Genomic DNA, 57,099 nt, shown 5'->3' on the forward strand with positions numbered 1-57,099 from the left:
GGTGTTCCGCGGCGACGACGGGCTGGATGAGCTGACGCTCGCGACCACCTCCACGGTGTGGGTGGTCGGCAACGGCACGGCCACCCAGGTCACCTTCGACCCGGCCACGATCGGCATCCCCCGGTCGAGCGTCGAGTCCCTGCGCGGCGGCGACGTCGAGTTCAACGCCCAGGCCGTACGCGACCTGGTGGCGGGCAAGCAGGGCCCGGTCCGCGACGCCGTCCTCCTGAACGCCGCGGCGGGCATCGTCGCCGCGACCGGCACCGCCACCGGCGACGACCTGGACACGGCCATGGCCGAGGCCCACACCCGCGCCGCCGAGGCCGTCGACTCCGGCGCCGCCGCCACCACCCTCGACCGCTGGATCGCCACCAGCCGCGCCCACAGCCACGGCTGACAGCCCGCCGGTGACCGGGCCTGGCCGTGCCCGGCTGCAGGTGCGCCCGGGCCTGCGTGTCGGGTACGCCGGTACCTCGGTGGCGCCCGGCCGTACCCGGCTGTGGGCTCGGCCGTGTCCCCGGGGCATGGACGGCGGTCGCCACGCGGGCGGCAGCGGCCGGTCCTGGTCGTCCTGGCTGTCGGTGTGCCTGAGTCCGCGGGTTGGAAGCCCGTCAGACCGCAGTCCTGGGGCCTATCGGGGTGCCCCGCGGGCGGGGCCGCTGGATAGCGGTCGGCCGAGTCTGTCGCGTCGGCTGGAGCCGAGCATCCCGACTCCAGAGTCGGTGGACGGTGGAGCGCAGGGCGGGGCGTCGATCGTGGGGTGCTGCCGGTCCTGCATGTCATCGCCGGGCTGTGGGCCTCCGTCTGCTGCAGGTGGGGTCAGCCCAGCACCTGGGCCGGGGCGGGTCCGCATGGTGGGGGAGCGGGGGTCATCCTGGGTGGGGATGTCCGGGGGCCGGTAGGGGGCCTACGCTCCCCGGCATGCGGCGTCTCGACCTTGTGGTCGCCATCGTCCACCCCATCGTCGTGTGGGTCCCCGCGGTGCTGCTGGCAGGTGCGCTCGGGCTGCTCGGCGGCTGGGCCGTGCGCGCGCGGCGCAGGGTGTCCGCGCTGTCGGAGCGGGTGCGGGAGCAGCGGGCCGAGCTGGACCGGGCGGTGGTGGCCGGGGAGCGGCAGGTGATCGCGGGCGAGGTGCACGAGGTGGTGGCGCACGTGGTGTCGGTGATGACCCTGCGCGTCGGCGGTGCGCGGCTGGTCATGCGCCGCGATCCCGAGCAGGCCGAGGCCGCCATGCGCGAGGCCGAGGACGCCGGTCGGCTGGCCGTGGCGGAACTACGGCGCCTGGCGGCGCTGCCGCGGCCCGCGGAGCGGCCCAAGGCGGATCTCGCGGGCCCGCATGAACCGGACGGCATCCCGCCGATTGGTGTGAACGGGAACGCTCGAATCGGACATCGCGCAGGCCGGCCGGTCCAGGCCGCGGAAAGGTTCCACCACTCCGCAGGACGCGATCACGAACCCCCGCCCGGGTCTTCGGGGCGGGAGCCGTTGCCGGGGCTGGGGGATCTGGCTCGGCTGGTGGCCGAGGCGCAGGCGGGCGGGCTGGTCGTACGGCTCGGCGTGACAGGGGAGCCGCCGCCGCTGTCGCCGATGTTCGAGGTGTCGGTGTGCCGGATCGTGCAGGAGGCGCTGGCCAACGCCGTACGGCACGGCGCCGCCCGCACCGCCGAGGTGTCGCTGCACTGGGGCTCCGGCGTACTGGACCTGCTCGTACGCGACCACGGCACCGCCGGGGCCAAGGCCGTGACCCCCGGCAGGGGGCTCGCCGGAATGGGAGCGCGGGCCGCCCTCTTCGGCGGCACGCTGTCGGCCGCCGCGCATCCCCGCGGCGGCTTCGAGGTGCGGGTCAGGCTGCCGACCGCCGGAGCGGGGCCCGGCGGCGGCGAGGTCAGTCGGCCTCGTTGAGCCCGATGGAGAAGGCCGCCTCAAGGTCGTGCTTGGAGTAGGTGCGGAACGCCAGGTGCGTCTCGGTGTGCCGGACCCCCACGACCTTGTTCAGCCGGCCGGGCACCAGGTCGGCGACCTGCTCATAGGCGCGCACCCTGATCATGGCCAGCAGGTCGAACTCGCCTGTGATGGAGTAGACCTCGCTCACCCCGTCGATGTCGGCGATCTCTTTGGCCACCTGCGGGATCCGGTCGACCTCGGCCTTGATGTGCACGATCGCGGTGACCACGAGCCCCTCCTTCGGTGACCTGCCAGGATGGCCTCCACCCTATCGCGGCAGTCGATCACCGCAGCGGACGCCCCTCCCGCTCGCTGTCCCGCCGCAGCGCCCGGTAGGCCCGCTCGATGCGGCCGCGCAGCCGGGCCGCCCCCCAGGCGGGCATGCTCCATCCGTCGTCGGCCTGCACCAGGCGGACCCCCGGCGACTCCAGCCAGCGCAAAATGCACTCGGTCTCCTCCGCGGTGGCCGCCGGAGTGGGGCCGGGGCCGGGGCGTACGGTCTCGGCGGTGGACACCAGGGCGTCGACGAAGGGGGTGGGGTGCGCGCCGCGCGGCATCACCCCGGCGGCGGCGAGCCTGCCGTACCGGACGACGTGGATGTCCCAGCCGCCGCCGAAGGCGGGGCTCGCGGCCACGAGCTGGGGCAGCCGGGTCAGCGACCGCAGGCGCTGCATGCGCGCGGCGGCGCGGATATAGGCGGCCAGCCGGTCGCGGTCGGCGGCGGCCTCCTCGTAGCGCTGCTCGACCGACAGCCGCTCCATCCGGGCCTGGATGGCGGCGTAGACCGCCGAGGCGTCGTGCTCCATCGCGCGGCGCACCGCCTCGGCGTGCACGGCGTACCCCGCCTGGCTCTCCCGCCCCTCGCAGGGCGCGCCGCAGCGGCCCAGCTCGGCCAGCGCGCACGCGGTGCGGGACGGCCGCAGGCTCAGCCGCTCGGTGCAGCGGCGCAGCGGGATCGCCTCGTGCAGGGCGCTCCTGGCGTCTTCGGCGGCGCGGCTGCTGCCGAACGGCCCGAGGTAGGCCGCCTCGTCGTCGCGGACCTCACGGACGATCGACAGCCGCGGGAACGGCTCGTCGGTGAGCTTCAGCCACACCGCCCGCTCGGGAAAGCGGGAGCGGCGGTTGTAGCGCGGCTTGCCCGCCGCGATCAGCCGCAGCTCCCTGACCTCGGCCTCCAGCCCGGTGGCGCACACGATGGTGCGGACCCGCTCGGCGACGCCGATCATCTCGCGGATCCGGCGGCGGGTCTCGCTCGCGGTGAAGTAGCTGCGCACGCGGGTGCGCAGGCTGCCGCTCTTGCCGATGTACAGCGCCTCGCCGCGGTCGTCCTCGAAGACGTAGACGCCCGGCGCGGCGGGCACCGCGTCGGCCAGGTGGCGCTTGCGCCGCTGCTCCGGCGTGGGGGCGCGGACGAACCCCTTCAGCTCCTCCAGGGTGTGCACGCCGAAGGAGCCCGCGCGTTCGAGCAGGGCGTGCAGCACGTCGGTGGTGGCCCTGGCGTCGGCCAGGGCCCGGTGGGAGGGCTCTGTCGAGCTGCGGAAGATCCGGGCGAGCGTGGCCAGCTTGCAGTTGGGCGCCTCGTCGCGAGTGAGCATCCGCCGGGCCAGGTCGGCGGTGTCGACCACCGGGTTGGCCGGTGGCGGGTATCCGTGCGCCGCGCACGCCGCCTTGATGAAGCCCATGTCGAAGGGGGCGTTGTGGGCCACCAGGGTGGCGCCCTTGATGAACTCCAGAAAGGACGGCAGCACCGAGGCGAACTTCGGCGCCGCCGCCACCATCGCGTCGGTGATGCCGGTCAGCACCGCGATGAACGGCGGGATCGGCCCGCCGGGATCGACCAGCGTGGCCAGCTCGCCGACCACCTGACCGCCCAGCACCTTGACCGCGCCGATCTCGGTGATCGCGTGCTCGGCGGGTGAGCCTCCCGTCGTCTCCAGGTCGAACACCACGAATGTCACCTGGTCGAGTGGCGTGCCCAACTCGTCGAGCGCCCCCTGCACAGCGATCTCCACGCTCTTGACCATAAGGGCGGCCACCGACATATTCCCGGATTCAACGGTTTTGGATTCACGGCTGCGCCTGCCGCAGGCGGTCGGCCCGGATGCCCCGCAGCAGCGCCTCCGCGGTCAGCGCGACGGCGGCGAACGCGGCGACCAGGGCCGCGCCCGCGACCATGGCGACCAGTCCGAGGGACGGCTCGTACAGCAGCGGCGGCGTGCTCGGCGCGGTCGCGAACTCCGGCACGCGCGGCAGCGCCACCCGTGTGGCGAGCAGGCCCGCGCCGGCCCCTGCGAGGACCTCCCGTCCGCCTGCCTCGCGGGTGAGGGCCTGGCAGGACAACGCCGGCGCGGCGTGACAGTGCCTAGGCGGACGTCACGAACCCGTCACGATCTCCGCTGGCCCGGAAAGGGGCCACCAGTCCGGGGACGGCCCGGTCGGCCAGCTCGACCGCCGCGGCCTCCGCGGCGTCGTGGACGGTGTAGGAGCCGTGCCCGGCGGCGGTGGTGGCGACCAGCGTCGCCAGCCCGGCGCGGCGCTGGAAGACCGACTGGCGGAAGTGCCAGCCGATGATCCCGGCGCGGTCGAGCGCGACGGTGCGGCGCACCGCCGTACCGGACCTGGCGACCAGGTGGCGGCCGGTGAGCCCGTGCCCGAGCCCCCGGTAGGCGTCGGCGGCGAAGAAGGCGGCGGCCGGTACGGCGGCGGCCGGGAGCGCCCACGCCCACCACGGCATCCAGGCGAACAGCGCATCCAGCGCCGCCGTGGCCACGGCGAGGGTCACCACGGCGAACCCGGCCCAGCGCATCCGCCGGGCGCGCGCGGCCTTCGGATGCGCCCGCAGCGCGACGGGCTCGCCCGGGGAGATCTCCTGGGCCACCCGAAGCGCCTCCGGCAGCGGCACCGGCGGGGTCAGGGCGTCGGCGCGCTCGGTCTCCTTGTCGTTCTTCGACAGGCCGGTGACGACCGCCTTGACCCGCGCGCCGCCGCCCCAGCGCAGCAGCAGCGGCTGGGACAGCTCGACGCCGCGCAGCCGCCGTTCGGTGAGCGTCAGCGAGCGGGTGGTCAGCAGGCCCCTGCGCAGCCGCAGGGTGCCGCTCGGCTCGCGGTCCAGCCGGTAGCGCCACCACGACTCGACGAACAGCGCGACCGCGCCGGCCGTCCCGACCAGCAGGTTGGCCGCTAGCAGCAGCACGATCAGCAGCCACGCCGGGACCACGCGTAGCCGGTCCCACAGGTCGCCGAGCGCGTCCAGGGAGAACAGCTCCACGCCGATGATGTCCAGCGCGCGGTGGGCCACGCCCACCAGGACGGCGCCGCCGACGAACGCCCACACGGTCAGCGGGGCGTAGCGGAGCCACGCCCAGCGCAGCTCGGCGATGGGGGCCTCGTCCTGCGGCGTGCCGTGCGTCTCCGGGCCCCCGTGCAGGAGCGTGCGGCGCAGCCGGTCGGCCTCGGCCCGCCCGACCGGGTCGAGCGTCAGTTCGGCCTTGTCGTCGGCGGCCCGCTCGCCGGTGCCGACCTTGACCACCGCCAGGCCGAGCACGCGGCGCACGGGGTCGGCGGTGACGTCCACCGTGCGGACCCGGTCCCTGGGGATGGACCGGTGCTCGCGCACCATGATCCCCGAGCGCAGCTCCACGCGTTCGCCGGTGATCCGGTACGTCGTGGCGCGCCAGCGCAGCACGTCGTAGATCACCACCCCGATGACGATCAGCACCGCCGCCCCGGCGTCGGCGGCGACCACCGGCCGCAGCGCCACCTCCTTGTCCAGCAGGACCTTGGTCAAGACCGTGACCAGCGGGACGACCAGTGCCATCGACATCACCGCGGAGGCCAGGAAGGTGCGCCGGTGCAGGCGCAGCCACTCGCCGCTCATGTGGCGTCCCCCGGCGTGCGCTGGGTGATCTCGGTGAGCCGTTCGGCCAGCCCGGCGGCGAGCGCGTGGTCCAGGCCCTCGATCTTGATCGCGCCCGCCGACGAGGCCGTGGTCACCGTCACGTCCGACAGCCCGAACAGCCGCTGCAACGGGCCGCGTACCGTGTCCACCGTCTGGATGCGTGACATCGGCGCGATCCGCCACGACCGGAACAACCACCCTGAGCACGTATAGACGGCCTCGTCCGTCACCTCCCAGCGGGAGAAGCGGTAGTACGCCCGCGGCCAGGCCAGCGCCAGCGCGAGCAGCGCCAGGACGAAGAGGGCCGCCACCGCCGCCAGCCACAGCGGCCGGTCGGTGAACAGCGCGTACGGCACGCCCACGGCCACCGCGGCCACCAGGACCCCGATCAGCCCCTGGACGGTCCACCAGGTGACGGCCCGCCGGTCGGCCCGGTTGCGCGGAGGTCGAAGATCCATCGGTTCAGCCCTCCTCGCGGCCGGAGGACCTGCCGGCCGCCCGCGCGGCGGCGCACAGGGCCACGCCGAGCACGCCGACAACGATGCTGGCGAAGATCTCGTGCCCGTCCAGGGCCGGGATATGGTTGACCAGAAACCAGCTCGGCGTGGAGCTGCCCAGCAGGTTGTTCAGCGCCCCGCCCACGGCCTGGACGATGCACAGCACCCCGGCGACGTCCAATATCACTTTCATGCGTCCGACGATCGCGGACCGCGCCGCCGGGGCGCTTCGGCCGGAGGGCGGCCCCGGCATCGACTTTGGTAGCTGTCGTCGCATCCGTTCGACCACGTAACCTGCACGTCAGGATGAGTACCGAGTATCGCTGGCTGCTGCCCGCGGCCCTGATCGGCACCCTGGAGGAGCGGCCGGGGCGGCCCGCGCGGCGTACCCCTCGCGACTGGGCCGTGGACATCACCATGTTCGTGCTGGCCTGCCTGATCACCCTGGTCTTCCTGGGCGATCTCGCGGGCAGGCCGCGGGAGGTGGTGGTCGCCGAGCAGGTCCTGGGGGCGCTGTCGTGCGCGGCGGTCTGGCTGCGCCGCAGGTGGCCGGTGGGGCTGGCGCTCACGCTCGCGCCGCTGTCGGCGTTCTCGCTCCTGGTCTCGGGGCCGCTGCTGATCGCGGTGTTCACGGTGGCGGTCCACCGGCCGTTCCGGTACATCGTGCTGATCATGGTGCCGCACCTGCTGGCCCTGCTGCCCTACGGCTGGCTGTACCCCGATCCCGAGTTCGGCTTCGCCGGGACGATCCTCGTGGCGGTGCTGGTCTACCTGGTGCTGATCGCCTGGGGGATGCTCACCCGGTCCAGGCGGCAGATCGTGGTCACCCTGCGCGAGCGCGCCGACCAGGCGGCCGAGCAGGCCCGGCGGCTGGAGCGCGAGCGGATCGCCAGGGAGATGCACGACGTGCTGGCCCACCGCCTTACGCTGCTCAGCCTGCACGCCGGGGCGCTGGAGTTCCGCAAGGACGCCTCCGCCGAGGAGATCGCCACGGCGGCCGGGGCGATCAGGTCCGGCGCGCACGAGGCGCTCCAGGACCTGCGGGAGGTGATCGGCGTGCTGCGCTGGGACCGGCAGGGCGAGGCCCCCGAGCCGCCGCAGCCGACGATGGCCGACCTGAACGGCCTGCTGGAGGCGTCGCGGAAGGCCGGGATGGAGGTACGGCCCGCGCTGCGCGTGTCCGGCGAGCCGGAGGTGCCCGCGGCGCTCGGCCGTACGGTGTACCGGGTCGTGCAGGAGGGGCTGACCAACGCGCGCAAGCACGCGCCCGGCGTGCCGGTGACCGTCGCCGTGGACGGCGCACCCGGCCCGGGCCTGACCGTCGAGATCCGTAACCCGGCGCGTACGCCGGGCCGCCACACCGTCATCCCGGGCAGCGGCACCGGGCTGATCGGCCTTGCCGAGCGGACCGGCCTGGCGGGAGGGCGGCTGGAGCACGGAACGCGCCCCGACGGTGACTATGTGCTGCGCGCCTGGCTACCGTGGCCCTCATGAGCGCTCCCGCCGCCCCCATCAGCGTCCTGATCGTGGACGACGACGCCCTGGTGCGCGCCGGACTGTCCATGATCCTCGGCGGTGCCCCGGACATCGCCCTGGCGGGCGAGGCCGCCGACGGCGACGAGGTGCCCGCCATGGTCGCCAGACACCGCCCCGACATCGTGCTGATGGACATCCGGATGCCCAGGCTGGACGGGCTGGAGGCGACCGAGCGGCTGCGCGCCGCGCCCCGCCCGCCCGAGGTCGTCATCCTGACCACCTTCCACGCCGACGCCCAGGTGCTCCGCGCGCTGCGCGCCGGGGCCGCGGGCTTCCTGCTGAAGGACACCCCGCCGGGCGATCTGGTCGAGGCGATCCGCCGGGTCGCGGCCGGGGAGCCCATCCTGTCGCCCATCGTGACCAGGCAGCTCATCGATCATGTGGCCGACCCCTGGGCGGGCGACCGCCGCTCCCGCGCCCGTGAACTGCTGGACCGGCTGAGCGAACGCGAACGCGAGGTGGCGCTCGCCGTCGGCCGGGGCGGCTCCAACGCGGAGATCGGCGCCGAGCTTTTCATGAGCGTGGCCACCGTCAAGGCGCACGTCTCACGCGTCCTCACCAAACTGGAACTTAACAACCGCGTCCAGATCGCCCTGACCGTTCACGACGCAGGTCACGTCTAGGTCATGTCCGCCCCAGTACCGGACCAAGCCAGTTGCGTGACGGCCGTACCCTTGTCGGATAGACGTTTTTTCTGGAAGGGTGCCTGACGAGGGCTGAGGGGACATGGGATGAGTTCAGCCGATGAGGGCCTGTCTCGTCCGCTGCCCGAACAGGTAAGGGTCCACGTGGTCGATCTCGCGGCCCAGGTGCTCGGGACGATCCCGGGCCCGGCCGTGCCCGCGCCGCTGCGCGGGATCGCCAAGTTCGAGCCCCGTAAACGCGCCAGGTTGGGCGGCGCCGCGATCGCCGCCCAGCTGGAGACCGACAAGGAGTTCCGCGAGGTCGTCGCGGAGACGCTGGCCGCGGGCTGGCCCGAGCTGGTCTCCAGCCTGGCCGAGGGCACCGTGCCCCCCGCCGCCGATCCGGTGCTGGTCGCCGCCGCGGCCTACCTGACCCGCCCGCCCGGCTGGCCGGACATGGTGGAGTCCGCGCGGGCCGATCTCGCCCGCTCCGCCGCCGCCGCGGAGGGCTCCGCGCACGAGCAGACCATCGCGCGGCTGCGCGAACAGCTCGCCGGGCAGAAGGCGGCGGCCAAGGAGGAGATCGACCGCGTCCGCGAGCAGCTCAGGTCGGCCCGCGCCGAGATCGCCGACCTGCGCCGCAAGCTGCACGACGCGCGGGAACGCGCCAAGGCCGCCGACGCCAGGGCGGCCGACCACGAGCAGGCCGCCGAGGAGGCGTCGGCCGCGCTCGCCTCGGCGGGCAGCGCGGCCGAGACCGAGCTGCGCCGCACCCGCGAACGCCTCACGGAGGCCGAGCGCCAGCTCGAAGCGGGCCGCAGGTCCGCCCGCGAGGGCCGCAGCGCCGAGGACACCCGGGTGCGGGTGCTGCTGGACGCCCTCCAGGACGCGGCGGCCGGGCTGCGCAGGGAGCTGGCGCTGCCCTCGACGATCAGCCGCCCGGCCGACACGGTGAGCGCGGTCTCGCCCGACCGGCCGGGGGTGCGCGCCGTCCCGGCCCGCGCCCTGGCCGACGACGATCCGGCGCTGCTCGACCAGTTGCTGGCGCTGCCGCAGGTCCATCTGATCATCGACGGCTACAACGTCACCAAGACCGGGTACGGCACGCTCACGCTGGCCGACCAGCGCGGCCGGCTGCTGACCGGCCTCGGCGGGCTGGTCGCGCAGACCAGGGTCGAGGTGACGTGCGTCTTCGACGGGGCCGAGCTGAACGGCCCGGTGCCGGTCACCGCGCCGCGCGGCGTGCGGGTGATGTTCAGCGCGCCCGGCCAGATCGCCGATGACCTGATAAGGCAGCTCGTGCGGGCCGAACCGGCGGGCCGGGCCATCGCCGTGGTGTCCTCCGACCGGGAGGTCGCCGAGTCGGTGCGGCGGATGGGCGCGCGCCCGGTGCAGTCGTCGCTGCTGCTGCGCCGCCTCGGCCGCGCCTGAAGGATCTCAATCACGCCGAAAACGTGAGCCACACCTGCATAATTCTGTACTATTTCGCCCCAAGTCCGGAAACGTAAAGATTTGGGTTGATGCAGGTGAGGGTTGTGCGGATCCCCGTCGCCGCTGGGATCATTGTGGCCGCGTTGACCGTACCGCTCGGCGGGTCCGCCGTCGCTGATCCCAGACCGACCCTCCAGCAGGCCAAGGCGAAGCTGGCGAAGCTGAACGATCAGGCGGACAAGGTCGTCGACCAGTACAACGCGGCGACCGAGAAGCAGAAGAACGCCAAGAAGAAGTACCAGCGGCTCAAGGACGAGTACGCCAAGCAGAACGGCACCGTGGACGGCCTGCGCCGCCAGCTCGTCGGCATGGCCGTCACCGCCTACCAGGGCGCCGAGCTGAGCACCTGGCCGGGCATGATGGGCCAGCAGGACCCGGCGGCCATGCTCGTCGGCCTGGCCTCGATCAGCCAGCTCTCCGCGTCCCGCTCCCAGTCGCTGACCGCGTTCGACGCGGCCACCCGCGACCTGGTGCGCAAGCGGGACGCCGCCAAGAAGGCCCTGGGCGAGACCGAGAAGGTGCTCGACGAGGTCAGGGGCGAGAAGAAGAAGGTCGAAGGGCTGGTCAAGGAGCAGACCAAGCTGCTGCGCCGGCTCGGGGCCTTCCGCAACGGCGACCCGAACAGCCAGGGCGTCAAGTACACCGGCAGCGCCTCGGGCAACGCCCGCCAGGTGCTCAGCTTCGCCTTCGCCCAGATCGGCAAGCCCTACCGGTACGGCGGCACGGGGCCGGGCGGCTACGACTGCTCCGGGCTCACCCAGGCGGCCTGGCGCTCCGGCGGCGTGTCACTGCCCCGGACCACGTGGGAGCAGTGGCGCTGGGGCGCGGGCCGGAAGGTCTCGATGGACGCCCTCCAGCCCGGCGACCTGCTGTTCAGCCACGGGCTCGGCCATGTCGGGATCTATGCCGGCAATAACAAGATGGTCCACGCGCCGCAGACGGGCGACGTCATCAAGGTCGTCTCCCTCGACTCCTATGGCCGGGGCCGCTTCGTCGGGGCCATTCGCCCCTAATCGTGCGGGTTCGCGCGGGAGCACGAGGGTGCTCCCGCCACCGTTCGCCGTGGACGAACCGGGCAATGGCCGGAGTGCGGCACAGGCGGACGACGGGCGTGGTAGGTTAAAGGTGTTGCAGTTGTGGTACCCATAAGATTTCTTGTGCACCTGACGCGTTGTAACGGCCTCAGGTGCTTTTCTTTTTCCGGGCCTCTCCGGATGGGGGTCATCGCGGCGACACGGGGTCCGCACGGTGTGGGCCTCGTCTCTGCACCTGTCAGAAGGAGATAGGCATGAGCACGACCGGAACCGTGAAGTGGTTCAACTCCGAAAAGGGCTTCGGCTTCATCGAGCAGGACGGCGGCGGCGCCGACGTCTTCGCCCACTACTCCAACATCGTGTCCCAGGGTGGCTACCGTGAGCTGCACGAGGGCCAGCGCGTGGCCTTCGACATCACCCAGGGGCAGAAGGGCCCGCAGGCGGAGAACATCGTCCCTGCCTGACCTCGGGTCACCTGGCGGGCCGCGGGCCCGCCGAGCAGAGTACGGCCAGATCGCACGAGCGGTCTGGCCGTTTTCTTTTGTCCCGCCCGCCTCGCATCCGGCCTCCTCGCCTGTCGTGTCCCGGCAGCGGGCCCCATGGGCCCCTCAGAGCGCCGCTGACGCCCTTCCGTGCCTTCCGGGGGATCTGGCCCGGACCCGCCTCGGACCGCCCCTCGATCTCGGCACGGCCTTCCGGTTCGGGCGGACTCCCAGCGGGACGGGAGCTTAGCACGGCTTACCGCACCCTTTGCGGAGTTCGCGAAGAATGCCTTCTGTGACGCCAGTGAAGATCATGGGCTCCGGCGGCCATAAGTGATCTCTGTTACCGGATTCGCGAAATATGTGAGCAGTGTCACATCGGGCGCCGGGAACCCCATGTGGTGCGGGGGATTGGCGTGATCCACGAGGGCGTGTTCGATCTCCGCGCTTTGTCGGCCCTTTGCCGGAGTTTGGTGATGGGGGTACCTTCTCGCATCGCGGCGAACATGTCGATTCGCCGCACGACATCGGCCCGGATCCGCCGGTGTCGTTTCTCTGAATAGCGAGATCCGTCAGGTCACCGCCCGTCCGCCGCGACGCGTGCCGTACCCCCCGTTTCCGGGTGGTGACCCTGCCGAATCCATGCAGACATGAGGCATGGAGCCGGGGACCCAATGGACCCGTCCCGCACCGAGCGTTTCGCTGCGGGAAACGGCCAGGGGTGAATCGGCGCGCGAGCGCCGTAGGGCGAACTTCCCCGCCCGAATCCGTCAGCTAACCCGGTAGGCGTTCGTGGAAGAGTTGAGGAGCGACCCTGTCCGCATCCGTGCATGATTCGCGGCCGTCTCGCCGTGCCCGCCTTTCCCTCGGCGGCGCGGTCCTCACCGTCACCGCCTCTGTGGTGACGATGTCGCTGCAGGCCACTGCGGCGCAGGCGACGGCCGAACCCGAACCCGCCACCGTGCGGGCCGATCCGGCGAAAACGCCGTCCCCCGTCGCCGCCAAGGCGGAAGCCGGCGATTCCGCGGTCCCGGCGGCCAAGAAACTCAGCAAGGCCGCCGCGCAGCGGATCAAGGCCGCCAAGGCCGTTTCCGTGGCCAGGAAACAGGTCGGCGACCCCTATCGATGGGGAGGCAGCGGCCCCGGCGCCTTCGACTGCTCGGGCCTCGTTCAGTTCAGCTGGAAGAAGGCCGGGGTGCGGCTTCCCCGGGTTACCTACAGCCAGTACGCCCGCATCAAGAAGAAGGTGTCCTTCAAGAATCTGCGCCCGGGAGATCTGATGTTCTTCCGGGGCAAGGGCCACGTCGGCATGTACGTCGGCGACGGCAAGATGGTCCACTCGCCGAGCAGCGGAAAGACGGTCCGCGTCGAGAAGCTGAGCGGCTGGCGGAAGGCGAGTTTCAGCGGCGCCGTACGCCCGGGCCTCTGATCCCGGAAACGCCTTTTCCGAAGAACCGTGATCCGGGAAGGCGGCCCTTTCCTTCCGTCCCCCTCCGGCGGGGCGGGCCGCTTTCCCGGACCACCACAATTCCCCGCGAATCTGGAAATTGACCGCCCCCGGCCATAAAGATCCGTACCCCGCCGCACGGCGGTTCCATCCGCTTGAATAGGCTCCACGACCGGCCGGAGGACGTGGCGCGCACGCGCAGGTGTGGCTCCGCGACCGGCCGATCCTGGAGAATGCGCTACTAGATGTGGCGCCGGCGGGGGGAGTGGCTGACGTGCGGGGGGTGCGCGCGGCATGGGCCGCACTGGTGGTGCTCGGCCTGGTTCTCGCCGGGGTCGTCGCGATGACGACGCCGTGGCGGGCGCCGGCACAGGGCGTGCCCGAGGTGGCCGCAGATCCGGCCCGCGACTTCGCCGCGGCGGAGATCGCCCGGTCACAGGCGTTCGACACGGCGCTCAGCGTGCCCGCCTATCTGTCCCTCGCGCTCGGGCTGGCCTTCGCCGTGCTGCTGGTGGCGACGCCGTTCGGGGCGCGGGTGGTGCGGCGGGTGCCCGGTCCCTGGTGGGTCAAGGCGGTGGGCGGCGTGGTGGCGCTCACCGCGGTGGTGGAGCTGCTGCGGTGGCCGCTCGGCGTCTGGTCGGAGACCTACCTCCGCGAGTACGGCCTTTCCACGCAGACCTGGCTGTCGTGGAACATCGACCGGCTGAAGAACACCGCTGTGAGCACGCTGCTGACCGCGCTCATGGTGGTCGTGCTGATCGCGCTGGCGCGGAGGTTCGCGCGGTGGTGGATTCCGGCGGCGCTGGGCGCGTTCGCGCTGACGCTGGCCGCCTCGTTCGTCTACCCCGTCGTGGTGGAGCCGATCTTCAACGACTTCCGGCCCATGCAGGCGGGGAAGCTGCGCGATGACCTGCTGGCCATGGCCGGCCGCGACCGCGTACCGGTGAACGACGTGCTGGTCGCCGACGCCTCCCGGCGCACCACGGCCCTCAACGCGTACGTCTCCGGGTTCGGCGCGACCCGCCGCATCGTCGTCTACGACACGCTGCTCAAGGCCCCGGAGAAGGAGGTCGAGCTGATCGTGGCGCACGAGCTGGGCCACGCCAAGCGCGACGACGTCCTCTATGGCACGCTGATCGGCGGCCTCGGCGCGGCCTGCGGGGCGATCCTGCTCTACCTGGTGACCTCGTCCGGCGCGCTGCGCCGCCGCACCGGCGTGCCGTCGATCGCCGACCCCAGGGCCGTCGGCCTGCTGATGGGCCTGATGAGCCTGGCCACCTTCCTGTCCGGCCCGGCCCAGAACGTGGTCAGCAGGCACATCGAGGCCCGGGCCGACGTCCACGCGCTCGACCTGACCCGCGACCCGGGCACGTTCGTGGCGATGCAGCGGCGGCTGGCGCTCACCAACATCGCCGACCTCGCCCCCGACCCGCTGGAGTACCTGCTCTACTCCTCCCACCCCACGGCTCCCCAGCGGATCGCCGCCGCCCGTTCGTGGGCGCTGCGCGAGCGCGTGCCGGAGCCATGACGCCGCCCGGCGGGCCGCCGGAGCCGAACGGCACCGCCCGGACGCTGATCGTCACCAACGACCTCCCGCCCAGGCCGGGCGGGATCCAGGCGTTCGTCCACGGCCTGGCGATGCACCGCCCGCCCGGCTCGGTGGTCGTCTACGCGCCGCGCTGGCCCGGCTGCGAGGCGTTCGACGGCCGCCAGCCGTACCAGGTCGTGCGCCACCCCGGCGCGCTGATGCTGCCGCTGCCCGCCGTGGCCCGCCGGGCGGCCCGGCTGGTGCGGCTGCACGGGATCGAGACGGTCGTGTTCGGCGCGGCCGCGCCGCTCGGGCTGCTGGCCCCTACGCTGCGCGCGGCCGGGGCCCGGCGGGTCGTCATGCTCACCCACGGGCACGAGGCGTCGTGGGCGCGGCTGCCGGGCCCCCGCCAGGTCCTCGCCCGGATCGGCGCGCACGCCGACGTGGTGACCTACCTGGGCGAGTACACCCGGGGCAGGCTGGAGCGGGTGATCGACCCGGGCAAGCTGGCCAGGCTCACCCCGGGCGTGGACACGACGGTGTTCCGCCCCGGCGCGGGCGGGGCCGAGGTGCGCAAGCGGCTCGGGCTGTCCGGGCGTCCGGTGGCGGTGTGCGTGTCGCGGCTGGTCCCGCGCAAGGGCCAGGACGTCCTGGTGCGGGCCTGGCCGCGGGTGCTGCGGGCGGTGCCGGACGCCGTACTGCTGCTGGTCGGCGGCGGGCCGGGCCGCAGGACGCTGGAGCGGTCCGCGGCGCGGCTCGGCGGGTCCGTGCGGTTCACCGGACCGGTGCCCTGGACGGCCCTGCCCGCCCACTACGACGCGGGCGACGTCTTCGCGATGCCCTGCCGCACCCGGCTCGGCGGCATCGACGTGGAAGGGCTCGGCATCGTCTACCTGGAGGCGTCCGCGACCGGGCTGCCGGTGATCGCGGGCTCCTCGGGCGGCGCGCCCGACGCGGTACGCCACGGCGAGACCGGCCTGCTGGTGGACGGCACGTCGGTGGAGCAGGTCGCCGCCGCGCTCGTCGAGCTGCTGAGCGACCAGGGCAGGGCACGGGCGATGGGCGACCGGGGCCGGGCCTGGACCACGCGCGAGTGGTCCTGGCCCCTGGTGGCGGGCCGGTTCGCCGAGCTGCTGGCCCCCTGAGCGCCGCCCGCGCTCAGGAGCGGGTGTCGATGTACAGCTCGTCGATCTCCTTGGCGAACTCCGCCATCACCACATGGCGCTTGATCGACTGCTTGGGAGTGACGTGCCCGGTCTCCTCGGTCAGCTCGATCGGCAGCACCACGAACTTCTTGATCTGCTCGGCCTTGGACACCATCCGGTTGGCCTCGTCGATGGCGTTCTGGACCTCGGCGCGGACGGCGGGGTCGGCGCTGAGGTCGGCCAGCGTGGCCGAACCGAGGTTGTTGTTCGTCTTCCACTGCGCCAGCGCCTCGGCGTCGAGGGTGACCACCGCGGCGATGAACGGGCGGTCATCGCCCACCACCAGCGCCTGGCTGACCAGCGGGTGGGCGCGGATGCGGTCCTCCAGCGGGGCCGGGGCGACGTTCTTGCCCGCCGCGGTGACCAGGATCTCCTTCTTGCGCCCGGTGACGCGCAGGTAGCCGTCGGCGTCGATCTCGCCCACGTCGCCGGAGTGGAACCAGCCCTCCTCGTCGATCACCTCGGCGGTGGCCTCGGGGGCGTTCCAGTAGCCGTCGAAGATGTGCCTGCCCTTGATCAGGATCTCGCCGTCGTCGGCGATGCGGATGGTCACGCCGGGCAGCGGCTTGCCCACCGTGCCGATCTTGTTGCCCCCGGGCATGTTGACCGTGGAGGGGGCGGAGGTCTCGGTCAGGCCGTACCCCTCGAACACCTCGATGCCCACGCCCCGGAAGAAGTGGCCGAGCCGTTCGCCGAGCGCCGAGCCGCCGGAGACCGCCGCGGTCATCTGGCCGCCGGTGGCGGCGCGCAGCTTGCCGTACACGAGCCGGTCGAACAGCGCGCGCCGCAGCCGCAGGCCCAGGCTCGCCCCGCCTGAGCTCTCCGCGCGGCTCCAGGCGATCGCGCTGTCGGCGGCCAGCTTGAAGATCTTGCCCTTGCCGTCGGCGGTGGCCCGCTGCACCGCGCCGTTGTAGACCTTCTCGAACACGCGGGGCACCGCGAGCAGGAAGTTCGGCTTGAACGACTGCAGGTCGGGGGCCACGGCGCGCAGGTTGGGGGAGTGGCCGAGGATGGTCGCGGTCTCGATCAGCACGACCTGGATGATCCGCGCGAGGCTGTGCGCCAGCGGGAGGAACAGCAGCCCGGAACGGCCGGGCGACTCGAACAGTTGCTCCAGCGGCCCCGCCGCCACGTTGCGCGCGGTGAACAGCAGGTTGTCGTGGGTGAGCCGGCAGCCTTTGGGCCGGCCGGTGGTGCCCGCGGTGTAGATGATCGTGGCGAGGTCGGCGATGCCGCGCGAGGTGCGGCGCTCCTCCAGCGTCTCCTCGGTGACCTCGGCGCCGGCCGCGGTCACCTTGGCGAGCGCGTCGTCGTCCACGCACCAGACGTGTTCCACGGCGGGCAGCTCGTCCTCCACCTCGCGCACGGTGTCGCGGTGCTCGGCCAGCTCCACGAAGACCGCCCTGGCGCCGCTGTCGGCGAGGATCCACTTGATCTGCTCGGCCGAGGAGGTGTCGTAGATCGGCACGCTGACCGCGCCCGCCGCCCAGAGCGCGTAGTCGATGACCGCCCACTCATAGCGGGTGCGCGACATCAGCCCGACGCGGTCGCCGGGGGTGATGCCCATCGCGATCAGGCCCTTGGCGAGCGCCGCGACCTCGTCGCGGAACTCCCGGGCGGTCACCGCCGACCAGCCGTCGCCGGCCAGGCGGCGGATCACCACGGTGCCGGGCTGCTGCTCGGCCCGCTCGAAGACCGTGTCGGTGCAGTTGGCGGCCGGGGGGACGTCCACCAGCATCGGGACGCTGTACTCGCGCACGGGACACTCCTTGCGGCGCATGTCGATCGATGGCTGGGACGCTACCGCGATAAGTTACGCGTGGGTAGGGCTCGAAACCCAGGCGTTACCAACGGTGTTCCCCACGCTACCAGGGCGCGCCCACAGCCCCTGGGAACGCGCCGCACCCGCCCCCGGCGGCGATCGCGCGGCTGACTAGGATGTCGGCCATGCGGGTCCATGTCGTGAGCGATGTACACGGGAGGGCCGATGCCCTGGCCCGCGCGGGAGACGGCGCCGACGCCCTGATCTGCCTGGGCGACCTCGTCCTGTTCATCGACTACGCCGATCACTCGCAGGGCATCTTCCCCGAGCTGTTCGGCGCGGACAACGCCGCCCGCTACGTCGGGCTGCGCACGGCGGGCCGGTTCGAGGAGGCCCGCGTCATGTCGGCCGGGCTGTGGGCGACGCTCGACGGCGAGCCCCGCGACCACATCGAGCGGATGGTCGACAAGCAGTACGCGGAGCTGTTCGCGGCCATGCCGACGCCCGCGTACATGACCTACGGCAACGTCGATGTGCCGCGCTTCTGGGCGGGCCACGCCCGCGACGGGCACCACATCCTGGACGGCGAGCGGGTCGAGATCGGCGGGCTGACCTTCGGGTTCGTCGGCGGCGGGCTCCGCACGCGCTACCGCACCCCCTACGAGATCGACGACGAGGAGTACGCGGCGAAGGTGGCGGCGGTGGGGCAGGTGGACGTGCTGTGCGCGCACATCCCGCCGGCCGTGCCGGAGCTGTTGTACGACGTGGTGGCCCGGCGGTTCGAGCGGGGCAGCGAGGCGACGCTCCAGGCGATCAAGGAGACGCAGCCGAAGTACGCGCTGTTCGGCCACGTCCATCAGCCGCTGGCCGCGCGGACCAGGATCGGCCGCACCGAATGCGTCAATGTCGGCCACTTTCGGGCCAGGCGCACACCCTATGCCCTGGAGTGGTGACTATGTGATGCATCAGGGGAACGAGTACGGTTAGCCCCATGGCTGATCGCACCTCCTCAAGCATCACGATCGCCGCGGACCGATCGGCCGTCATGGCCGTGATCGCCGACTTCGCGGCGTACCCGGAGTGGGCGGGCCAGGTCAAGTCCGCGGAGGTGCTGTCCGCCGGCGCGGCCGGACGGGCGTCCGAGGTCAGGTTCACGCTGGACGCCGGAGTGATCAGCGACTCCTACGTGCTCGCCTACGACTGGCACGGCGACGAGGCCGTCGGCTGGCGCATCGCCGAGCCCGGCGCCATGGTGTCCGGGCTGACCGGCGGCTACCGGCTGGCCCCCGCGGGCGGCGGAACCGAGGTGACCTACGAGCTGGCCGTCGAGCTGAAGGTGCCGATGATCGGCATGATCCGGCGCAAGGCCGAGAAGGTCATCGTGGACACCGCGCTGAAGGGGCTGAAGAAGCGCGTCGAGGCGGCATGACGCGGGCGCGCGCCGCGAAGGTCACCTGCGGGTACGGTTCGAGTCAGGAGGCCTTGAATGACTGAGAACCGTGACATTGACGGCGGCAGGGGCGCGGAAGATCCGTGGAGCGCCGTCGTGGACCAGGTCGGCGATACGGCCGATACCCCTGCAGGCCCCCGCGAGCCGCGGGACACCGGCGGGGCGGAGTGGGACGAGCGGGCCGAGGCGGCCCGGCGCGCGGCCTGGGAGCGTGAGGTCGAGCGGGCCAGGGCCGAGGGCCGCGACCCGCTCACCGTGGTGGCGGGCGAGGCCAGGCGGCTGCTCGACTCCCTCCAGGACCGCGCGGCCCGCGAGATCGGCCGCGGCCTGCTGTGGGGCACCCGCAAGGGCATCGGCAGAGGCATCGGCCAGGTGTTCGGCGGTGGGCGCGGCGGGCGGCGTGACGAGCGCGACGTCTGGCAGGAGGCGATCTCCGAGCACGAGGACGGCTACATCTGCCGCTCCTGTCCCGTCTGCCGGGTGATCGCCGCGCGCCGCGAGGCCGGGCAGAGTACGAGCGCGGGCGTCGGCACCGACATCGCCGACCATCTGGTGGCGGCCGGCGGCGAGCTGGTCACCGCGCTTCGCGAGGCGGTGGACGCGCTGGCGCGGCCGGCGCCCCCGCGCAGGCCCAGAGACGACCGGGACGCCCCCGGCGACCGTGGGGAGCACAACGACCTGGGCTGACGCCCTTGGAGAGAGGCTGGCAGATGGCGCTGACCATTGGCGTGGACATCGGCGGGACGAAGGTCGCCGCCGGGCTGGTCGACGAGCACGGCGAGATCGTCGCCCAGACCCTGCGGTCCACCCCCGCCGACGACCCCGACCAGGTGGCGCAGACCATCGCCGAAGTGATCAAGGAGCTGGCGCACGGGCACGAGGTGGAGGCGGTCGGCCTGGGCGCGGCCGGGTTCGTCGACGAGACCCGTTCGATCGTGCGCTTCGCCCCCAACCTGGCCTGGCGCGAGGAGCCGCTGCGCGAGAAGGTGGCCGCCCTCGTCGGGCTGCCCGTCGTGGTGGAGAACGACGCCAACGCGATGGCCTGGGCCGAGGCCGAGTACGGCGCGGGCCGCGGGGAGAGCCACATCGTGTGCGTCACCGTCGGCACCGGCATCGGCGGCGGCATCGTGCTCGGCGGCGAGCTGTACCGCGGCCGGTGGGGGATGGGCGCGGAGATGGGCCACATGCAGGTGGTCCAGCGCGGACGCCTGTGCGGGTGCGGCAACCTCGGCTGCTGGGAGCGCTACGCCAGCGGCAGCGCGCTGGTGGAGGAGGCCAGGGTGATCGCCGCCGCCGAGCCCCGGCGCGCGGCCACGCTGCTGGAGATGGCCGGCGGCTCGCCCGCCGACATCGAGGGCGAGGAGATCACCGAGGCCGCCAGGGCGGGCGACGACGCGGCGCTGTCCGCCTTCGCGAGCATCGGCCACTGGCTCGGCCAGGGTATGGCCGACATGGCGGCGGTGCTCGACCCGGGCTGCTTCATCCTGGGCGGCGGCGTGTCGCGCGCGGCCGACCTGTTCATCGACCGGGTCAGGGAGTCGTTCGCCCGCGCGCTCACCGGCAGCGGGCACCGCCCGGTCGCCGACATCCGGCTCGCCGAACTGGGCGCGTCGGCCGGGCTGGTGGGCGCGGCCGACCTCGCGCGCCGCCGGTGAACCCGGCGCCGCAGGCATCCCGCGCCGCATGACGATCAGGGTCGCGACGTACAACGTGCACGGGATGCGCGACGACGTCCCGGCGCTGGTCCGGGTGATCCGGGCGGCCCGGCCCGACGTCCTGTGCGTGCAGGAGGTCCCGCGGCGGTGGGCCTGGCGGCGCAGGCGCGCCCGGCTCGCCGCGGAGACCGGGATGATCGTGGCGGCCGGGCGGCGGCGCGGCGGTACGGCGGTGCTGACCGGCCCCGGCGTGCGGGTGCTGCGCGCCGAGACCCACCTGCTGCGCTTCCACGCCTTCCTGGAGCGCAGGGCGACGTCGATCGCGGTGGTGGAGTCCGGCGGGCTGCGCGTCGCGGTCGCCTCGGTCCACCTGGACCTGCACGTCGCCGCGCGCGCCCGGCACGCGGAGGAGGCGCTGGCGCTGCTCGCGGCGGCGGCCGAGCCGTACGGCGCGGCCCTCGTACTGGCCGGTGACCTCAACGAGCAGCCCCACCAGGACACCTTCCGCCACCTGGCGGGCCGCCTCACCGACTGCTACGCCCGCGCCCCGCGCGGCCAGGGGCCGACGTTCACCGCCAGGCGGCCGGACAAGCGGATCGACGCGGTCTTCGCCGGTCCCGGCCTTTCGGCCGTGTCCTGCGGCGGGGCGGACGCCGACCCCGCCGACCTCGCCGCCGCCAGCGACCACCTGCCGGTCGTGGCCGAGCTGCGCCCCGGCTGACCGCCCGCGCGACCATCTCGATACATGACCCTGGCGAACCGCCACTGAGCTGCGGGCTTGAGGCGGAACGGGGCATTCATACTGATGTGACACCTGTCCTTGACGAGGCGGATGTCCACACGGGCGAGAGCATCACCGTACGATTCTGACTATGACCAGCCGCTCACTGCGGCGTGTGGTGGTGACAGGCGCGGGAGCGGCGCTCCTCGCCGGGCTCGTCCTTCCTGGCACGTCGGCCGCCTACGCGCACGCCGATCCCACGCGCCCGCCCGCGCTCGCCGAGTCCTGGCTGCGCACCGAGCGCGTGCGGCTGCAGGGCGACAGCTCGCTGGCCGACGTGGCCGGGCTGTCGGCCGGCGACGTCTGGGCGGTCGGCCAGCAGGAGATCTGGGACGCCTGGGAAAACCGCGGCGCGATCGCCCACTGGGACGGCCGCGCGTGGACCCAGGTGGGCATCCGCAACGACGACACCGGCGCCGGATACCTGCGCTCGATCGCCGCCGCCGCGGCCAACGACCTGTGGACGGTCGGCGCCGGGCACGACGGCCTCCCGTACGTCGCGCACGGCGACGGCTCCGGCTTCGACCGGGTCGGCATCGACCAGCTCCGCGCCAGCGACTGGCTCGCGGGCGTCTCGGCGGTGCCTGGGCGGATGGTCACGGTCGGCAGCCGCGACCGCAGGCCGCTCATCGTCACCCGCACCGGGGCGGCCTGGCGGGTGGAGTCCATGCGCGACGAGGGCACCCTGTACGGCGTGTCGCTCACCGGCAAGGGCGACGGCTTCGCGGTCGGCGACGCCGACGGCAGGCCGCTGATCGTGCGCCAGTCCGGCGGCGGGGCCTGGAAGAAGGTCACGGCGCCGCGCATCCGCGGCGGCTACCTGCGCGACGTCCACAGCGACGGGCCCAAGCAGGCCCTGGCGATCGGCGGCGTCTACCGGGCCTCGGGCGAGATCTCGCCGCTGGTGCTGTCCTGGAACGGCAAGCGCTGGTCCCAGGTGCGGCTGCCCGACCGCGACGCCCGCCTGTACGGCGTGACCGGCGACGGCAAGGGCACCTTCTGGATCTCCGGCCACGACCCCGGCCGCCCCGGCGAGGCGTTCCTGCTGCGGCACCAGGGCAAGGAGACCGACGTCGTGCGCGGCGAGTCGACCTCGTCATCGCGCACCATGCGGCTGCAGGCGGTGAGCCACCTGCCCGGCACCGACGACACCGTGTGGGCGGTGGGCCACGTCATCGACGACAAGGACGCCTACACCGACGTGGTCGAGCGGTTCGGCCCCAAGAGCCCCAAGGCGCTCGACGAGGAGCCCTCGGCCGGTACGACGCCCGCCACGCGGTCGTAGCGCCGCCCGGCGCGGTCAGAGGACCGCGCCGTCGTCCCACCCGGAGTCGCCCGGAGGGCCGTCGCCCTTGCGCACCACCAGCATCACGAACCCGCCGATGAAGGCCGCGACCGCCGCGAACAGCGCCCAGCTCTGCAAGTCCCAGCCGAGCAGGACGGCCAGCAGCAGATAGGCCGGACCGCCGAACAGGGCGGCCCAGGCGATCCGCGTGGAGGCGTCGGCCTTGGGCAGCGGCGGCGGGGGCGGGGGTACGTAGTGACCCTCTTCGTCTTCGGCCGGGGCGCCGGTGACCTCGGCCGGGTCGGCCACGCCGGTGAGATCACCGGCGGCCGGGGCGTCGGCGGCGTCGCCCCCCGCGCCCGGCTCGTCGCCGTCGCGCCCGAGCGCCCGCCTGGCGGGCTCGGAGGGGAGGTTCTCGCTGTCCGGCCAAGGGTGACCGTCCGCGGTGTCCGCGGACGGCTCGTTGAACGAGGCGACGATCTGCCGCCAGACCTCGTCCTCGTCGCTCTGGGGCGTCACGTAGTGGGCCTGTCAGTCATCGAAGTCCCGTGCCTTCTTCCTCCCGAGGCCGCCACCCGCATCGGGTCAGTCCCTCTGTAAGGGTACCGAGGCGTGCGTCCTGATGAAGTCCAGGCTCCCCGCGAAGATCTCGGCGGCGTCGTTGTCGAGCGTGGCGACGTGGTAGCTGTCGGCCAGCTCGACGACGGTCAGGCCGCCGCCGGTCAGGCGCTCGCGCAGGAGCCTTACGCTGGTGGGTTTGACGACGTGGTCGTCCGGGCTGTGGTAGACGAGCAGCGGCTGGGTGACCAGGTCCAGGCGCGACCGCACCAGCGACCACAGCCGGGGGAGCGTCGCCGCGGCGCGCACCGGCGTACGCGCGTAGGCCAGCTCGGTCGCGCCCTCCTTCTTGATGTCGCCCGCCACGCCCGCCACCGAGGGGATGACGTATTTCAGCAGCGGGGCCAGGCGCAGCAGTGGCTCATCGACCGTGAGCGAGGGGTTGACCAGGACCAGGCCGCGGACCGACGCGCCGTGCACCTGCGCCAGCCGCAGCGCCAGGCACCCGCCGAGCGACAGCCCGGCCACGAACACCTCCGCGCAGCGCCCGAGCAGGTCGGCGAAGGTCTTGTCCAGCTCGGCGTACCAGTCCTCCCAGCGGGTGCGGCTCATCTCCCGCCAGGTGGTGCCGTGGCCGGGGAGCCTCGGCAGCGCGACGGTCAGGCCCGCCCCCGCCAGGTGCTCGGCCCACGGCCGCAGCGACTGCGGTGTGCCGGTGAACCCGTGACACAACAGCACGCCCACAGGGCCTTCGTCGTGGTGGTACGGCTCGGCGCCGGGCAGCACGGGCATCGCGCCCCCTCCTTCGGCGGTTCGCCCGATCGTCGCATGAGACACGCTGGTTTGGGGAGAGGAACGCCGGTTTGGCGGTGAGACTTCCCGGCCGGAAGATGGGAAGATGGCTGCCTTGCCGTACCGGCGCCGGACCCAGACGACGGCCCGAGGCGGCCACCGATGCCGAGAAGAGGTGCCCGAGTGTTCTACTGGGTGGTCAAGGCCATCTTGGGGCCGTTCCTTCACCTGGTGTTCCGCCCGTGGGCGGAGGGCACTGACAACGTGCCGCGCGAAGGACCGGTCATCCTGGCGGGCAACCACCTGTCGTTCGCCGACCACTTCTTCGGCGCGCTGTTCCTGCCGCGCAAGGTCATCTCGCTCGGCAAGGCCGAATACTTCACCGGCACCGGGATCAAGGGCCTGCTCAGCCGGATGTTCTTCTCCGGGGTCGGCACCGTGCCGATCGACCGCTCCGGCGGCAAGGCGAGCGAGGCGGCGCTGCGCACCGGGCTGCGCATCCTGCGCAACGGGCACGTGCTCGGCATCTACCCCGAGGGCACCCGCTCGCCGGACGGGCGGCTCTACAAGGGCAAGACCGGGGTGGCCAGGCTCGCGCTGGAGTCGCGGGTGCCGGTGATCCCGTGGGCGATGGTCAACACCTTCGAGATGATGCCGCCCGGGCGTCCGCTGCCCAAGCTCGGCATCCGGCCGGGGGTGCGGTTCGGCAAGCCGCTCGACTTCTCCCGCTACTACGGCATGGAGGACGACCGGCTGGTGCTCCGCGCGGTCACCGACGAGATCATGTACGCGCTGATGGAGCTGGCCGGGCAGGAGTACGTCGACAAGTACGCCGCCAGCGCCAAGATCGAGATGGTCCGCGCCGCCCGCGAGGCCGCCAACACGGGCGAGCAGCAGGACTGAGCCGGTCGGGAAGTGATGCACCGAGCGCATCATGCACGGGACCGGGCGCATCACGCACGGGACCGGGCGCGGTCGTGTCTGGACCGACGAGCGATCGAGTGAGGAACGAGCGAGGGAGCGAGGAGGGGAAGACGCGACCTTGAAGGCGCCCGGGCCCCGCGCGAGCGGAGCGAGCGCCATGAGCAACGACTCAGCGGGTGAGCAGCCCGTGCCGGGCCGCCAGGAACCCCGCGTGAAACCTGGTGCGGGCACCCAGGTGCTCGCACAGGGTCTGCACCCGGCGCTGCACCGTACGCGCGCTGAGGCCGAGCTGCCGGGCGATGGCCTCGTCCTTCAGCCCCGTGGCCAGCAGGGTCAGCACCTCGGTGTCGGACGAGCGGGGCCATGGTCCGGGCTCGGCCTCGATGGGGTCGCCCGTCCCCGCGGGCGCGAGCCGCAGCGGCACCGCGCCCCGCCACAGCGTCTCGAACAGCGCCACCAGCGCGTCGAGCAGCGCCGATGGGTGGACCACCAGGGCGTCGTTCGGGTCGGGCTCGGAGGCCAGCGGCAGGATCGCGGTGCGCCCGTCGGCGATGGCCAGCTTGATCGGCACCTCGCCCAGCCGGGCGTGCTCGCCCTCGGCGATGGCCCGCCGGGTGTGCTCCAGCATGATCGGGTCGTCGAAGGCGCGCGGCCCGTAGATCGCCCGGGCCTGGACCCGGCGCAGGCTGCGCCGCCGGTTGACCCCCTCGTCGGTGATGTCCACCGCGTACGGCGGATGCACCAGGACCAGGAACTCCTCGGTCGCGTTGCGCTCAAGCTGGAGGAAACGCCGGGCGACCGCCTCCTTGCCGGTCACCACCTCCAGCACCTCCTCCGGGTGGTGCCCGGACGGGTCGCCGACCTCGGCGGCCAGGGCCGCGGCGGCGGCCCTGCTGTGCGTGATCTCGTCGTGCCTGCGCGCCACCAGGATGTCGATCGCCACGTTGGGCGGGGTCGCGAACAGCCGGAGCGGCCGCCCGGCCACCCGGGTGACCAGCCCGAGGTTCTCCATCCTGGGCAGCATCCTGCGGATGGCGGTCACCGAACCCCCGGTCCGCGCGGAAAGGCCGCTCAACGTGGACGGCCCATGCCGCAGCAACGCCCGATAGGCGTTCTCCTCCGCGGCGCTGACCCCCAGTCCCTCCAGCAGACGCCGTTCCGCCATGCTCGGTTGCCCCCATCCGTACGTGCCGGCGGCTGACACTTTACTCGCGGAGTCGGGTTCACGACATGTCAGGTCCTCGCCATGGTCAGGCCATAGACAGTGATAGGTCCTGGCGATTAGGACTTTGAACGATCTTTCCCTAATTGTGGAGGTTGTCGATGACCCTCCGGCAAGGGCGGTTATGGCGCCGCTCCGCCGTGCACTTATCCGTCACCACCATCTCCTTAGCGACCGCCGTGGCCTCCACGGCGCTCATCGGGCAGGCCCCGGCCGCGGCGACCCGGGCCACGCCGACCACGAAGATCACCGCCGCGCCACGCTCCTACGATGTCACCCTGATCACCGGTGACCGTGTCCACGTCACCGAGTCGGCCGGCGGCCGCAGCGCCGCCACGGTCACCCCCGCCAGGCGGGGGACCTCCCTGCCGTCCGGGTTCCGCGTTCAGCAGCGTGACGGCGACACGTACGTCTACCCGAACGACATGCTCGGCCTGATCCCGGATCGTCTGGATCCCGAGCTGTTCAACGTCACCACGCTGGCCGAAGAGGGGCACACCGACGCCGGGCCGGCGGCCATTCCGCTCATCCTCACCTATGCGAAGAACGCCACCAAGGCGGCTGTTCCCCAGCTCTCCAGGCTTCGCAGCCTGGAGAGCATCGGCGGGGCGGGGGTGACCCTGGACAAGGACAAGGCGGCCGACTTCGGTGGCGCGCTCCTCAAGCTCGCCGCGTCCGGCCGTACCAAGGCCGCGTCCCCGCTGGACGGCGTACGGAAGATCTGGCTGGACCGCAAGGCCAGATCGACGCTGGACCGCAGCACGCATCAGATCGGCGCGCCCGCCGCGTGGGCCGCCGGGTTCGACGGGACCGGCACCACCGTGGCGGTCCTGGACAGCGGCGTGGACGCCGGGCACCCCGACCTCGCCGGGCGGGTCGCCGTCCAGAAGGACTTCACCGGCATCGGCACCGGCGACCAGTACGGGCACGGCACGCACGTCGCGGCCATCCTCGGCGGCAGCGGCCAGGGCTCGGCCGGCGCGCGCAAGGGCGTCGCACCGGGCGCGAGGCTGCTCGACGGCCGGGTCCTCGACGGCGGAGGAATGGGCTACGCGTCCTGGATCATCGACGGGATGGAGTGGGCCGCAGGGGAGCAGCACGCCGACATCGTCAACCTGAGCCTCGGTTTCGCCGAGCCCGGCGGGCCGCTCACCGACGCGGTGGGCGACCTCACCCGTAGATACGGCACGCTGTTCGTGGTGGCGGCGGGCAACTCCGGCTGTCAGGCGTGCGTCGGCAGTCCCGGCGACGCTCCCGAGGCGCTGACCGTCGGCGCGGTGGACCGCGAGGACGGGCTGGCCGATTTCTCCAGCTACGGGCCGGTCGGCATGCAGCGGGCGGTCAAGCCCGACGTCACCGCGCCCGGCGTGGGCATCGTCGCGGCGAGAGCGCGGGGGACCGGGCTCGGTGAGCCGGTCGACGCCACCTATACCAAGATCTCCGGCACCTCCATGGCCACCCCGCACGTCGCGGGGGCGGCCGCGCTGCTGCGCCAGGCCAGGCCCGGGATCACCGCGGCCGAGCTGAAGTCGCTGCTGACGGGCACCGCCAAGCCCGGCGCCGGCGTCCCCGCGGACAAGCAGGGCACCGGCCGGATCGACGTCGCCGCGGCCCTCGCCCAGCCGGTCCAGGCGTCCTCCGGGCCCGTGGACTTCGGGCTCGTGGTGACCCCTGAGGGTGAGCCGGTCGCCCGTACCGTCGGCTACCGCAACCCCTCGGCCGCGCCCGTCACGCTCGACCTCAGCGCGGGCGGCGCGTTCACGGTCACCCCGGCCCGGCTGGACCTGCCCGCGGGCGGCACCGGCCAGGTCACCGTCACCCTCGATCCGGCCAAGGCCGAGGCGGGGTGGCAGCGCGCCGAACTCCTCGCCAAGGCCGGCACCGGCCCCGCGCTGCGCACGCTGCTCACCGCCAACGCCGAGCCGGAGCGGGCCGAGCTTCAGGTCAAGGCGTTCGCCAGGGACGGCCGGGTCACGAAGCCGGTGGTCAACATCGTCAACGTGGCCGACGGCGGACTGGACGGCCGCGCGCTGCCCGGCGACCCGGTCCAGTGGTGCGACGAGGGCCAGTTGCCAGGGTCCTGTGTGCGCGTTCTCCCCGGGACCTACTCCGTACTCGGGCGGGTCCTCACCATGCACCCCGGCCAGGACCCGCTGGAGGAGGGCATGCGCGGCAACGCGCTGCACACCACCTTCGCCGGCGACCCCGAGGTGGAGGTCACCGGCGACACCGAAGTGGTGCTCGACGCCCGCGAGGCGGTCGAGATCGAGATCGAAACGCCGCATCCGGACGCCCAGGCGGTTCCTGAGGGCGCGACCAAGCTGATCTGGCACCGGAAGCCGGTGAAGGGCCCGGACAACGTCGACGCCTACCTGCCCGCGGGCAACCTCCAAGAGCGCTTCTTCGCCACGCCGACCGAGAGCGTGACCAAGGGTGAGTTCGGGTTCGCCAGCAGGTGGCGGCTGGCCGCGCCGCAGATCACCCTGCGGACGCCGGGCGTCGACCTCGACCCGCGCTACTACGACGCCGTGTGGTTCAGCGACGACACGACCCAGTTCCCGCGCCTGGACGGCGAAGCCGACCTGACGGTCGTCAACGCCGGGCGGGCCAGGCCGGGCGACCTCGCGGGCAAGGACCTGAGAGGCAGGCTCGCCCTGGTCCGCAGGGACCCGTCGGCCACGGTCGCCGCGCAGTCCAACGCCGCCGCGGCGGCGGGGGCCAAGCTCGTGGCGATCTACAGCGACACGCCCGGCATGGACGGGGTGTTCCCCGGCACCGGGACGAAACTGTCCGTCCCGACCGTGCGGCTGACCCAGGAGGAGGGCCTCGCCCTGCTCGCGCGGATGCGTCAGGGACCCGTCGTCGTCCACGCCACCGGCGTGGTCGCCAGTCCCTACGCCTACGAGGTCTACGAGCGTGAGGAGGGACGGATACCGGCCGGGCTGAAGTACACGGTGGCGCCGCAGGAGGCGGCCACGGTCGAGACCACGTACCGGACCCAGCTCACCGGCAAGCTGGTGCTGTCGGAGACCCGGTTCGGGTGGCAGCCCTGGGAGGACGGCTCCTACGACGCATGGCACCCGCAGTACGCGCCGCGCACCCGGGTGGACTATGTCACCGCCGACCCCGAGCTGAGCTGGGAGGCGATGGCCGTCGCGCCGGAGAGGTACTACAACGTCATCTGGCAGCCGCCGGACCTGTCGCGGATCTCGCTGTCGGAGTTCACCAACCGGCCGCTCAAGCCGGGCGAGGTGACCAAGCTGGACTGGTTCCGGCAGCCGCTCGCCCCGGGTGTGCGGCAGTACGACCAGTTGCGCAAGACCGGCGACCTGCTTCACGTGGACATGCAGGCGTACGTCGACGCCCACGGCAACACCGGCACTGTCGGCACGGGTCCGTTCCCGGGCGCGACGACGACCGACTTCCGCCTGTACCAGGGGGACACACTCGTCGCGCAGACCGCGGGGGTTCCGGCGGGGACGATCGCGCTGCCCCCGGAGCCCGCGGGCTACCGGATCGAGTACGACGTGCGGACCCCTGGCTCCTACGCCAAGCTGTCCACCCGGACCAGGGCGGTCTGGACGTTCGGCTCGCAGCGCCCGCAGGGCGAGGAGACCGTGGTCGTCCCGCTGCTGCTCGCCGGGTACGACGTGCCGGTGGACATCCAGAACAGGAGCGGTGCCGACGAGTTCGGCCTGCGGCTGTACCACCAGCGCGGCTCGGAGGCCGCCGAGATCACGGACGTGTCCCTGGACGTGTCCTACGACGACGGCGCGACCTGGCGGCCCGTCGACCGCCTGGTGGGCAAGGGCGGTGGCCTGTACGACGTCTCGGTGGGCCGGCCGGGCGGCGAGTTCGTCTCGCTCCGCCTCAAGGCCACCGACCAGCGCGGGAACAGCCTCTCCCAGGAGGTGATCCGCGCCTACGCCCGCCGCTGACCCGCCCGGCCGGAACGAATCCGGCGAGCGGCGATCATGAGGGAGGCCGTCCCTCACTCCCGGCGACCCCGGGAGTGAGGGACGCGTTCGTTTCCGGACGCCGTTCCGCCACGCTGGGTGCACTCATCCGTACGTGCCGCTGGCTGACACGCCTCCAGGAGAGTCGGGTTTACGACATGTCAGGTCTTCGCCATGTCCGGACATGGACAGCCGGATGTCCAGACGATTAGGAATTAGGACGATCTTTTCCCCCCTTTGTGGAGGTTGCCAATGGGCCTCCGGCCGGGATCGCCGCGCTGGCGCCGTGCCGCCCTGACCGTGTCCGTCACCACCGTGTCGCTGGCCACCGCAGTGGCGGCCACGATGCTCACCGGGACGGGCGCGGCGGCGGTCAGCGCACCCCCCGCGCAGGGGCTCGCGGCCGGGCAGCGCACCTATGACGTGACCCTGATCACCGGTGACCGCGTTCACGTCACCGAGTCGGCCGGTGGCCGCAGCGCCGCCACGGTCACACCCGCCAGGCGCGGCGACGGCCTGCCGTCCGGGTTCCGCGTCCAGCAGCGTGACGGCGACACGTACGTCTACCCCAACGACATGCTCGGGCTCGTCCCCGAACGCCTGGACCCCGAGCTGTTCAACGTCACCACGCTGGCCGAGGAGGGGCACACCGACGCCGGGTCCGGCTCGATCCCGCTCATCCTCACCTACGCCGCGAACGCCACCAAGGCGGCGGTCCCGCAGCTCGGCGGGGTCCGTGCCCTGCCCAGCATCGGCGGGGCGGGGGCGACCCTGGACAAGGCCAAGGCGGCCGACTTCGGCGGCGCGCTGTCCAAGCTGGCCTCCTCCGCCCGTACCAAGGCCGCGTCCCCGCTGGACGGCGTGCGCAAGATCTGGCTGGACCGCAAGGTCGGCTCGGTACTCGACCACAGCGTCAAGCAGATCGGCGCGCCCGCCGCGTGGGCGGCCGGGTTCGACGGGACCGGCACCACCGTGGCGGTACTCGACAGTGGCGTGGACGCCGGGCACCCCGACCTCGCCGGGCGGGTCGCCGTCCAGAAGGACTTCACCGAGACGGGCGACGGCGACCAGCACGGGCACGGCACGCACGTCGCGGCCATCGTCGGCGGCAGCGGCCAGGGCTCCGGCGGCGCGCGCAAGGGCGTCGCACCGGGCGCGAAGCTGCTCAGCGGCCGGGTCCTCGACGGCGACGGCGTGGGATTCGCCTCGTGGATCATCGCGGGCATGGAGTGGGCGGCGGCCGAGCAGCGCGCCGACGTCGTCAACATGAGCCTCGGCACCGCGCAGCCCGGCGGCCCGCTCACCGACGCGGTGGGCGACCTCACCCGCAGGTACGGCACGCTGTTCGTGGTGGCGGCGGGCAACTCCGGCTGTCAGGCGTGCGTCGGCAGTCCCGGAGACGCTCCCGAGGCGCTGACCGTCGGCGCGGTGGACCGGCAGGACCGGCTGGCCGACTTCTCCAGCTACGGGCCGATCGGCATGCAGCGGGCGGTCAAGCCCGACGTCACCGCCCCGGGCGTGGGCGTGGTCGCGGCCAGGGCGCGGGGGACCGGGCTCGGTGAGCCGGTCGACGACTCCTACACCAGGATGTCCGGCACCTCGATGGCCGCCCCGCACGTCGCGGGTGCCGCCGCGCTGCTGCGCCAGGCCAGGCCGGGGATCACCGCGGCCGAGCTGAAGTCGCTGCTGATGGGCACCGCCAAGCCCGGCGCCGATATCCCCGCGGACAAGCAGGGCACCGGGCGGATCGACGTCGCCGCCGCGCTCGCGCAGCCGGTCCAGGCGTCCTCCGGGCCCGTGGACTTCGGGCTCGTGGTGGTCCCGAAGGGTGAGCCGGTCGGCCGTACGGTGACCTACCGCAACTCCTCGGCCGCGCCGGTCACGCTCGACCTCAGCGCGGGCGGCGCGTTCACGGTCGTCCCGGCCCGGCTGGACCTGCCCGCGGGCGGTACCGGCCAGGTGACCGTCACCCTCGACCCGGCCAAGGCCGAGATCGGATGGCAGCGCGCCGAACTCGCCGCCAAGTCCGGCGACGGCCCCGCGCTGCGCACACTGCTGACCGCCAACGCCGAGCCCCCGCGGGCGAACCTGAAGGTCGTGCCGATCGCCAGGGACGGCCGGGTGACCCGGTCCGTGGTCAACGTCGTCAATGTCGAGGACGGCGGGCTGGACGGACGCGCGCTGCCCGGCGACCCGGTCCAGTGGTGCGACGACGGAGGCGTCCCCGGCTCGTGCGTACGGGTCCTGCCCGGCACCTACTCCGTGCTGGGACGGGTCACCACCGTCCACCCGAGCCTGGACCCCTTCGACGACGGCATGCGCGGCAACATCCTCAACGCCACCTTCGCCGGCGACCCCGAGGTGAAGGTCACCGCCGACACCGAGGTGGTCCTCGACGCCCGCAAGGCCACCGAGATCAAGATCGACACCCCGCACCGGGACGCCGAGGCCGGACCGGGCGGGGCCACCAAGCTCACCTGGCACCGGGCCCCCGAGAACGGCCCGGACAACGTGGACGTCTACCTGCCCGCGGGCAGCCAGGAGGAGCGGTTCTTCGCGACGCCGACCCGGCGGGTGACCAAGGGCGAGTTCGGGTTCGCCGGCAGGTGGCGGCTGACCGCGCCGGAGATCACCCTGCGGACGCCCGGCATCGACCTTCGCCCCCGCTATGTCGACGCCGTGTGGTTCAGCGACGACACCACCCAGTTCCCGCGCCTGGACGGCAACGCCGTACTCCTGGCCGCCGACGCCGGGCGGGCCACCGCCAAGGACCTCGCGGGCAAGAACCTGCGGGGCAGGCTGGCCCTGATCCGCAGAGACCCGTCGGCCACGGTCGCGGAGCAGTCCAACGCCGCCGCGGCGGCGGGGGCCAGACTGGTGGCGATCTACAGCGACACGCCCGGCCTGGACCCGGTGTTCCCGGGCACCGGGACGCGGCTTTCCGTCCCGACCCTCCGGCTGACCCACGAGGAGGGCCTGCGGCTGCTGGACCGGATGCGCAAGATCCCCGTCGTGGTCCTCGCCACCGGCGTCGTGACCAGCCCCTACGCCTACGAAATCTACGAGCGCGAGGAGGGGCGCATTCCGGCCAGGCTGGAGTACACCGTGCGGCCGAGGTCGATGGCCACGGTGCAGACCACGTACCGCACCCAGCTCGCCGACAGGCTGGTCCTGTCGGAGACCAGGTTCGGGTGGCAGCCCTGGGAGGACGGCTCCTACGACTCCTGGCACCCGCAGTACGCCCCGAGCACCCGCGTGGACTACGTCACCGCCGACCCCAAGGTCACCTGGGAGGCGATGGCGGTCGCGCCGGAGCACAACTACAACGTCATCTGGCAGCCGCGGCAGGTGCCGCGGATCGCGCTGAGGGAGTTCACCAACCGGCCGCTCGTGGCGGGGAAGCGGACCGAGCTGGACTGGTTCCGGCAGCCCCTCGCCCCGGGTGTGCGGCAGTACGACCAGTTGCGCAGGACCGGCGACCTGCTTCACGTGGACATGCAGGCGTACGTGGACGCACACGGCAACACCGGGACCGCCAGCACGGGTTTCTTCCCGGGCGCGACGACGAGCGACTTCCGCCTGTACCAGGGGGAGACGCTGGTCGCGCAGACCAAGGCCACTCCGGCGGGCACCATCGCCCTGCCCGCGCAGCGGGAGGACTACCGGATCGAGTACGAGATCCGCACGCCCGAACCGCACGCCAAGCTGTCCACCAGGACCCGGGCGGAGTGGACGTTCGGCTCGCAGCGGCCGGAGGGCGACGCGACCACGGTGGTGCCGCTGCTGCTCGCCGAGTACGACGCCCCCGTGGACGGCAGGAACCGGGCCAAGAGCGACAAGCTCGGGCTGCGGCTGTACCACCAGCGCGGCTCGGACCCCGCCCGGATCAAGAACGTGTCCCTGGAGGTCTCCTACGACGACGGCGCCACCTGGCGACCGGTTGACCGCCTGCGCGCCAAGGGCGGCAACGCGTATGAGGCCAGACTCGGCCGCGCCGGGGGCGAGTTCGTCTCCCTCCGCCTCAAGGCCACCGACCAGCGCGGAAACAGCCTCTCCCAAGAGCTGATCCGCGCCTACGCCCGCCGCTGACCCGTCCGGCCGGAACGGATACAGCAAGCGGGAACCTGAGGGAGGCCGTCCCTCACTCCCGGCGACCCCGGGAGTGAGGGACGCGATCCTCCCCACCACGAACCACCTCCGGCCAGCGCCGCTCCCCGCCGGGTGCGGCCTGCCGTAGGGCGTACGGCCGGTGGGGTGCCGCTGCCGGCGTGACGTGCTCGATGGCGTGGCCCGGACGTGCGCGGCCGTTCTGGCGGTCGTGTGTCCGGCGGTGGGCGTCGGATCTGCCCGACGCCCACGTCCCTGCCGATCGCATCCCGCGGAACGGGACGCCATGCCCTTGCCCGGCACCGCTAGCGGTGTGGGGGGTCAGGGGCGTTTCCAGAAGGCGCGGGTGGAGCGGCCGCCCGCGTCGCGGGGCTGGAGGTGGGTGCCGAGTACGCCCGGTGGTCGGGTGTCGCCGCCGGTGAGGTGGGTCAGGAGGGTGAGCGCGCGCCGCCACAGGCCGCGTGGGTCCGCGCCCGGGCGTTCGGCCGCCACGAGGTCCCTGGCCAGGTCGGCCAGCTCCTGGTGGCCGCCGAGGTGGCCCGCCAGGACCGCCAGGCGGCTGCCGAGGTCGGCCAGGTACCCCGCCAGGGCGGGATCGGGCAGCGCCTCGGCCGCGCGCAGCCGTTCCAGCTCGGCGACCAGCTGCGGGCGTACCGACTCGAACGCGTGCGGCACCGGCCGCGCCGGGGCGGTGAAGCCGCGCCCGGGCCGTGGACCGGGCGCGGGCGGCCTGCGCAAGACCGGACTCTGCGGCGGCGCACCGGCGAACCCCTCGGGCGCGCCGGCCGGAGCGGCGAACGGCGCCGGAGCGGCCGGGGCGAACGACGCCGCCATGGCCTGCGCCCCGAACCCGATCTGCCCACCGCCCGCAGCGGGCGCGTCCCACCCGCTCGGCGGTTCCACCGGCTGCACGACGCGGTGCTGCGGCCCGCCTTCGGCCACCACCTTCGTGTCGATCGCGACGAACGCCGTGAACCTGCACAGCACCCCGTACTTCAGAGACGTCGCGACGATCGTCTCCTCCAGCGTGCGGTCGCCCATCGCGTAACGGTCCTCCAGGGTGCGCAGCCGCGCCCGCGCCCACACCGCCCGCACGGCCGGGTTGCCGGACGCCGCGCCGGTCACCTCGCGCTCCCAGGGCTGTCCGCCCGCCGCCAGCCCGCGTACGGTCAGCGTGGCCGCCGCCGCGCCGTTCGCGGCCCGGTAACGGCCGAACACCGAAAGCGGCACCCCCGAGAACAGCGACCCCGCCCGGGTCACCGTGTCGGGGACCAGCTCGAACCCGTCGGCCTTCAGCGACAGGTCGGTCACCAGCGGCGCGCCGATCCGGCGGTGGATGTGCTCCATCGCCTCGTCTAGCCGGTCCTCCGACTCCACCAGCTCGCAGCGCCCCGCGCCGAGCCCGGCCAGCCGCCCGAGGAACCCGGCGTTGACCGCCCGGTCGATGCCCACGGTGTGCACGCGTACCTGCGCCAGCCGGGCGCCGGTACGCTCCAGGATCTGGTCTTCGTTGCCGACCTGGCCGTCGGTGACCAGCACCAGGACCCGCTCGCGTTCGCCGTCCGTCAGCAGGCCGAGGGCCCGCTCGATCGGCGACAGCATCTCGGTGCCGCCCCGGGCGTCCAGCCTGGCCAGGTGCTCCACGGCCCGGTACCGGTTGCGGTCGGTGGCCGCCACCAGCCCTTCGGGCAGGTGCTCCGGGTGCTCCACGACGGTGTCGAACGACAGCACCGCGAAGCGGTCGTCCGCGGTCAGCGTGTCCACGATCCGCGCCGCGGCCCGCCGGGCGGCGACCATCTTCCAGCCGCCCATGCTGCCGGAGCGGTCGAGTACGAGTACCACGTCACGCGGCGTCCGCACTGCCTCACCGGCCGGTGGCATCACGGTCAGCGCGAACGTGCCCTCGCCGCTCGCGGCGTCCTCGTCGTCGGGGACCATGGCGAGCGCCGTCGAGGTCTCGAAGGTCAGTCGCAGGATGAAGTCGCGGTCCAGCCGCTCGCCGGGCTGGAGACTGACGTTGGTGCCGTCGATCGAGACCACGTGCAGGCTGGATCGCATCTCGCGCAGGTCCAGCCCGGCCGGATCGACGTTGACGGCCAGCGACAGGCGTACCGGGTTGGGGAACCCGGGCAGCAGCACGGGCGGCGAGATGCGCGAGGCGTCCGGGACGGCGTCGGTGTCGGGCTCCACGCCCGGCCCGGCCGGGGCGTCGTCCAGCGGCGTGCCCGGGATGTAACGCGGGGCCACCACCAGCGGGAAGCGGAAGGTGGCGGCGCCGTCCTCGTACGGGAGGGGCTGGCTCAGCGTGAGGCGTACCCGGACCTTCTCGCCGGGCACGATGTTGCCGACCCTGATGCTGAAGACGTCGGGCCGGTCCTCTTCGGCGATGGCGGCGCGCTTGCCTTCCGCGATGGCCCGGTCGTAGTCGGCCCGGGCCTGACCGCGCTCCTTGAGCAGGCCCTCGATGACCCGGTCATCGGCCTCCATCCGGAACGCGGTGACCGCCGCCCTGGGCGGCAGCGGGAAGATGTAGGTCGCCTCCAGCGGCAGGTCGTACGGGTTGTGGAAGCCCTGGGTCACCTCCACGGCGGCGATCAGTCCCGTCACCTCGGCGGTGACGTCCAGGCTTTCCAGCGGCAGGTTGCCCCGCTCGGTGCGCAGCGTACCGAGACCCGCATCGGGATCAGGGACGCACTCCTCCGGCCGCAGCGGGGTGATCGGAACAATCATGCGGTGCTCCCTTCCGGGTGGCTGACGTGAGTCGGGCCCGCCAGGTCTTTCGCATCCTCTGTACTGCTTGGCGCGGTGTACGGCCCGGCGCCCATCGGACCCGCGGGCTCTTTCGCCCCGCCGTCAGGTCTCGCGCCGTCTTGCGCGGCGGGCGGCTGGGCGTCGACCGGGTCCGCCAGGCCTTTCGGGCCGTCGTCGGATTTCGAGTTCGTTGCGTTGTCCTGCGCGGCGGGCGGTCCACGGTCGATCAGGTCGGCTCGCTCTCCCGGGCCGCCATCGCGGTTCGTGTCCGTCGCACTGTCTCGCGCGCTGGATGGTCCGGTGTGGATCGGGTCGCGTTGATCTTCCGGGCTGCCGTTGCCCGTTGTGCTGGGTTGCGCGTACGACGGTCCGGGGGGGATCAGGCCGCGCTCGGCGAGTACGGCGAGCAGGGGGGCGGCGGCGGTGGCGATCGCCGGGAAATCGCCGGGGGCGGGTGCCCGGCCTGCGCCGTCGAGCAGGACGGTCACGCCGTGGGCCAGCCGTACGCCGTACACCATGCCCGCCGCCTGCCCGTCGAGCTCCGGTGGAATCGGGGCCGAGGTCGGGGGCGCAGATGGGGGTGAGGCCCAGAAGCGCGGGCGGGCTCTGGCGGGCTCCGGCGATGCGGACAGGAGGGATGGGCCGGGCAGGCCCTCCGGCTCCTGTTCCTGTGGCCGGGGGACCTGGGCGACGGTGGCGAGATGCGCGTCGGTGGCCCCCGCCAGCCTGGTCTGGATCTCGGCGATCGACAGGCCGTCCGCCTGCAGGCGCTTGATCGCGACGAGCTGGAGCAGGTGGCGCCGTCCGTACAGGGCGATCCGGCCGCGGCGGGTGAGCGGCGGATCGACCAGGCCGATGGTCGTGTACCACCGGATCAGACGCGCCCCGGGCACCTCGCGGACCCGGCCGTTCACCGTCTGGGCCGCCCCGCCTGCTTCACGGGAGGCGGCCTGCGCGGCGGAGGCGTCGCCGGACCTGGCGCGCAGCGTGTCGGCCGCGCGCTCGGCCAGCTCGCCGATGGTCCAGGTTTCGCTCATACCGTGATAGTGACACTGTAATTATGACAGTGTCAAGCAAGGGGCATATGCCGCGAACGACTGGGTAGCGGGAAAACCTGACCTTGATGTCGACTTCGGGGAGGGGATGTGACATGGCCGCCATCACGGGCGCGTTGCCGCCGGATGAGAGGAAGGTCGTGGGCGAGGCCCTGCAGGGGGCGCTCATCGATCTGATCGACCTTTCGCTCGTGGCCAAGCAGGCCCACTGGAACATCGTCGGCCACCACTTCCGGCCGCTGCACCTGCAACTGGACGAGATCGTCTCGCTCGCCCGCGAGCACACCGACGTGATGGCCGAGCGCGCCGTCGCCCTCGGAATCAACCCTGACGGACGCTCCGCGACCGTGGCGCGCGCCACGGAGCTGCCGCAGCCCGACGTGGGATGGATCAACGACGGCAAGGTGGTCGCCCTGATCACCGACGCCCTGGAGGGCATGGTCGAACGGATGCGCGAGCGCGTGAAGGCGACCGAGGAGGCCGACCCGGTGACCCAGGACCTCCTGATCAAGGCGACCCAGGACCTGGAGAAGCAGCACTGGATGATGCAGGCCCAGCGTTAACGACCGCCTAGACGATCATCCCGGCCCAAGCCGGGAAGACCCGACCACCCGGGCCCGCGGCGGGTCATACGACCCCGACCTCGGGCCCGCCGCTGTCCGCCGGATCCGCTATGGCACGCGTGTTGCTCTGGCGACGGACAGGGCGTAGGTGACGCCGGTAAGCCGCTCGGACATCTGCCAGAGGCGTGCGGCCGTGGCGGCGTCGCGGATGGCGTACTCGCGGGTCCGGCGAGCGGGCTCGCCATGGAGTTGCAGTACTCCGTTGGGAACGATGTAGCTTCCGCCGGGCAGGTCCGGCACGGTCGCCGCGTACAGGGAGGTCTTCGCCCCCTCCAGGGTGGGCCGGAAGGCCACGCGCACCATCAGGCGCGTGAGGGCCGCATACACCTGTCCTCTGCCGCTGTTGGCGCCGCCGGTGAGCACGTTCGTGCGGGTGAGCCCAGGTGCGACGGCCATGCTGCGGAGCTTGTGCCCGGCGGCGTCGGCCCGGCGCTGCAGTTCCATCGCGAAGTAGAGGTTGGCCCGCTTGGACTGCACGTAGGCGAACGCCGCGCGGTAGCGGCGTTCGGCGTTGAGGTTCTCCAGGTCGAAGGGGGCGAAGCGCTGGCCTTCGCTGCTGACCGTGACCACCCGCGGATCGGGTGCGGCGAGCAGGTGCGGCAGGAGCAGGCCGGTCAGGGCGAAGGTGCCCAGGTGGTTGATGCCGAACTGCGATTCGAACCCGTCGGCGGTCCGGGCGTAGGGCACCATCGCCACCCCGGCGTTGTTGACCAGCAGATCTAGCCGGTCGCGGTCCCAAGCGGCGGCGAACGCCCGGATGGAGGTCAGGCCGCCCAGGTCCAGACGCCGCAGTTCCAGGTGAGCGCCGGGCAGCTCATCCCGCATGCGGGCGAGGGCGGCCTGGCCGCGTCCGGGGTCGCGGCAGGCCAGCACGACATGCGCGCCCTTGCGGGCCAGCTCACGGGCGGTGACGTAGCCGATGCCGCTGTTGGCTCCGGTCACTACCGCGACACGCCCGGTCAGGTCGGGGATGGCGTGGAAGGTCCAGGGATGGGAGCTGCGCATGATGTGTCACCTCAAAGGGATGCAGATGGAGCTATCGCAACTTTGAGTTGCGATACACTCATCTTGTCACCCGCTCCACGGATATCGCAACTTGGAGTTGCAATGCAGCCTGGTCAATCCTCCGCCCGGCCGATCGGCCGCGGCAGCAAGGTGCGCGCCGCCGTCCACGCCGCCACGCTCGCCGAACTCGTGGACAGAGGCTATGCCGCGTTGAGCGTCGAGAACGTCGCGCAGCGCGCCGGGGTTCACAAGACGACGGTGTACCGGCGCTGGAAGGATCGCGAGAGCCTGCTCACCGATGCTCTGGCCGAGCACATGGCGATGGACATCCCCGTTCCCGACACCGGAGCGATCGAGACCGATCTGGCAGCGCTGGCGCGCTCGATCGTCCAGACGTTCACCAGCCCGACCGGGCAGGCCATCCTCGCCGCGATGTTCACCGGAGCAGCTCATCTTCCGGAGATCGCCGCAGCACGGCGCCAGGTGTTCGACGACCGCCTCGCCAGGGCCGAACCCGTGGTCACGCGTGCCATCCAGCGCGGTGAACTTCCCGGAGACACCGATCCCGCCGAGCTGTTGAAGACCTTGGCCGCGCCGATCTATCTGCGCCTGCTCATCACCGCCGATCCAGTCGACGAGACGACCGCCGACCAGGCGGTGCTCGTCGCGCTGACCGCCGCGCGCGGTGGTGCCCTGCGAACAGATCATGGTGCGCGGGGTCAGGGGCGGAAGGGGCCGGTGATCTCGTAGGTGGTGCCGGTGATGGCGGTGAGGGAGCGGGTGGGGCGGCGGGCGAGGGTGGGGCGGGTGGAGAAGTACAGGCGGTGGCCGGTGGGGGAGAAGGCGAGGCCGGTGATCTTGGAGCGGTCCTGGCCGGTCAGGCGGAGCAGGGGGCCCGGGGCCGGGGACTCGGGGGTGACCACGCTGATCTCCAGCGTGTGGCCGTCTTCCGCGGTGTAGAGGTCGCGGTCGCGGTGCGGTGGGTCGGTGAGCAGTCGTCCGCCGTCGTAGACGACGTGCAGGCGCTCGGCCGTCGCGTCGTACGCCCATACCTGGCCGTCGCCCGTGGTGGTGAGGGCGAGCACGCCGTCCGCGTAGTGGCAGCCGCCGGGCCTGGCGAAGCGCACCGCCTCGGGCACCTGGTGCCGGGCCGGGGTGAACAGTGAGGCCGGGCTGGGCACCGGCCGCCAGGCGACTCGCCCCGGGGCCGTGCCGGGCGCGTGGCACAGCACCTGAAGCTCGCCCTCGATGAGCTCGCCCCAGTCCACCGGCCGGAAGCGGTAGAGGCAGCCGTCGTCCTCGTCCTCTGTCAGGTAGACGACTCCCCGGTCGGCGTCACAGGCGAGGGCCTGGTGTTTGAAGCGGCCCATGGCCAGGCGCGGCATTGCCGCGCGCACGCCGTACGGGTCGCACTCGAAGATGCGCCCGAGGACGGTGCCCTCGCCCGACAGCCATGTACGCCATGGGGTCGCGCAGCCGGCGCGGTTGAGGGTGGCGCCGGACAGGATGCGGTAGGCGTCGCGTACCGAGCCGTCCGGGCGGAACCTGATCGCGGACGCGCCGCCGAGCAGCGGGACCGCCGAGTTGGAGACGTAGATCCAGCCCTCGCCGTCAGGGACGCACGCGCCGCCGTCGGGGGCGGCGTGCCAGCGCAGGCCGCCCACGGGCTGCCCCGTGCGGGCGATGACCCGGCCGTCGAACCCGGCCGGCAGGGCCAGGCCGTCGCGGTCGGGCGACCGTAGCGGGCCGTAGGGGCCTTCCTCGCCGGGCGCGCTCCCGCCCGCCGCGGCGGCGCGCCACAGCGATCCGTCAAGCGCCCGGGCGGTCCACGGGCCCGTCCGGGCGAACGTACGGCGCAGCATCGGGACCTGCCTCCACATGTCCGGGGTGCGACGTGTTCACGGCCACGCTACTCGCGGGCCACCGGTCGGGATCGATTGGATCGGTGGGGTGTTAACGGCTAGGAATATCCGGACTCCTGGCGGCCTAACGTCACAAGAAGCTCCGACGCCCGCCCACCAGGCCCCCGACCACTGCGAATCCCCGTGCCTTCACATCCGCCCCGCCCCGGTCCGAACCTCGATCCCCCGACCTCGGTTCTGGGCCTTACCCAGGAACGGCCGCCCACAACACCCGGAAGCACATCGATCCGCTCCCCGACGGCCGTACCGATGGCGACCCGGCGTTTCGTGTGCCGGGACTTGACGCAAGCGCGGCTTCGCCGCCGTTGTCCTATCCGAAGGCGTCCTATCCGAAGGCGGCCGGTCCCGCCGACCGGGCTGCCTTTCAGGCCGCCCCTGTGCCCGGCGCGCGTCCGGGATGGGAGGCCGGCCGCGCCTGGCCGTTCGCGTCCGGGGTGGCGCGGCCGGAGTAGTGGGGGAGAGGGGGTGGTCAGGTGAGGCTCATGGACCAGATCTGTTCGACCACGGGGGTGCCCTCCTCGTCGCCGGGCTCCTCGCCGGTCAGCTCGAAGCCCGCGCGTTGGTAGAGGCGGCGGGCGTCGGTGAGGGCGTGGCGGGTCCACAGCATGATGCGCCTGTAGCCGGCGGCGCGGGCGAAGGAGACGCACTCGTCGACCAGGCGGCCGCCGATGCCCAGGCCGCGGGCGAACGGCTCGACGAGGAGCATCCGGAGCTGGGCCGTCTCGTCGTCCTTGCGGACGCAGAAGACGCACCCGGCCCGCTCGCCGTCGACCTCGGCGATCCAGCCCGCCTCGCGGGCGGGGTCGTGGTGGTCGGCGTAGTCGGCGACGATGCGGGCGACCAGCCCCTCGAAGCGCTGCCCCCAGCCCTGCTCGCGGGCGTAGAGGACGCCGTGCCGGAACACCACCCAGCCCAGGTCGCCGGTCTGCGGCGGGCGGATCGCATAGCGAGCGCCGGCGCGGATCTCGTCGCTGAGCGTCTGCTCGATCACCGACATGGCGCCGACGAGCCGCCCGCGGCCGTCGTCGCCGAGCTTGGCCAGCATCTCCTGGACCCGCTCGTCTGAGCGTTTGTCCAGCTCGGTGAAGGTGGCCCGCCCGGTGTCGGTGAGCCGGACGACCTGCCGCCGCCCGTCGGCGGGGGAGCGCTCCCTGGTGGCCAGCCCCTCGCCCTCGAAGCGGGCCAGGATGCGGCTCAGGTAGCCCGCGTCGAGCCCGAGGTCGCGGCGCAGGTCGGTGACCTCGCTCTGCCCGCCCTCGCGCCGGTGCTGCTCCAGCTCGTACAGCACCCGGGCCTCGGTCAGCGAGTAGGGCGCGTACATCGTCTCGGCCTGGAGGGCGCCGATGACCCCCGTGTAGAAGCGGTTGAAGGCGCGCACGGCGGCCACGCGGTCATCGACCGTCATCACTCTCTCCCTCCTGATCGAGCCTTGTCGAGCCTGATCGAGCAGTTCGTTGACTGAGTCAAAGAATAGCTTGATCGCCTCCCGCCGGCAACTCCACCGAACCCGACGGAACCGGAGCGAACACGATCGAAGCGGGCGTGGCACGATGCTCCTGGACCGGCCCCCGAGCGATTTTCTGAACACGAGATGGGAGATCCATTGCCTCTGTTCGACATGCCCCTGGCCGAGTTGCGCGACTACCTCCCCACAAGGGATGAACCCGCCGACTTCGATGACTTCTGGAAGCGGACCCTCACCGAGGCCGAGGCGTTCGATCTGGCCGCCGAGTTCAAGCCGCACGACGCCGCCCTGACCTCCGTGGACGTGTACGACACCGCCTTCGCGGGCTGGCGCGGGCACCGGATCAACGCGTGGTTCATCCTGCCGCGCCACGTCCCCGACCCGGTCCCCTGCGTGGTCACCTACATCGGCTACACCGGCGGGCGGGGCTTCCCGCACACCCACCTCGAATGGCCCGCCGCAGGTTACGCCGTACTGGTCATGGACACCAGGGGCCAGGGCGGGGCCCACCCGGACAGGCCGGGCGCGACCGCCGACCCGGACGGAGGCGACTTCGCCACCGCCTTCGGGATGATGACCAGAGGCGTCCTGGACCCGGAGGGCTACTACTACCGCCGGGTGTTCGCCGACGCGGCCAGGGCGGTGGACGTGGCGGCGGCCCACCCCCGCGTGGACGCCACGCGCATCGCCGTGCAGGGGGAGAGCCAGGGCGGCGGCATCGCCCAGGCCGTCGCCGCGCTGCGGCCCGAGGTCGCCGCCGCGCTGATCGACGTGCCCTTCCTGACGCACTTCCGGCGCGCGGTGGAGATCACCGGCAGCGACCCGTACGCCGAGATCGTCCGGTTCCTGTCCGCCCAGCGCGGTTTGGAGGAGCAGGTCTTCCGCACACTGAGCTACTTCGACGGGGTCAACTTCGCGGCCAGGGGCACCGTCCCCGCCCTCTACTCGGTGGCCCTGATGGACACGGTCTGCCCGCCGTCCACCGTGTTCGCCGCCTACAACCACCGGCCCGGTCCCAAGGAGATCACCGTGTGGCCATGGAACGCCCATGAGGGCGGGGCTGGAGCGCAACGGGAGGCCCAGCTCCGGTACCTTCGCCAGTTGTGGCGACCACACGACTGATCTACATCGGCGGCTACACGCCGGACAGCGGCGGAGCGGGCCCGGGCATCACCACCGTGCGGATGGAACACGACGGCCGGCTGACGACGGTCGCCGAGACCGCCGCGTCCGGGCCGTCGTTCCTGGCGGCGCACCCCACGCTGCCGGTGCTCTACGCGGTCGGCGAGACCGGTGAGGGCACAGTGGCGGCGTTCACCCGCCACCCGGACGGCAGGCTGACCGAGATCGGCAGGCGCCCCAGCGGCGGCGACAGCCCCTGCCACGTGGCGGTGGACCCGCACGGGTCCTGGCTCGCGGTGGCCAACTACGGCGACGGCGTGCTCGGCGTCCAGCGCCTGGACGAGTTCGGCCGGATGGCGGGCCCGCTCAAGTCGTTCCCCGGCGATGGTTCGGGGCCCGTCGCCGACCGCCAGGCGGGCCCGCACGCCCACCAGGCCGTCTTCGGGCCCGACGGCGCGCTCTACGTGCCCGACCTCGGCGCCGACGAGGTACGCCGCTACCTGGTGGACGACAGCGTCCGCCCGCACCCCGACGGCCCGGTACGGGTGACCCCCGGCACCGGCCCGCGCCACCTGTTCCACTCGGCCGGACGCTGGTACCTCACGGGCGAGCTGGACGGCACCGTGTCGATGTACGACCGGCAGTGGAGGGAGGCGGCCCGCGTCCCCGCCTCCCGCGCCGAGCCCAACGCGCCCTCCCACATCGAGGTCTCCCCGGACGGCCGCCTGGTCTACGTCGCCAACCGAGGCCCGGACACCGTGTCGGTCCTGGACGCGGGAGACCTGTCCCATATCGACGAGATCCCCTCCGGCTGCGGATGGCCGAGGCACTTCGCGCTCATCGGCGACCGCCTCTACGTCGCCGGCCAGAACTCCGGCGACATCGCCATGCTCCACACCAAGTCCGGCATCCCGCAGTCCGCGGCGACGGCCTTCACCGTCGCCACCCCCTCCTGCATCCTCGCGCCCGGCGAGCTCTGAGCGGCCGGGAGGGTCATGCGCCCGTCCGCACCCTGACCAGCAGATCGTGCAGCGCGGGGCCCGCGGTGGCCGCCTCGGGGAGCGTGGACCGCTCTTCGGCCTCGGCCAGAGCGGCGGTCAGCCGCGCCACGTCGGAGGCCAGCCGTTCCGCGCCGGGCGCGTCGGCGGGCAGCGCCCCGTGCTCGGCCTCCCGCTTGGCCGCCACCAGCTCGGGCAGGTACGCCGGCGCGTCGCCGTACAGGCGAGTCACGTCGGCCACCACCTCGCCCGTGCGCATCAGCCACAGCCCGGTCAGCAGCACCCGGAACGTGTAGAGCAGCGGCTTCAGCCCGCCCGACCTGCCGAACAGCGCCCACTGGTTGCGCGCGAACCCCAGGTAGTGCTGCGCGTGCCACCGGGTCAGGCACCCCGGGGCCAGGGCGCACAGTTCCTCGTGCACCCCGGACGTGGCCACCACGAGCGGGGAGAGCAACTGCTCCAGCACGTAGCCGTTGCGCCCGAGCAGCAGCCGGCAGAACTTGGCGAGGTCGTGCGTGACCAGGTCCACCTCGACGCCGTCGCGCGTCCAGGAGCGGGTCACGGTCTCCTCGCCCTGCCGCAGGCCGACCACGTCGGCGAGCGGGAGCAGGTGGACGCCGCGCAGGTCCACGTCGGAGTCGCGGGAGGGGAACCCGTACAGGTGGGCGCCGCTGACCGTGGCGAACGTGAGCGGGTACGGCTGGCCCGCCGGTATCTCGGCGAGCCACCGGGGCGGTACGGCGGTCACAGGTGCGCCCTTCTGACGCCGGTCAGGAACGCCTCGACGGCCGCGTGGTCGGGGGCCTCGGGCAGCGGGCCGCCGTCCGCGCCGAGCCCGTCGGCCAGCTGGGCGCGCCAGCGGTCCACCTCCGCCCAGCTCAGTTCGCCGCGGCGCAGGGCGAGCAGGCGGTCGCGGTGGGGGCTGACGTCCAGCAGCGGCTCGCCGTGCAGGGCCAGGTGGCGGGCCGACAGCAGCAGCCGGATCAGGTGCATGGCCATCTTCCAGCGCGGCGCTGCCGGGTCCAGGCGGCGGTACTGGCGGGCGGCGTACCGCTCGAAGGTGCCGAGCGCCCGCCGGGACAGGAAGCCGCGCCGCAGGGCCCGCAGTTCCTCGCCCACCGGGGTGGCCCGCTCGACCAGCGGCGACCACAGGCATTCCAGGACGGTGGGGTTGGCCGCGAGGGCCAGTTCGCAGAACCGCTCGACCTCCCAGGAGAACTGCTCCGGCAGCGGCCCCTCGATGTGGGTGGGCGGCTTGTCCAGCCGCCAGAACAGCGGGGTCGGGGCGACGAACACGCCCCGCCGGTCGGTGTCGGACGCGGCGGTCGAGAGCCCGTACGCGCGGGACCCGACCACCACCGAGAGCACGGTGTGGTCGGTCACCAAACTCGCCGAGTCCCACATAGGGCACAAAGTGTGCCATGCGGGAGGCCGCGTCCCCGCCTGGTTTTCCGCCGGGCGCTCAGGCCCAGCCGCGGGCCCGCTCCACCGCCCTGCCCCACCGCCGGTACGCCTCCTCGTCCCGCGCGCCGGGCTCGAAGCGGCGTTCCAGCCGCCAGGTCTCGCGCAGCTCGTCCGGGGAGGACCACACGCCCGCGCCCAGCCCCGCCAGGAAGGCCGCGCCCAGCGCCGTGGTCTCCTGGATCACCGGCCGCTCGACCGGGGTCGCGAGCTGATCGGCCTGGAACTGCATGAGCAGGTCGTTGCCGCTCGCCCCGCCGTCCGACTTCAGCACCGGCACGGCCAGCCCGGCCGCCCCGGTCATCACCTCCACCACGTCGCGCACCTCGAACGCGATGGCCTCCAGCGTGGCCCGCACCAGGTGCGCCCTGGTGGTGCCGCGGGTGATCCCGCAGATCGTGCCGCGGGCGTCAGGGTCCCAGTGGGGGGCGCCGAGGCCGGTGAGGGCCGGTACGAACACCACGCCCCCGGAGTCGGGCACCGTGCCGGCCACCGCCTGCGTCTGGCGGGCGGTGTCGATCAGGCCCAGCCCGTCGCGCAGCCACTGGACGGCGGCCCCCGTGACGAAGATCGCCCCCTCCAGCGCGTAGGTGATCTCCCCGGACGGGCTCTGCCAGGCCACCGTGGTGAGCAGCCCGTCCTGGGAGCGCACCGGTTCGGTGCCGGTGTTGATGAGCACGAACGAGCCGGTGCCGTAGGTGCACTTGACGTCGCCGGGGGCGAAGCAGGTCTGCCCGAACAGCGCCGCCTGCTGGTCGCCCGCCAGGCCGCTGATCGGCAGGTCGAGCCCGAGGAAGGCGCGCGGGTCGGTACGCCCGGCAATGCCGTGGTTGGGCACGATCTCCGGCAGCGCCGCCCTGGGCACGCCGAACAGCTCGCACAGCTCGTCGGACCAGCCGCCCGCCGCCAGGTCGTACAGCAGCGTGCGGGAGGCGTTGGAGGGATCGGTGACGTGCCGGGCCCCACCGGTCATCCGGGCGACCAGGTAGGAGTCGACGGTGCCGATCACCGCGGCACCGCTGGTGACCGCCGCCCAGGACCGGGCGTCGTGCTCGGCCAGCCAGGTGAGCTTGGTCGCGGTGAAGTAGGGGTCCAGGCGCAGGCCGGTCAGCTCGGCGACGCGCGGCTCGTGCCCGGCCTCGCGCAGCCGCGCGCAGATGCCCGCGCTGCGGCGGTCCTGCCACACGATCGCGCGGCGCGGCGCGGCGAGGTCCGAGCGGTTCCAAAGGACCGCGGTCTCGCGCTGGTTGGTGATCCCGACGCAGGCCGGGGTGAGGTCCGAGCCGTCCAGCGCGGTACGGCAGGCGGCCAGAACGGCCTGCCAGATCTCCTCGGGGGCGTGCTCGACCCGCCCCGGCTCCGGAAAGTGCTGGGCGAACTCCTGGTAGCCGCGCGAATCGATCCGGCCGTCCTCGGTGACGATCAGGGCGGTGACGCCGGTGGTGCCCGCGTCGACGGCCAGGACACTCATGACACTCCTCGCGTATGGTCTAGACCAGTACTAGTGGCTACGGCAGAATGCCAGGGTCGGGTGGCGACACCATCACCGTGCGCCGACCGTACTACCCCTTAGAGTCTTGCCGTGCAAACCATCGGGAGGAACCCGCAATGCGTATAGGAGTGCTCACCGGAGGCGGTGACTGTCCCGGGCTCAACGCCGTCATCAGGGCGGTCGTCCGCAAGGGCGTGAGCGTCTACGGGCATGAGTTCGTAGGATTCCGGGACGGCTGGCGCGGTCCGCTCGAAGGCGAAACGATGCCGCTGGACATCCAGGCGGTGCGCGGCATCCTGCCGCGCGGCGGCACGATCCTCGGGTCGTCGAGGACCAACCCGATCAAGATCGACGGCGGCGTGGAACGCATCAACGCCAACCTGAGCTCCTCAGGGGTCGACGCGTTGATCGCCATCGGCGGCGAGGACACCCTGGGTGTCGCCAAGCAGCTCTTCGACCTCGGCGTCCGCGTGATCGGCGTGCCCAAGACGATCGACAACGACCTCAACGCGACCGACTACACGTTCGGCTTCGACACCGCGGTCAACATCGTGATGGAGGCGATCGACCGGCTGCACACCACCGCCGAGTCCCACCACCGCGCGCTGATCTGCGAGGTCATGGGCCGCCACGCGGGCTGGATCGCGCTGCACGCGGGCATGGCCTCCGGGGCCAACGTCATCCTGATCCCGGAAAAGCCGTTCGACATCGACCGGGTCTGCGAGTACGTCGAGAGCCGGTTCAAGACCCGCTACGCGCCGATAATCGTGGTCGCCGAGGGCGCGCACCCGGTCGAGGGCCAGATGGCGCTGCAGACCGGCGAGCTCGACGCGTTCGGCCACGTCCGGCTGGGCGGCATCGGCGAGCGGCTGGCCAAGGAGATCGAGAAGCGCACCGGCAAGGAGGCCCGCACCACGGTGCTCGGCCACATCCAGCGCGGCGGCACCCCGACGGCCTTCGACCGCGTCCTGGCCACCCGGTTCGGCCTGCAGGCGATCGACGCCGCCCACGAGGGCGACTTCGGCAAGATGGTCGCGCTGCGCGGCACCGACATCGTCCGGGTCGGCCTGGACGAGGCGACCAAGGAGCTGAAGACCGTTCCGGTCTCGCGCTACGAGGAGGCCGAGGTCTTCTTCGGCTGATCCGCCCCCGGTCGGGGCCGATCTTTGCAAGCGGTTTGCAAGCGGCCCGGCCTAGGGTCTCGTGATGTCAGCGGGTGATCCGCTCACATCCCCTCCGTGTACGGCTTGCGCCTTGGTTGAAGCGGCCCGCGAGGCGCAGGCCGTACATCTTCGCTCACCCGTACGCCGGCGGTTCGGGCCTCGCGTGCCCCGGCGCCAGCAGTACGGCCAGCAGCAGCGCGAACGTCACCACGCTGATCGCCACCACGACCGGCGGCAGCAGGTCGATCGCCTCCGCGCCCGGCGGTTCACCGCCCATCGGACGCACCCGCACCCGGAGCGCGAACATGCCCGTGTGGTGCACGCCGCTGACCGCCACGCCCAGGACGAGCGCCCCCGCCACCGCGGCGGCAGGGCCGGTCCGCCGTACGCACCGCAGGGCGGCGGTCGCCGCCGCCATCGCGACGAACACCGACAGCACGACGATCACAGGGTCGTAGAACACGTCCGCGTTCATGTTCATCGACGCCATCCCCAGGTAGTGCATGCCCGCGATGCCGAGTCCCACGACGACCCCCGCCCAGGCGAGGGCCGGGCGCTCGCCGCTCCGCGCGGCCAGGGACAGGCCGGTGCCCACCACCACGATGGCGAAGACCGCCGACGCGGCGGTCAGCGGCAGGTCGTACCGGACCCGCGTACCGGGGACCCGGAAGCCCATCATCGCGATGAAGTGCATGACCCAGACGCCGGTCCAGCCGGTCGAGAGCGCGCCGCCCACCAGCCAGGCCGCGCGGGCGCGGCCCGTGGAGTCGCGGGCCCGCGCGGTCAGCAGGAGTCCCAGCAGTGCGCCGACGCTGGAGACGAGGTAGGCGACCGCCGACGTCCACCATTCATGCGCAAAATAATCAATATGCGACATACGCCCTGAGTTCCTATTACATAGGGAGGTTTCGGGAAGTATGGCAGCGCCCACCCAGTGACATGAGCTTTTGTCACCTATTGACCACGCGAACCGGCGAACCGCTTTCCGGCGCGAAGGGCCCTGATGCGCTATGAAGGTCCCGCGGTGATGTTTCCGGGCCGGGGAGAGGACGCGCGGGTGGGCATCGACATGCCGTTCTGGCGGGCCATCGCGGTCTTCAGGATCGCCTCGATCGTCTACGCGGCGGCCCTGCTGATCCGCGCGGACGGCTATCTGCGCCCGCAGGCCGGCTGGGCGGTGATCGGCGTGATGACGGTGTGGACCGTGGTCACGATCTACGCCTACGCCTCACCCGCGATGCGCGGGCGCGCGCTGCTCGCGGCCGACATGATCGTCACCGTGCTCTGCCTGCTCGCCACCCCGTACGTACAAGGGCCCTACCAGACGGGCGCGCTGCCCATCACCGCGACCTGGATGGGCGGGCCGGTCATCGCCTGGGGCGTCCAGGGCGGTCGCCGGGCGGGCGCTCTGGGCGCGGCGATCGTCTCGGGCGCCGATCTGTGGCTGCGCGGGGTCGGCGAGGTCTCCGACTTCGGCGTCGCCTCGGTGTCGATCAACGGCGTGGTGCTGCTATTCCTGGCCGGGATCCTGATCGGCCACGTGGCCCAGCTCGCCCGCCAGGCCGAGGAGCGCATGCAGCGGGCCACCGAGATGGAGGCCGCCGGCCGCGAGCGGGAACGCCTGGCCCGCGGCATCCACGACTCGGTGCTGCAGGTCCTCGCCCTGGTGCAGCGCCGCGGCCAGGAGATCGGCGGCGAGGCCGCCGAACTCGGCAGGCTGGCCGGGCAGCAGGAGGCCGCGCTGCGCGAGCTGGTGAGCCTGCAGCGCGAGCCCTCCCCGGCGGGCACCTGCGACCTGCGCACGCTGCTGCGCGCGTACGGCGGCACCGACGTCACCGTCTCCACCCCCGCCACCCCGCTCGACCTCCCCACGGGCGCCGCCCGGGAGGTCGCCGCGGCGGTGGCCGCCGCGCTGGACAACGTCCGCCGCCACTGCGGGGCGGGCGCGCACGCCTGGATCCTCGCCGAGGGCGAGGAGGACACCATCACCGTCACCGTCAGGGACGACGGGCCGGGCATCCCGGAGGGCCGCCTGGAGGAGGCCGCCGCCGCGGGACGCCTCGGGGTGGCCCAGTCCATCCGGGGGCGCGTCGCCGACCTCGGCGGCCGGGTCGTGATCACCTCCGCGCCCGGTCAGGGCACCGAGGTCGAGCTGACCGTGCCACGTGGCGAAACCCCCGTCCGGTCGTAGAGTGGCGGGTGTGGACGGCTTGCGCGTGATGGTGGTGGACGACCACCCGATGTGGCGGGACGGCGTGGCCCGCGACCTCGCCGAGGCGGGGTGCGAGGTCGTCGCGACGGCGGGGGAGGGACGGCAGGCCGTGCGCGTCGCGGCGGCGGCCAGACCCGAGGTGGTCGTGCTGGACCTCCAGCTCCCGGACATGACCGGCGTCGAGGTGACGCGCAGCCTGGCGGCGGGCGACCATCCGGCGCGGGTGCTGGTGCTGTCGGCGAGCGCCGAGCAGACCGACGTGCTGGAGGCGGTCAAGGCGGGCGCGTCCGGCTATCTGGTCAAATCGGCGAGCCGGGAGGAGTTCCTGGACGCCGTGCGCCGTACCGCGGCGGGCGACGCCGTCTTCACCCCCGGCCTGGCCGGGCTGGTGCTCGGCGAGTACCGCAGGCTGGCCGCCCAGCCCGCCGGCGGCGGGGCCGGGCCGAGCCTGACGCCGCGCGAGACCGAGGTGCTGCGGCTGGTCGCTAAGGGCCTGTCCTACCGGCAGATCGCCGAGCGCCTGGTGCTCTCGCACCGGACCGTCCAGAACCACGTCCAGAACACCCTCAGCAAGCTTCACCTGCACAACCGGGTCGAACTGGTGCGATACGCGATCGAGCAAGGGCTCGACGACGCCTGAACAGCACTAAAGTAGCCCGGACTAAAGTAGCTCGGTCACGCGTTGTGCGGAACGACCCCCGGGAGGACCGGGCGACCGCCACGCCATCCTTGCCGATCCCCGCTGCGGAGGAAACACAATGCTCGACGTGACGTCCGTTGGGACGCCTGCCGCGCTGGGCGAGCCGTGCGTGCTGCTCAAGCTGGGCGAGGTCGTGCTGAAGGGGAAGAACCGCGAGCAGTTCGAGCGGCGGCTGCAGAGCAACATCAGGGCCGCCCTGAAGGACTGCGGCGTGCGCGTGGACGTGCGCCAGCGGCACGGGGTCATCGCCGTCTTCCTTCCCGCCGGCACGGCCCTGGAGTCCGCGCAGGCCGTGGCCCAGCGGGTGGCCGACGTCCCCGGCCTGGTGTGGGTGCATCTGGCCCACCGCGTCGAGAAGGACCCCGACGCGGTCACCAAGGCGGCGCTCGCGCTGGTGGAGAGCCGCCTCGCCACCGGCGAGGGCCCGCGGCTGCCGAGGTTCGCGGTGCGCTCGCGGCGGCGGGACAAGCGCTTCCCGCTGCGCTCCAACGAGCTGGACCGCATGGTCGGCGGCGAGATCAACGACGTGTTCGGGCTGCCTGTGGACCTGAGCCACCCCGAGCTGACCGTCCACATCGAGGTCGACAGGGACGAGGTCTTCGTCTTCACCGACGGCCTCCCCGGCCAGGGCGGCCTGCCGGTCGGGGTGAGCGGACGCGCGCTGGTGCTGATGTCCGGCGGCATCGACTCCCCGGTGGCGGCCTACCGGATGATGCGGCGCGGCCTGCGGGTCGACTTCCTGCACTTCTCCGGCATCCCGTTCACCACGACGGAGTCGATCTACAAGGCGTACGCGCTGGTGCGCTCGCTGGACCGCTTCCAGGGCCGCTCGCGCCTGTGGGTGGTGCCCTTCGGCAAGGCGCAGCAGTCGATCCGGGCCTCCGGCCAGGACCGGCTGGCCGTGATCACCCAGCGGCGGCTGATGCTCAAGACCGCCGAGGAGGTGGCCCGGCGGATCCGCGCCGGGGCGCTGGTCACCGGCGACTCCCTCGGCCAGGTCTCCTCCCAGACCCTCCAGAACATCACCGCCCAGGACCACGCGGTGGACATGCCCGTGCTGCGCCCGCTGATCGGCCTGGACAAGATCGAGATCATGGCGGAGGCCCGCAGGATCGGCACGCTGGGGATCTCCGAGCTGCCCGACGAGGACTGCTGCACCCTGCTGGCCCCGCGCCGCGCCGAGACCCGCGCCAAGATCGAGGACCTCAAGCAGATCGAGCGCCGCCTGGACGCCGAAGACCTCGCCGTCCAGCTCGCCGACTCCTTGCAGGAATACAAGCTGGACGCCTGAGGCCCCGATTTCCGGGCGGGCCGCGCCGCCCGGAAAAGCGGATCGGGCGGCCCGCCGGAATTGCGGCTAGGCATTCTTACGGATGCCGGACGGGCGCTTTTCCGCCGGGCCCGCGATAAGGCTCGATAAGACGTTCAATCCACCTTGAAGGGGTCGTGCTCGGCGATGAGCCGCTCCAGCCGGGCCTGGTCGATGCGGCTGGTCATCTCGGCGATCTCCTGCCGGTCACGGACGATCTTCGCGAGCGTGAACGCGGACGTGACGACGTACAGGACGCCGACCGCGAAGAACGCGCGGATCCAGCCGTCGACCGGCAGGTAGGCCACGCCGATGATGAGCGCGCCCAGGGAGATCGCGAAGGCCAGCACCGCCTGGACGAAGAACGCCGTGGTCGGGTTCCGGATGATCGCCTTGTCGGCCGCTCTGTTCATGTCCTGATCGTCGCCGCGCCGGGCGTCGGCCGCATGAGCGGGAGTACCCGGTCGCTCATGAGTAGGCGGACGCCCGGCGGTGGGTCAGACGGCGGAGAGCGGCGGGGTGGCGGCGGGCGCGGTCGCCGCGGTACGGCCGAGCAGCGGCGGGAACTGCCGCATGACCCGGGCGAGTTCGCGCAGATCGCCGTCCACCAGCGCCTGCGGCCCGTCACAGAGCGCCTGCTCCGGATGGGGATGGACATCGACGATCACGCCGTCGGCGCCCGCGGCGATGGCGGCCCGGCTGAGCGGCAGGACCAGGTCCCGGCGCCCGCCCGAGTGGGAGGGGTCCACGATCACCGGCAGGTGCGACAGCCGCTGGGCGACCGGCACGGCCGAGACGTCCAGGGTGTTGCGCGTGGCGGTCTCGAAGGTGCGGATGCCGCGCTCGCACAGCACGATGTCCAGGTTGCCGCGCTGGGCGATGTACTCGGCGGCCATCAGCCACTCCTCGATGGTGGCGTTCATGCCACGCTTGAGCAGCACCGGCCGGCCGGCCGCGCCGACCGCCTGGAGCAGCGCGAAGTTCTGCGCGTTGCGGGTGCCCACCTGGAGCATGTCGGCGTACTCGGCGACCAGTGGGACGTCGTGCGCGTCGACCACCTCGGTGACGATCGGCAGCCCGGTCGCCTCGCGCACGTCGGCCAGGATGCGCAGCCCGGCCTCGCCGAGCCCCTGGAAGGCGTAGGGGGAGGTGCGCGGCTTGTAGGCCCCGCCGCGCAGCAGCGTGGCCCCCGCGGACCTGGCCATCTCGGCCGCCTCCAGGGTCTGCTGCGGCGTCTCCACCGCGCACGGTCCCGCGATCAGCGTGACCGTGTCCGGCCCGATCGGCACCCCGCCCACCGTGATCGTCGTGCGATCCGGGTGGTTCTCCCTGCTGACCAGCTTGTACGGGGTGGACACCCGCATCACGTCGGCCACCCCGCGCATCCCGCGCAGGTTGAGCGCGCCGAACTGCGCCACGTCGCCGACCAGCCCGATGATGGTACGGCTGACGCCGCGGCTCACGAACGCCTCGCCGCCCGCGGTGCCGACGAGCGCGATGATCGCCTCGACGTCTTCCGCGGTGGCCTGCGGGGTCATCACGATGACCATGTGTCGTTCCTCCCAGTGAAATGCGAAAGGCCCCGGATCCTTGCGGACCCGGGGCCTTCGCGACGCCGTCAGATGTCAGTGCAGCATCTGGTGGCGAACGGTCCGACCCACGGGCCCGTCGCCATACCAAAACCAGAACGCTGTACGCATCGCGCACATGCTAGCGCATCGGCCCGGCGTCCGTGATACCCGCCCGGGTCGGGGCGACCGGGAGGGCGGTGGCAGGATGGCGGGAGTGCCCGGCGGCACCGGCCTTGCGGCGCGTCGGGACACGAACGCGCGGACCGGCGGAAGGGAGTGGCGGTGGATCCATCCGAGGCTCCCCGGGAGGAGACTCGCCTGCCACCGGGGCAGTACGTCCCCAGGGGCAGACCAGTGATCCACTACGGCCGCGTGCCGCCCTTCCGCCCCGAGACCTGGGACTTCCGAGTCTTCGGCGCCACCGCCGACGGCCGTGAGCACGCCCTGGCCTGGCCGGAGTTCGCCGCGCTGCCCAGGGAGACGGTCCTGGCCGACTTCCACTGCGTCACCAAGTTCTCGCTCATGGGCAACGAGTGGCGCGGCGTCCCTGCGAGCGTCGTCCTGCGGGCCTTCCCGCCCGCTCCCGGCGTGCGTCACGTGATGATCTGGGGCGAGTACGGATACAGCGCCAATGTGCGGACCGGCGATTTCGACCGCGCGCTGTTCGCCATGGAACTGGACGGCAAGCCGATCTCCGCCGACCGGGGATTTCCGGTACGCGCGATTGTGCCCCATCTGTACGCCTGGAAGAGCGTCAAGTGGGTGCGCGGCGTGGAGTACATGATCGAGGATCGCCGGGGTTTCTGGGAGGAACGCGGCTATCACAACATCGGCGACCCATGGCTCGAACAGCGCTACTCCTATCAGGAAGAACCCGGCGAGGGGCCGTCCTGACTCCGGATTGACCGATTTGAATAACTCGATGTGGCCATTCTCTTTACTGATGGTCACCGTTTCGGTTGCGATTTGAGCGGCGGCAGGGCAGCGTGGAGTTCATGCTTCGTGTTCTCGCGGTGGACGATGAGTTGCCGGCCCTGGAAGAGCTGGCCTTTCTGCTGCGGCATGACGCGAGGGTCGGGCATGTGGTGACCGCGACCGACGGCGTGACCGCGCTGCAGGACATGGTGCAGATGATCGGCACCGGCGAACGGCTCGACGGCGTGTTCCTGGACATCCGCATGCCCGGCTTCGACGGCCTGGAGCTGGCCCGGATGATCCGCGGCTTCCCGGCCCCGCCGGGGCTGGTCTTCGTCACCGGCCACGAGGACGGCGCGGTGCGGGCCTTCGAGCTGCAGGCCATCGACTACCTGCTCAAGCCGGTCCGCGCCGAGCGGCTGGCCGAGGCGGTGGGGCGGCTGGCCGAGGCCGTCGCGCCGGGCGGGGGGGCCATTGAGCCCGGCGACGAGGAGATGATCCCGGTCGAGCTGGGCGGGCGCACCCGGTTCGTGCCGCAGCACGCGGTCTGGTTCGCCGAGGCCAAGGGCGACTACGTCAGGCTGCACACGGGCGAGGGCAACTACCTGGTCCGCATGTCCCTGGGCGCGCTGGAGCGGCGCTGGGCGGGCGCGGGCTTCATCAGGGTCCACCGCAGCACGCTCGTGTCCGCACGGCACGTCCAGGAGCTGCGCTTCGAGGACGGCAGGGCGATCCTGCAGGTCGGCACCGAGACGCTGGCGGTGAGCCGCCGCCACACCCGGCGGGTCAGGGAGCAGCTCGTGCGCCAGTTCAGGGCGCTGCCGCGGCCGACCTGAGCGTCGCCGGGGGGTCACCGCCGGGGGCGTGCCCGCGAACCGGCCGACCGCTGGTCGTGCGCGATCGACCTCTCATCGCGCGCCGACTCTCCGCACATCGATGACTACAGACCGTTGGCAGAGTGGGTGGGCAACCGGGTTTCCCCCTCTTGATCGTGACCGTAATGTTGCGCCTGTCGAAGCCACAAACCGCCGCATCGGGGGGGACCGAGCCATCCGGCTCGCATTGACCTGATGCGCGGGGACCTGGGTGACATTCGGGTGTCACCTTGCCGCCTGGCCCTTACCGGGGGGGAAGGGCCAGGCGGCTCCGGCGTGACGA

At 72.6% G+C, this 57,099-nt stretch carries 50 protein-coding genes and 1 riboswitch (1 of these 51 only partly in view); of the genes, 29 read left to right on the forward strand and 21 right to left on the reverse strand.

Annotation, left to right across the window (positions count from 1 at the left end; translation table 11 throughout):
- Window positions 1–397 carry the 3' end of an anthranilate phosphoribosyltransferase gene (gene trpD, locus DP939_RS10480; RefSeq protein WP_113980431.1) on the forward strand. The gene continues 656 nt to the left of window position 1, outside the view, so 397 of the gene's 1,053 nt are visible here — the last part of the coding sequence; the start codon falls outside the window, past its left edge; its stop codon occupies window positions 395–397.
- Window positions 398–921: 524 nt separating this feature from the next.
- Window positions 922–1,902 carry a sensor histidine kinase gene (locus tag DP939_RS10485; protein WP_113980432.1) on the forward strand — a complete coding sequence of 327 codons (981 nt, stop codon included), beginning with the start codon at window positions 922–924 and terminating at the stop codon, window positions 1,900–1,902.
- On the opposite strand, the gene DP939_RS10490 is transcribed toward DP939_RS10485, so the two are convergent.
- Genes DP939_RS10490 through DP939_RS10515 form a run of 6 tightly spaced genes read right to left on the reverse strand, consistent with a single transcriptional unit; the run spans window position 1,886 to window position 6,532 of the window.
- Window positions 1,886–2,173 (reverse strand): Lrp/AsnC family transcriptional regulator, encoded by a 288-nt coding sequence (locus DP939_RS10490; protein ID WP_113980433.1) that lies wholly within the window; start codon window positions 2,171–2,173, stop codon window positions 1,886–1,888. The two genes, DP939_RS10485 and DP939_RS10490, sit on opposite strands and share 17 nt — an antisense overlap.
- A gap of 55 nt (window positions 2,174–2,228) precedes the next feature.
- Window positions 2,229–3,956, reverse strand: a complete 1,728-nt coding sequence (locus DP939_RS10495) for a DEDD exonuclease domain-containing protein (RefSeq protein WP_263972307.1) — start codon at window positions 3,954–3,956, stop codon at window positions 2,229–2,231.
- 55 nt (window positions 3,957–4,011) lie between these two features.
- Window positions 4,012–4,284 carry a hypothetical protein gene (locus tag DP939_RS10500; RefSeq protein ID WP_113980435.1) on the reverse strand — a complete coding sequence of 91 codons (273 nt, stop codon included), beginning with the start codon at window positions 4,282–4,284 and terminating at the stop codon, window positions 4,012–4,014.
- A gap of 22 nt (window positions 4,285–4,306) precedes the next feature.
- Window positions 4,307–5,821 (reverse strand): PH domain-containing protein, encoded by a 1,515-nt coding sequence (locus DP939_RS10505; protein WP_113980436.1) that lies wholly within the window; start codon window positions 5,819–5,821, stop codon window positions 4,307–4,309.
- The gene (locus DP939_RS10510) at window positions 5,818–6,300 is read right to left on the reverse strand and encodes a PH domain-containing protein (RefSeq protein WP_113980437.1); all 483 of its coding nucleotides are present in this window, start codon (window positions 6,298–6,300) and stop codon (window positions 5,818–5,820) included. Before DP939_RS10510 ends, DP939_RS10505 begins: the two co-directional genes overlap by 4 nt.
- Before the next feature lie 4 nt (window positions 6,301–6,304).
- Window positions 6,305–6,532: a hypothetical protein gene (locus DP939_RS10515; protein ID WP_113980438.1), complete on the reverse strand. Its 228-nt coding sequence runs from the start codon at window positions 6,530–6,532 to the stop codon at window positions 6,305–6,307.
- 113 nt (window positions 6,533–6,645) lie between these two features.
- On the opposite strand from DP939_RS10515, the gene DP939_RS10520 reads away from it, so the two are divergent.
- The 8 genes from DP939_RS10520 (at window position 6,646) to DP939_RS10555 (ending at window position 15,625) form a co-directional block, all read left to right on the forward strand.
- Window positions 6,646–7,833 carry a sensor histidine kinase gene (locus tag DP939_RS10520; RefSeq protein WP_113980439.1) on the forward strand — a complete coding sequence of 396 codons (1,188 nt, stop codon included), beginning with the start codon at window positions 6,646–6,648 and terminating at the stop codon, window positions 7,831–7,833.
- Window positions 7,830–8,498, forward strand: coding sequence for a response regulator (locus DP939_RS10525; RefSeq protein WP_113980720.1), 669 nt, complete (start codon window positions 7,830–7,832; stop codon window positions 8,496–8,498). The genes DP939_RS10520 and DP939_RS10525 overlap by 4 nt, the downstream gene beginning before the upstream one ends.
- A 108-nt stretch (window positions 8,499–8,606) precedes the next feature.
- Entirely contained in the window at window positions 8,607–9,929 is a 1,323-nt protein-coding gene (locus DP939_RS10530; protein ID WP_113980440.1) for an NYN domain-containing protein, read from the forward strand.
- Window positions 9,930–10,033: 104 nt separating this feature from the next.
- A complete protein-coding gene (locus DP939_RS10535; protein ID WP_225878152.1) occupies window positions 10,034–11,002 on the forward strand; it encodes a C40 family peptidase in 969 nt (322 codons plus the stop codon).
- Between the two features lie 275 nt (window positions 11,003–11,277).
- Window positions 11,278–11,487, forward strand: a complete 210-nt coding sequence (locus DP939_RS10540) for a cold-shock protein (protein ID WP_111165672.1) — start codon at window positions 11,278–11,280, stop codon at window positions 11,485–11,487.
- A 640-nt stretch (window positions 11,488–12,127) separates the two neighbouring features.
- A riboswitch (cyclic di-AMP (ydaO/yuaA leader) is annotated at window positions 12,128–12,309 on the forward strand.
- A 103-nt stretch (window positions 12,310–12,412) separates the two neighbouring features.
- Window positions 12,413–12,934: a C40 family peptidase gene (locus DP939_RS10545; protein ID WP_113980442.1), complete on the forward strand. Its 522-nt coding sequence runs from the start codon at window positions 12,413–12,415 to the stop codon at window positions 12,932–12,934.
- A 292-nt stretch (window positions 12,935–13,226) separates the two neighbouring features.
- Window positions 13,227–14,480: a M48 family metallopeptidase gene (locus DP939_RS10550; RefSeq protein ID WP_225878153.1), complete on the forward strand. Its 1,254-nt coding sequence runs from the start codon at window positions 13,227–13,229 to the stop codon at window positions 14,478–14,480.
- Entirely contained in the window at window positions 14,477–15,625 is a 1,149-nt protein-coding gene (locus tag DP939_RS10555) for a glycosyltransferase family 4 protein (RefSeq protein ID WP_113980443.1), read from the forward strand. The genes DP939_RS10550 and DP939_RS10555 overlap by 4 nt, the downstream gene beginning before the upstream one ends.
- Before the next feature lie 13 nt (window positions 15,626–15,638).
- Here DP939_RS10555 and DP939_RS10560 read toward each other — a convergent pair whose 3' ends face one another.
- On the reverse strand, window positions 15,639–17,444 hold the full coding sequence (locus DP939_RS10560; RefSeq protein WP_113980722.1) for an AMP-dependent synthetase/ligase: 1,806 nt from the start codon (window positions 17,442–17,444) through the stop codon (window positions 15,639–15,641).
- 188 nt (window positions 17,445–17,632) lie between these two features.
- Here DP939_RS10560 and DP939_RS10565 point away from each other — a divergent pair, with 188 nt between their 5' ends.
- The 6 genes from DP939_RS10565 to DP939_RS10590 all read left to right on the forward strand — a co-directional run bounded on the left by DP939_RS10565 (window position 17,633) and on the right by DP939_RS10590 (window position 22,618).
- Complete coding sequence (locus tag DP939_RS10565; RefSeq protein ID WP_113980723.1) at window positions 17,633–18,400, forward strand: metallophosphoesterase family protein; 768 nt, start codon at window positions 17,633–17,635, stop codon at window positions 18,398–18,400.
- 38 nt (window positions 18,401–18,438) lie between these two features.
- Window positions 18,439–18,876, forward strand: coding sequence for an SRPBCC family protein (locus DP939_RS10570; RefSeq protein ID WP_113980444.1), 438 nt, complete (start codon window positions 18,439–18,441; stop codon window positions 18,874–18,876).
- A gap of 57 nt (window positions 18,877–18,933) precedes the next feature.
- Entirely contained in the window at window positions 18,934–19,584 is a 651-nt protein-coding gene (locus DP939_RS10575) for a hypothetical protein (RefSeq protein ID WP_147267950.1), read from the forward strand.
- A 23-nt stretch (window positions 19,585–19,607) separates the two neighbouring features.
- Entirely contained in the window at window positions 19,608–20,552 is a 945-nt protein-coding gene (locus tag DP939_RS10580) for an ROK family glucokinase (protein ID WP_113980446.1), read from the forward strand.
- A 28-nt stretch (window positions 20,553–20,580) separates the two neighbouring features.
- The gene (locus DP939_RS10585; RefSeq protein ID WP_113980447.1) at window positions 20,581–21,273 is read left to right on the forward strand and encodes an endonuclease/exonuclease/phosphatase family protein; all 693 of its coding nucleotides are present in this window, start codon (window positions 20,581–20,583) and stop codon (window positions 21,271–21,273) included.
- Between the two features lie 151 nt (window positions 21,274–21,424).
- Window positions 21,425–22,618: a hypothetical protein gene (locus DP939_RS10590; RefSeq protein WP_113980448.1), complete on the forward strand. Its 1,194-nt coding sequence runs from the start codon at window positions 21,425–21,427 to the stop codon at window positions 22,616–22,618.
- 15 nt (window positions 22,619–22,633) lie between these two features.
- Here DP939_RS10590 and DP939_RS10595 read toward each other — a convergent pair whose 3' ends face one another.
- Together DP939_RS10595 and DP939_RS10600 are read right to left on the reverse strand one after the other, a co-directional pair.
- Window positions 22,634–23,137: a hypothetical protein gene (locus tag DP939_RS10595; protein ID WP_113980449.1), complete on the reverse strand. Its 504-nt coding sequence runs from the start codon at window positions 23,135–23,137 to the stop codon at window positions 22,634–22,636.
- A gap of 66 nt (window positions 23,138–23,203) precedes the next feature.
- Window positions 23,204–23,968, reverse strand: a complete 765-nt coding sequence (locus tag DP939_RS10600) for an alpha/beta hydrolase (protein ID WP_113980450.1) — start codon at window positions 23,966–23,968, stop codon at window positions 23,204–23,206.
- Between the two features lie 183 nt (window positions 23,969–24,151).
- Here DP939_RS10600 and DP939_RS10605 point away from each other — a divergent pair, with 183 nt between their 5' ends.
- A complete protein-coding gene (locus tag DP939_RS10605) occupies window positions 24,152–24,871 on the forward strand; it encodes a lysophospholipid acyltransferase family protein (RefSeq protein ID WP_113980451.1) in 720 nt (239 codons plus the stop codon).
- Window positions 24,872–25,061: 190 nt separating this feature from the next.
- Here DP939_RS10605 and DP939_RS10610 read toward each other — a convergent pair whose 3' ends face one another.
- On the reverse strand, window positions 25,062–26,057 hold the full coding sequence (locus tag DP939_RS10610) for a helix-turn-helix transcriptional regulator (protein WP_113980452.1): 996 nt from the start codon (window positions 26,055–26,057) through the stop codon (window positions 25,062–25,064).
- A 158-nt stretch (window positions 26,058–26,215) separates the two neighbouring features.
- On the opposite strand from DP939_RS10610, the gene DP939_RS10615 reads away from it, so the two are divergent.
- Complete coding sequence (locus tag DP939_RS10615) at window positions 26,216–30,052, forward strand: S8 family peptidase (protein WP_113980453.1); 3,837 nt, start codon at window positions 26,216–26,218, stop codon at window positions 30,050–30,052.
- 270 nt (window positions 30,053–30,322) lie between these two features.
- The gene (locus tag DP939_RS10620; RefSeq protein ID WP_113980454.1) at window positions 30,323–34,159 is read left to right on the forward strand and encodes a S8 family peptidase; all 3,837 of its coding nucleotides are present in this window, start codon (window positions 30,323–30,325) and stop codon (window positions 34,157–34,159) included.
- Between the two features lie 339 nt (window positions 34,160–34,498).
- Here the strand turns inward: DP939_RS10620 and DP939_RS10625 are convergent, their stop codons facing one another.
- Together DP939_RS10625 and DP939_RS10630 are read right to left on the reverse strand one after the other, a co-directional pair.
- The gene (locus DP939_RS10625) at window positions 34,499–36,907 is read right to left on the reverse strand and encodes a VIT domain-containing protein (protein WP_113980455.1); all 2,409 of its coding nucleotides are present in this window, start codon (window positions 36,905–36,907) and stop codon (window positions 34,499–34,501) included.
- Window positions 36,904–37,965 carry a MerR family transcriptional regulator gene (locus DP939_RS10630; protein ID WP_113980456.1) on the reverse strand — a complete coding sequence of 354 codons (1,062 nt, stop codon included), beginning with the start codon at window positions 37,963–37,965 and terminating at the stop codon, window positions 36,904–36,906. Before DP939_RS10630 ends, DP939_RS10625 begins: the two co-directional genes overlap by 4 nt.
- A 113-nt stretch (window positions 37,966–38,078) precedes the next feature.
- Between DP939_RS10630 and DP939_RS10635 the strand changes: the two genes are divergently transcribed.
- A complete protein-coding gene (locus tag DP939_RS10635) occupies window positions 38,079–38,546 on the forward strand; it encodes a Dps family protein (RefSeq protein WP_113980457.1) in 468 nt (155 codons plus the stop codon).
- Window positions 38,547–38,654: 108 nt separating this feature from the next.
- On the opposite strand, the gene DP939_RS10640 is transcribed toward DP939_RS10635, so the two are convergent.
- Window positions 38,655–39,611 carry an oxidoreductase gene (locus DP939_RS10640; RefSeq protein ID WP_113980458.1) on the reverse strand — a complete coding sequence of 319 codons (957 nt, stop codon included), beginning with the start codon at window positions 39,609–39,611 and terminating at the stop codon, window positions 38,655–38,657.
- 150 nt (window positions 39,612–39,761) lie between these two features.
- On the opposite strand from DP939_RS10640, the gene DP939_RS10645 reads away from it, so the two are divergent.
- The gene (locus DP939_RS10645) at window positions 39,762–40,361 is read left to right on the forward strand and encodes a TetR/AcrR family transcriptional regulator (protein WP_113980459.1); all 600 of its coding nucleotides are present in this window, start codon (window positions 39,762–39,764) and stop codon (window positions 40,359–40,361) included.
- On the opposite strand, the gene DP939_RS10650 is transcribed toward DP939_RS10645, so the two are convergent.
- Complete coding sequence (locus DP939_RS10650; protein WP_225878154.1) at window positions 40,331–41,491, reverse strand: alkaline phosphatase PhoX; 1,161 nt, start codon at window positions 41,489–41,491, stop codon at window positions 40,331–40,333. The two genes, DP939_RS10645 and DP939_RS10650, sit on opposite strands and share 31 nt — an antisense overlap.
- 511 nt (window positions 41,492–42,002) lie before the next feature.
- Window positions 42,003–42,938, reverse strand: coding sequence for a bifunctional helix-turn-helix transcriptional regulator/GNAT family N-acetyltransferase (locus tag DP939_RS10655; RefSeq protein WP_113980460.1), 936 nt, complete (start codon window positions 42,936–42,938; stop codon window positions 42,003–42,005).
- A 198-nt stretch (window positions 42,939–43,136) separates the two neighbouring features.
- Between DP939_RS10655 and DP939_RS10660 the strand changes: the two genes are divergently transcribed.
- Window positions 43,137–44,120 (forward strand): acetylxylan esterase, encoded by a 984-nt coding sequence (locus DP939_RS10660; protein ID WP_199565078.1) that lies wholly within the window; start codon window positions 43,137–43,139, stop codon window positions 44,118–44,120.
- Window positions 44,102–45,100, forward strand: a complete 999-nt coding sequence (locus DP939_RS10665) for a lactonase family protein (RefSeq protein ID WP_113980462.1) — start codon at window positions 44,102–44,104, stop codon at window positions 45,098–45,100. The genes DP939_RS10660 and DP939_RS10665 overlap by 19 nt, the downstream gene beginning before the upstream one ends.
- Window positions 45,101–45,113: 13 nt before the next feature.
- Here the strand turns inward: DP939_RS10665 and DP939_RS46905 are convergent, their stop codons facing one another.
- The 3 genes from DP939_RS46905 to glpK form a co-directional block, all read right to left on the reverse strand.
- Window positions 45,114–45,866 carry a nucleotidyltransferase domain-containing protein gene (locus DP939_RS46905; protein WP_199565079.1) on the reverse strand — a complete coding sequence of 251 codons (753 nt, stop codon included), beginning with the start codon at window positions 45,864–45,866 and terminating at the stop codon, window positions 45,114–45,116.
- Window positions 45,863–46,501, reverse strand: a complete 639-nt coding sequence (locus tag DP939_RS46910) for a nucleotidyltransferase domain-containing protein (protein ID WP_225878155.1) — start codon at window positions 46,499–46,501, stop codon at window positions 45,863–45,865. Before DP939_RS46910 ends, DP939_RS46905 begins: the two co-directional genes overlap by 4 nt.
- 79 nt (window positions 46,502–46,580) lie before the next feature.
- Complete coding sequence (glpK, locus tag DP939_RS10675) at window positions 46,581–48,050, reverse strand: glycerol kinase GlpK (protein WP_113980464.1); 1,470 nt, start codon at window positions 48,048–48,050, stop codon at window positions 46,581–46,583.
- 137 nt (window positions 48,051–48,187) lie between these two features.
- Here glpK and DP939_RS10680 point away from each other — a divergent pair, with 137 nt between their 5' ends.
- Window positions 48,188–49,213, forward strand: a complete 1,026-nt coding sequence (locus tag DP939_RS10680) for a 6-phosphofructokinase (protein WP_113980465.1) — start codon at window positions 48,188–48,190, stop codon at window positions 49,211–49,213.
- 154 nt (window positions 49,214–49,367) lie between these two features.
- On the opposite strand, the gene DP939_RS10685 is transcribed toward DP939_RS10680, so the two are convergent.
- Window positions 49,368–50,111, reverse strand: a complete 744-nt coding sequence (locus DP939_RS10685) for an MHYT domain-containing protein (RefSeq protein ID WP_113980466.1) — start codon at window positions 50,109–50,111, stop codon at window positions 49,368–49,370.
- Between the two features lie 150 nt (window positions 50,112–50,261).
- Here DP939_RS10685 and macS point away from each other — a divergent pair, with 150 nt between their 5' ends.
- From macS to thiI, 3 genes are all read left to right on the forward strand, one after another.
- Window positions 50,262–51,425, forward strand: a complete 1,164-nt coding sequence (macS, locus tag DP939_RS10690; RefSeq protein WP_113980725.1) for a MacS family sensor histidine kinase — start codon at window positions 50,262–50,264, stop codon at window positions 51,423–51,425.
- A gap of 28 nt (window positions 51,426–51,453) precedes the next feature.
- Window positions 51,454–52,086 (forward strand): response regulator, encoded by a 633-nt coding sequence (locus DP939_RS10695; protein ID WP_199565097.1) that lies wholly within the window; start codon window positions 51,454–51,456, stop codon window positions 52,084–52,086.
- Between the two features lie 118 nt (window positions 52,087–52,204).
- On the forward strand, window positions 52,205–53,437 hold the full coding sequence (thiI, locus tag DP939_RS10700; protein ID WP_113980468.1) for a tRNA uracil 4-sulfurtransferase ThiI: 1,233 nt from the start codon (window positions 52,205–52,207) through the stop codon (window positions 53,435–53,437).
- A gap of 134 nt (window positions 53,438–53,571) precedes the next feature.
- Here the strand turns inward: thiI and DP939_RS10705 are convergent, their stop codons facing one another.
- The gene (locus DP939_RS10705) at window positions 53,572–53,868 is read right to left on the reverse strand and encodes a YiaA/YiaB family inner membrane protein (protein WP_113980469.1); all 297 of its coding nucleotides are present in this window, start codon (window positions 53,866–53,868) and stop codon (window positions 53,572–53,574) included.
- Window positions 53,869–53,952: 84 nt separating this feature from the next.
- On the reverse strand, window positions 53,953–55,005 hold the full coding sequence (gene aroF, locus DP939_RS10710) for a 3-deoxy-7-phosphoheptulonate synthase (RefSeq protein WP_113980470.1): 1,053 nt from the start codon (window positions 55,003–55,005) through the stop codon (window positions 53,953–53,955).
- Between the two features lie 303 nt (window positions 55,006–55,308).
- On the opposite strand from aroF, the gene DP939_RS10715 reads away from it, so the two are divergent.
- Window positions 55,309–55,920: a molybdopterin-dependent oxidoreductase gene (locus tag DP939_RS10715; RefSeq protein WP_225878157.1), complete on the forward strand. Its 612-nt coding sequence runs from the start codon at window positions 55,309–55,311 to the stop codon at window positions 55,918–55,920.
- 101 nt (window positions 55,921–56,021) lie between these two features.
- The gene (locus DP939_RS10720; RefSeq protein ID WP_113980726.1) at window positions 56,022–56,777 is read left to right on the forward strand and encodes a LytR/AlgR family response regulator transcription factor; all 756 of its coding nucleotides are present in this window, start codon (window positions 56,022–56,024) and stop codon (window positions 56,775–56,777) included.
- Window positions 56,778–57,099: the final 322 nt, after the last annotated feature.

Source organism: Spongiactinospora rosea (assembly GCF_003315795.1).
Classification (GTDB): domain Bacteria; phylum Actinomycetota; class Actinomycetes; order Streptosporangiales; family Streptosporangiaceae; genus Spongiactinospora; species Spongiactinospora rosea.

Coding starts and splice junctions, on each gene's coding strand:
- DP939_RS10485 (WP_113980432.1), top strand. CDS start 922: ATGCGGCGTCTCGACCTTGTGGTCGCCATCGTCCACCCCATCGTCGTG.
- DP939_RS10505 (WP_113980436.1), bottom strand. CDS start 5,821: ATGAGCGGCGAGTGGCTGCGCCTGCACCGGCGCACCTTCCTGGCCTCC.
- DP939_RS10510 (WP_113980437.1), bottom strand. CDS start 6,300: ATGGATCTTCGACCTCCGCGCAACCGGGCCGACCGGCGGGCCGTCACC.
- DP939_RS10515 (WP_113980438.1), bottom strand. CDS start 6,532: ATGAAAGTGATATTGGACGTCGCCGGGGTGCTGTGCATCGTCCAGGCC.
- DP939_RS10520 (WP_113980439.1), top strand. CDS start 6,646: ATGAGTACCGAGTATCGCTGGCTGCTGCCCGCGGCCCTGATCGGCACC.
- DP939_RS10525 (WP_113980720.1), top strand. CDS start 7,830: ATGAGCGCTCCCGCCGCCCCCATCAGCGTCCTGATCGTGGACGACGAC.
- DP939_RS10530 (WP_113980440.1), top strand. CDS start 8,607: ATGAGTTCAGCCGATGAGGGCCTGTCTCGTCCGCTGCCCGAACAGGTA.
- DP939_RS10540 (WP_111165672.1), top strand. CDS start 11,278: ATGAGCACGACCGGAACCGTGAAGTGGTTCAACTCCGAAAAGGGCTTC.
- DP939_RS10545 (WP_113980442.1), top strand. CDS start 12,413: ATGTCGCTGCAGGCCACTGCGGCGCAGGCGACGGCCGAACCCGAACCC.
- DP939_RS10555 (WP_113980443.1), top strand. CDS start 14,477: ATGACGCCGCCCGGCGGGCCGCCGGAGCCGAACGGCACCGCCCGGACG.
- DP939_RS10565 (WP_113980723.1), top strand. CDS start 17,633: ATGCGGGTCCATGTCGTGAGCGATGTACACGGGAGGGCCGATGCCCTG.
- DP939_RS10570 (WP_113980444.1), top strand. CDS start 18,439: ATGGCTGATCGCACCTCCTCAAGCATCACGATCGCCGCGGACCGATCG.
- DP939_RS10575 (WP_147267950.1), top strand. CDS start 18,934: ATGACTGAGAACCGTGACATTGACGGCGGCAGGGGCGCGGAAGATCCG.
- DP939_RS10580 (WP_113980446.1), top strand. CDS start 19,608: ATGGCGCTGACCATTGGCGTGGACATCGGCGGGACGAAGGTCGCCGCC.
- DP939_RS10585 (WP_113980447.1), top strand. CDS start 20,581: ATGACGATCAGGGTCGCGACGTACAACGTGCACGGGATGCGCGACGAC.
- DP939_RS10590 (WP_113980448.1), top strand. CDS start 21,425: ATGACCAGCCGCTCACTGCGGCGTGTGGTGGTGACAGGCGCGGGAGCG.
- DP939_RS10600 (WP_113980450.1), bottom strand. CDS start 23,968: ATGCCCGTGCTGCCCGGCGCCGAGCCGTACCACCACGACGAAGGCCCT.
- DP939_RS10610 (WP_113980452.1), bottom strand. CDS start 26,057: ATGGCGGAACGGCGTCTGCTGGAGGGACTGGGGGTCAGCGCCGCGGAG.
- DP939_RS10615 (WP_113980453.1), top strand. CDS start 26,216: ATGACCCTCCGGCAAGGGCGGTTATGGCGCCGCTCCGCCGTGCACTTA.
- DP939_RS10620 (WP_113980454.1), top strand. CDS start 30,323: ATGGGCCTCCGGCCGGGATCGCCGCGCTGGCGCCGTGCCGCCCTGACC.
- DP939_RS10625 (WP_113980455.1), bottom strand. CDS start 36,907: ATGATTGTTCCGATCACCCCGCTGCGGCCGGAGGAGTGCGTCCCTGAT.
- DP939_RS10630 (WP_113980456.1), bottom strand. CDS start 37,965: ATGAGCGAAACCTGGACCATCGGCGAGCTGGCCGAGCGCGCGGCCGAC.
- DP939_RS10635 (WP_113980457.1), top strand. CDS start 38,079: ATGGCCGCCATCACGGGCGCGTTGCCGCCGGATGAGAGGAAGGTCGTG.
- DP939_RS10640 (WP_113980458.1), bottom strand. CDS start 39,611: ATGCGCAGCTCCCATCCCTGGACCTTCCACGCCATCCCCGACCTGACC.
- DP939_RS10650 (WP_225878154.1), bottom strand. CDS start 41,491: ATGTGGAGGCAGGTCCCGATGCTGCGCCGTACGTTCGCCCGGACGGGC.
- DP939_RS10655 (WP_113980460.1), bottom strand. CDS start 42,938: ATGACGGTCGATGACCGCGTGGCCGCCGTGCGCGCCTTCAACCGCTTC.
- glpK (WP_113980464.1), bottom strand. CDS start 48,050: ATGAGTGTCCTGGCCGTCGACGCGGGCACCACCGGCGTCACCGCCCTG.
- DP939_RS10680 (WP_113980465.1), top strand. CDS start 48,188: ATGCGTATAGGAGTGCTCACCGGAGGCGGTGACTGTCCCGGGCTCAAC.
- DP939_RS10685 (WP_113980466.1), bottom strand. CDS start 50,111: ATGTCGCATATTGATTATTTTGCGCATGAATGGTGGACGTCGGCGGTC.
- macS (WP_113980725.1), top strand. CDS start 50,262: ATGTTTCCGGGCCGGGGAGAGGACGCGCGGGTGGGCATCGACATGCCG.
- DP939_RS10695 (WP_199565097.1), top strand. CDS start 51,454: ATGGTGGTGGACGACCACCCGATGTGGCGGGACGGCGTGGCCCGCGAC.
- thiI (WP_113980468.1), top strand. CDS start 52,205: ATGCTCGACGTGACGTCCGTTGGGACGCCTGCCGCGCTGGGCGAGCCG.
- DP939_RS10705 (WP_113980469.1), bottom strand. CDS start 53,868: ATGAACAGAGCGGCCGACAAGGCGATCATCCGGAACCCGACCACGGCG.
- aroF (WP_113980470.1), bottom strand. CDS start 55,005: ATGGTCATCGTGATGACCCCGCAGGCCACCGCGGAAGACGTCGAGGCG.
- DP939_RS10720 (WP_113980726.1), top strand. CDS start 56,022: ATGCTTCGTGTTCTCGCGGTGGACGATGAGTTGCCGGCCCTGGAAGAG.